Here is a 56,946-nt window from a genome sequence, read left to right as displayed (position 1 = left end):
GCGGCGACTTCAGCGCGCCGGCTTCGAACAGCGCCGCGATGTCCTGATCCGGAAGAATGCCTGTCTGCCGCAAAGGCTGGCTCCGTTCACAAGGCCGGGCGAGGATCTATGCAGGCTCTTGCCGCCCGGCTGGTACAAACCTCTTAATGAAGCCGGCAATTGACGCAAGCTCGGCGCTCATTTAAAGGGTCGTTATCCCGTGGTGATTTGGCCGGTCGGCTTGCAGCCACGTTAAACAAGTCGCTAAAGGACCGTCGAGCCGCAAGGCTATATGGACCGGTTGCGACTTTCGCGGCCGGTTTTTTTGTGTCTGGAAGCAGGGCTATGAGCACCAAGAAGCGCAACTGGAAACCTCAGACGGCACTCGTGCATGGCGGAACGCTGCGTTCGCAATATGGCGAGACCGCCGAGGCGATGTATCTCACCCAGGGCTATGTCTACGAGACGGCGCAGGCGGCGGAAGCCCGCTTCAAGGGCGAGGAGCCGGGCTTCATCTATTCGCGCTACGCCAACCCGACCGTCGATATGTTCGAGAAGCGCATGTGCGCGCTGGAAGGCGCCGAGGATGCCCGCGCCACCGCCTCCGGCATGGCCGCGGTTTCCGCAGCCCTGCTCTGCAGCGTGAAAGCCGGCGACCATATCGTGGCGGCGCGCGCGCTGTTCGGCTCCTGTCGCTGGGTGGTGGAGACGCTGGCGCCGCGTTACGGCATCCAGGCGACGCTGATCGACGGCACCGACGTCGCCAATTGGGAAAAGGCGGTTCGGCCAAACACCAAGCTGTTCTTCCTGGAAAGCCCGACCAATCCGACGCTGGAGGTGGTCGACATCGCCGCGGTCGCCAAGCTCGCCAATTCGATCGGCGCGCGCGTCATTGTCGACAATGTCTTCGCCACCCCGCTGCAGCAGAAGCCCTTGCTGCTCGGCGCCCATATCGTTGTCTATTCGGCGACCAAGCACATAGACGGCCAGGGCCGCTGCCTCGGCGGCGTCATCCTGTCGGACAAGAAATGGATCGACGAGAACCTGCACGACTATTTCCGTCACACCGGCCCGAGCCTGTCACCCTTCAACGCCTGGACGCTGCTCAAGGGTCTGGAGACGCTGCCGCTGCGCGTGCGCCAGCAGACCGAAAGCGCCGGCAAGATCGCCGATTTCCTGGCCGGGCGGCCAGAGATCGCGCGCGTCATCTATCCGGGCCGCGCCGATCATCCGCAGGCCGATGTCGTCAAGAAGCAGATGTCTGGCGGGTCGACGCTGATCTGCCTTGACGTCAAGGGCGGCAAGCAGGCGGCCTTCGCCTTCCAGAACGCGCTCGACATCGTGCTGATCTCGAACAATCTCGGCGACGCCAAGAGCCTGATCACACATCCGGCGACGACGACGCACAAGAACCTGAGCGACGAGGCGCGGGCCGAGCTCGGCATAGGACCGGGTACACTCCGGCTTTCCGTCGGCCTGGAAGACGCCGACGATCTGCTGGAGGACATCGAGCAGGCGCTGAAGGCGGCAAAATAAACCTGTAAACACCGCGGGCGATCGCTTCAGGCGATCTCCTCGAGCTCCGTCAACTCGCGGGTGCGGATGGTCATGGCGTTGCCGCGCCATTCGACAGCGCCGCCGAACCAGGCGCGCGCCCAGACGGCAGGCAGCATCGCATCGCGCACGATCATCGCGGTGACGCTGCGTGGCGACAGGTACCAGCCCTTGGCAGCGGCCAGCAGGCACTCCGGCAGATAGGCGATCGCCAGCGCGCACAAAGCCGTCGTGGGCAGGCTGACGCCTGCGCTTGCCGCAGCAACCAGCGCCAACAGCAGCGGCACCGCGGCGCCGGTCAGGATCTCGGGCGCGAAGAACAACGGGAACGTCACCCGGCGCAGTCGCGCCCAGCGCGTCTGCCGCGACCATATCTCGGCGAAGCTGCGCAGGCCCAGCGGCTGCTCGAAGGGCGAGGCGACAAGATGGACGCTAAGGCCAAGCCCATTGACCAGCTTGGTGGCCGCCGCATCTTCGGCGATCTCGGCGGCCAAAGCCTGGATGCCGCCGTTTGCATCCAGCATCGGCCTGTTCCAAAGCATGCTCTTGCCCTGGGCAAAGCCGAGGCCGAGCGCTTCGCCGGCATATTGCCAGCGCGCCTGCAGCGTGTTGAGGAAGGCGCATTCGACTTCAGCCCAAAAACCATCGGGCCGCGAGCCGATCGGCGTCGAGCAGACGAGGCCGGTATCCGGCCGCCAGGCCGCCATCAGGTGCTGCACATAGTCCTTCGGCATCAGCACGTTGGAATCGGCGAGGATCACCCAATCATATCGCGCCGCCTGCCAGCCCTTGACGCAGTTGTTGAGCTTGGGATTGGCGCTGACGCGGTCGTCGCCGATCAGCAGCCGCGCCGGAACGTTGGGGTGGCGCGCGATCGCCGCATCGATCAGCCTCACCACCGGGTCCTCGCCATGCGCGACGCAGAAGATCAGCTCATAACAGGGCCAATCGAGCGAGAAGGCGCGCTGAAGGGTCTCCTGCGTGAACGTCTCGACGCCGCGCGACGGAACGATGATCGAGACCGGCTGCGCGCCGGCGGGCGGCGCAATGACATGGCGCCGCTTCAGCCGCGACGAGGCGAGCAGGATGCTGGCGAGGTTGGAGAGAAGAAGGGCTGACGAAGCGAGGCCGGCTGCGATAGTCAGTTCCATCGAGATTTTGTCACTCTATCTCTTTGTTTTCACGCAATTCCGGACGGAAAACCGCTCATGCTTTTCCTGGAATTGCCCTTGGCCGCAGCCAGCCATTTCATCAGTTACAGAGCGCCCGAGTCGCCCGGCACGGTTTGTGCACACCAACATTGTCATGTGTCACTTAAATGACATTGTTTTTCGGCACGTGCGCTACAAGGCTGGCAGGATGGTCGACGCCGCGCCTCCAACAGCGAAGCGCGACGAATGTTCCGCGGCGGCAACCGGAGTGGCCCATGTATCGCGCAGTGACGCGCAACATCGAAGTGGTGGTCAGACCCTTCTATCTGGAGGATCGCTCCGATCCGTCCGAGAACCGGTATGTCTGGGGCTACCAGGTGACGATCGACAACCGCTCCGACGAGTTCGTGCAGCTTTTGTCGCGCTATTGGCACATCACCGACGGGCAGGGCCGGGTCGAGGAGGTCCGCGGCGCCGGCGTCGTCGGCGATCAGCCTGAACTCAATCCCGGCGACAGCTATCAATACACATCAGGCTGTCCGCTCTCGACGCCGTCGGGCATCATGGTCGGCCACTACACCATGCGCAACGGCCGCGGCGAGACGTTCGATATCGCCATACCGGCTTTCTCGCTCGACATGCCGGGGACGAAGCGGACGGTGAATTAACCTCCTTCTCCCCGTTTTACGGGGAGAAATGCCCGGCAGGGCAATGAGAGGGCGGCGCCGGCTTCCGAGAATTTCGTCAGGACGGGGCAAGGGTTCCAACCTCGCCTACGTTGGCGCCGCCCCTCATCCGCCCTTCGGGCACCTTCTCCCCGTGGAGGGGAGAAGGAAGGAGCGTTACTCCGCCCCGAACTCGGCCGGATCGAAGTCGTATTGCGTCGAGCAGAATTCGCAGGCGACATGGATGCCGCCGTCCTCGGTCGAGTCCCTGATCTCCTGCGCCGAAAAGCCTTCCAGGATGCCGCGGATTTTATCGCGCGAGCAGGAGCATTGGTCGGCGACCGGCACGCCGCTGAAAACGCGCACGCCGTGCTCGTGGAACAGCCGGTAGAGCAGCCGTTCGGCGCCCACTGTTGGGTCAATGAGCTCGGTCGGCTCGATGGTGCCCAGCAGCGCCAGCAATTCCTGCCAGGAATTGTCGGCCGGATGGTCCGTCACCTCGCGGTCGTCGCCGTCGCCGCCCGAAATATCGGGAATGCGCATGCGCTCGGGCGCCTGAGGCAGGAACTGCGCCAGGATGCCGCCGGCGCGCCACTGCTCGCGCGCGCCGGCCGGGCCGGGCGTGACCAGCTTGGCGACCGACATCTTGATCTCGGTCGGGATCTGCTCCGACTGGCGGAAATAGGTGCGCGCGGCGTCCTCCAGCGAGGTGCCGTCGAGCTGGACGATGCCCTGGTAGCGCTGCATATGTGCGCCCTGGTCGATGGTCAGAGCCAGCACGCCGTTGCCGAGCAGCGCCTGCTGCGAGGTCTCGCCGGCGTCGTTCAGCGCCCGCAGCCGGTCGGCATCGAAGCGCGCATAGGCGCGCAGCGCATGCGGCGTGGTGAAATCGGCCACCAGCATGTCGACCGGACCGTCGGTGCGGGTCTGCAAGATGAACTTGCCTTCGAATTTCAGCGAGGTGCCGAGCAGCACGGTGAGCACGCAGGCCTCCGCCAGCAGGCGGGCGACGGGCTCGGGATAATTGTGGCGGCTCAGAATAGCGTCGAGCATCGGCCCGAGCTGCACGGTGCGGCCGCGCACATCGAGCGGCGCGACCTCATACGGAACGACGTGATCGTCGCCGGCGAAGCCGAATTCACCGAGTTGGGGTTTATGCTCAGCCAAGGTATGGGTTTCCAACATGACAAAACTCCGGGGCGCAGCCATGCCGCCCGAAGAGCCGCATGCGTCGAAGCGCGTTCAATTTACGTGATGGCCCGCAAATAGGCATCACATACCCCCAGATCAAGTTGACGCCGATCGGGACCGGAAGCGATCAGGTCCGCCGTCTCAAGCGCCCAGGCACCAGGCCAGCACCGCCTTCTGGGCGTGCAGCCGGTTCTCGGCCTCGTCGAAGACCACCGAATGCGGCCCGTCGATCACCTCGTCGGTGACCTCCTCGCCGCGATGCGCCGGCAGGCAGTGCATGAACAAAGCATCGGGCTTGGCCCTTGCCATCAGCGCGGCATTGACCTGATAGGGCAGGAAGACGTTGTGACCGCGGGCGCGGTGTTCCTGGCCCATCGAGACCCAGCTATCGGTGACGACGCAATCAGCCTGGTCGACGGCTTCCTCGGCGGACTTGGCAAACCGGACCTTGCCGCCATTGGCTTTCGACCAGTCGACATATTTCTCGAATGGCTCGCTGCCCTCCGGCACCGCGACATTGAGGTTGAAGCGGAACCGCGCAGAGGCTTCGAGCAGCGAATGCAGCACATTGTTGCCGTCGCCGGTCCAGGCGAAGGTCTTGCCGGCCACCGGACCGCGATGCTCCTCATAGGTCATGATGTCGGCCATGAGCTGGCACGGATGCGTGTCGTCGGTCAGCCCGTTGATGACCGGAACGGTGGCGTTCTCGGTGAGTTCGATCAGCCGGTCATGCGAGGTGGTGCGGATCATGATGGCGTCGACATAGCGCGACAGCACTTTCGCCGTGTCGGCGATGGTCTCCGACCGGCCGAGCTGCATCTCGGTGCCGGTCAGCATGATGGTTTCGCCGCCAAGCTGGCGCATACCGACATCGAAGGACACGCGCGTGCGCGTCGACGGCTTGTCGAAGATCATCGCCAGCACCTTGCCGTCGAGCGGTTTGGAGCGCTCGCCCGCCTTGAGCCTGGTCTTTCGCGCCACCGCGTCGTCCAGCATCGAGCGCAGGTCGCCCGCGGAAACGGCGGATAGATCGGTGAAGTGGCGAACACTCATCGGCAGGTTCCAGAAATTATTTCGCGGCTTCGGCCGCAATCGCGTCGGTCAGGACTCTGGCGCCGCCGCGAATGCGCTCCAGCGCTTCGCCGATCTCCTCGTCAGTAACGGTGAGCGGCGGCAGGAGGCGGATGACATTGTCGCCCGCCGGCACGGCAAGCAGGTGCTGATCGCGCAGCGCCATATTCACCTTGGTGTTGGGCATGGCGCATTTCAGGCCGAGCATCAGGCCGGTTCCCCTGATGCCCTCGATGACGTCGGGAAATTCGTCCGCGACCCCGGCCAGCCCCTGTTTCAGAAGCAGCGCCTTGCGCTGCACGTCCTCAAGGAAACCGTCGGCCAGCACCACGTCGAGCACGGCGTTGCCGACCGCCATCGCCAGCGGATTGCCGCCGAAGGTGGTGCCGTGCACGCCGGCCGTCATGCCGGTCGCCGCCTCGTCCGTGGCAAGGCAGGCGCCCATCGGGAAGCCACCGCCGATGCCCTTGGCGATCGCCATCAGGTCGGGCGTGACGCCCGCCCACTCATGCGCGAACAATTTGCCGGTGCGGCCGATGCCGCACTGGACCTCGTCGAAGATCAAAAGCAGGCCGTGCTGGTCGCAGAGCTGGCGCAGCCGTTTCAAGGACTGCGTCGACACCGGGCGAATGCCGCCCTCGCCCTGCACCGGCTCGATCAGGATTGCCGCCGTCTCCGGCGTGATCGCTTTTTCAGCGCCGTCGATGTCGTCGAAAGCGACTTGGTCGAAGCCCTCGACCTTCGGGCCGAAGCCTTCCAGATATTTGTACTGTCCGCCGGCGGCTATCGTCGCCAGAGTGCGACCGTGGAAGGCGCCCTCGAAAGTGATGATGCGGAAACGCTCGGGATGGCCCTTGACGAACTGGTAGCGCCTGGCCGTCTTGATGGCGCATTCCAGCGCCTCGGCGCCGGAATTGGTGAAGAACACCTTGTCGGCGAAGGTCGCCTCGACTAGCCGCTCGCCCAGCCGGCGCTGTTCCGGGATCTCGTAGAGATTGGAGACATGCCAAAGCTTGGCGGCCTGCTCGGTGAGCGCTGCGACGAGATGCGGGTGGCTGTGGCCCAGCGAATTCACCGCGATGCCGCCCGCGAAGTCGAGATATCGCTCGCCCTTGTCGGTGACCAGCCAGGTCCCCTCCCCGTGATCGAAAGCCAGGGGTGCGCGAGCAAAGGTCTCGTAAAGCGCCGAACCGCTCATTATATGCGTCTCCGGAACCGGAAATCAAAAAAGCCGCCAATGCGGCGGCCTTTGCGGCTTATCATGTTTTTCGGCCATGAAGTCAACGAAAACGTCACGCAGAGCGCGTGACAAAGCCCTGACGCCACGCCGGCTCATGAGTAGACCGGCAAGTTGGGGAAAACCGAAAAAACCGAATCGTGTTGCCCTGGGGACTCTTGTCACCGAGTCAGCGCATAAGGTATTTGTAGTCGAGAAATAGCTAGATTTCGTGCGGCGGACCTAAATCACCCGGTATATGTGGTGTTGTTCGCCCGGCGAGAGCCGGGTCGGGAATGGATTCTGACTACCGCACGCTTCAGCAGGAGCGCGACCCCATGAATTGGACTGACGAGCGGGTAGAACTTCTCAGGAAATTGTGGTCGGAGGGTCTGAGCGCCAGCCAGATTGCCGCACAGCTTGGCGGAGTGAGCCGCAACGCCGTTATCGGCAAGGTGCATCGCCTGAAGCTGTCGGGTCGCGGCCGCGCGACGGCCGCCCCGGCGCGCCAGAAGAAGGCGACGCAAGGCGCATCGATGCAGAAATCGGTGACCCGAGCCGCAAGCGCCACACGCCATGTGACAGCCACCATCGGCGCCACCGCGCTGCAGGTGCAGTTCGACGCCGAGCCGGTCGCGCGCCACTATATCCGCCCGGTCGAGAATGTCGTGGTGCCGATCTCACGCAACCTGCAGCTCGTCGAACTGACCGAACGCACCTGCAAATGGCCGAACGGCGACCCGCTCTCGGAAGACTTCAGCTTCTGCGGCAACGACGCCGCCGAAACGGGGCCGTACTGCAAGTATCATTCGCGGGTTGCGTTCCAGCCGGCGGCGGAGCGGCGCAGGGCAAGATAAGGGGAATAGGGGAGTAAGGCAGTAGGGGAGTAGGTGAAGAGAAGCGTTTCATGCGCGATGTTTCGCCAGTCGATCACTCCCGTATAACCTTACTCCCTTACTGCCCTACTCCCCTATTCCCGTCTCTTCACAGCCACCCATTCTTCTTGAACCGCCAGTACAGGAACGCGCAGATCAGCGCGATCACCGCAAGCACGGTCGGATAGCCGTATTCCATCTTCAGTTCCGGCATGTCGGTGAAGTTCATGCCGTAGATGCCGGCGAAGGCCGTCGGCACCGCCAGAATGGCAGCCCATGAGGCGAGCTTCTTGGAGATGGCGGTTTCCTGACTCTGTCCGACGAGAAGGCTCGCTTCGAAAGCGAAGGCCAGAACCTCGCGCAGGCTGTCGATCTTTTCCTGCACGGTGCGGATGTGGTCGGTCACGTCGCGAAACAGCGGATGCATGGCGGCATGGATCTGCAGCAGATCGGCGCTGGTCAGTCTGCGGCAGACCTCGACCAGCGGCAGGGCCGCGTTGCGCAGCCGCAACAGATCGCGGCGCAGCATGTACAGGCGTTCGATGTCGGCGCCGGTCATCGGCTTCAAAAGCACCTTGTCCTCGATCGCCTCGACCTCGTCCTCGATCTGCTCCAGCACCGGCATGTAATTGTCGACGATGAAATCGAGGATGGCGTAGAGAACGAAGTCCTCGCCCTTGGCCAGGGAATGCGGGCAGCTTTCCCAGTGCTGGCGCACGGCCGCGTATGATGTCGAGGGGCCGTGCCGGACGCTGACGATATAGCCGGTGCCCACGAACAGATGCGTCTCGCCGAACGTGACGCGGCCGTCGATCAACTGCGCGGTGCGGGCGACGATGAAGAGCGCATCGCCATATTGCTCGATCTTCGGGCGCTGATGCGGATGCTCGGCATCCTCGATCGCCAAATCATGCAGATGGAATTGCGCCTGCACCCTGAGCAGAAGGTTGCGATCGGGCTCGAGCAGCCCGATCCAGACGACATGGCCGGGTTTCGCCGCCCATTCGCCGGCCTGTTCGATGGCGATGTCGGCAACCCGCTTTCCTCCCGAATAGACGCTGGATGCAATGATGCCCGACGTTGGGGCCGGGGTCAGGTTCCGAACTTGTTCCATCGCAAACCTCCCGAGACCGCGACCGACAAATCGCTGTCCCTGGAGGAGCTTAACCTAAATTAGGAAACCGTTCGAGGGGCGCCCGTTCACTTAGCCGGCACCGTGCCGGGAAGCACGACCTTGTCGGTCTTGTCGCCCTTGGGGCGGTCGGTGGGCATCTGGTCGCCGGTGACGATGTAGTAGATGGTCTCGGCGATGTTGGTGGCATGGTCGCCGATGCGCTCGATATTCTTGGCGCAGAACAGAAGATGCGTGCAGGGCGTGATGTTGCGCGGATCTTCCATCATGTAGGTCAAAAGCTCGCGGAACAGCGAGGTGTACATGGCGTCGATCTGGTCGTCCCTGTCGCGCACGAAGCCGATCCTTTCGACCGAGCGCGAGGCATAGACGTCGAGCACTTCCTTGAGTTGCGTCAGCGCCAGGTTGGCAAGCGCCTCGATCCCGCGGAAAAGGCTGTTCGGCTGACGGCCGTCGACCGAAGCGACGCGCTTGGCGACATTCTTGCCGAGATCGCCGACCCGCTCGATGTCGGCCGAGATGCGGATGGCGCCGACGATCTCGCGCAGATCCGTCGCCATCGGCTGACGCTTGGCGATGATGATGATGGCCTTGTCGTCGATCTCGCGCTGCCCTTCGTCGAGGACGAGATCGTCCTGGATGACCTTCTGGGCGAGGCCATGGTCGACATTGACCAGGGCGGCAACGGCCTGTTCGACCATGCGCTCCGCATGCCCGCCCATCGCGGCGATGCGCTTGGAGAGGAACTTCAATTCCTCGTCATAGGCACTCATGATGTGCACGGACTGCATGGGCATGCCTTCCCAGCTTCTGCCGGTTTGTTCGTTTCCTCAATCCGTCGCTGATACGCGAACCGCATGACAGAAAGAAGAAAATGCCGGTTGGTAACCAGTACAGGATCAGCGAGCCGGCAAATGAACCGTAAACGCCGCGCCCTTGCCGACTTCCGACTTGATCGACAGCCTGGCATTGTGACGAGTCAATATATGCTTGACGATCGAAAGGCCAAGCCCGGTGCCTTTCTGGGTACGGCTGCTTTCGACATCGACGCGGTAGAAGCGCTCGGTGATGCGCGGGATGTGTTCTTCGGCGATACCCGGACCATAATCCCTTATCGTGACGTCGAAGCCCGGCTGTTGGCCATCCTCGCTACCGGCGATCGACACTGTGACCCGCCCGCCCGACTGGCCGTATTTGCAGGCATTCTCGAGGAGATTCTCGAAAACCTGGAACAGTTCGTCGCGGTCGCCGGGCACGACAAGCTGCCCATTGGCGAACTCCCGCTCGATGACGACGCCGTTCTCGCTGGCCAGCGGCCCTAGCGAATCGATGACGCTGTCGATCGTCTGGCGAAGATCGACCTCCGTGCCCGGCTTCAGATAGGGTTTCATCTCCAGCCGCGACAGCGAGAGCAGATCGTCGATCAGGCGGGCCATGCGCCCGGTCTGGTTCTGCATGATCTGCAGGAACTGGTCGCGCGCCGCCGGATCGTTGCGGGCCGGCCCGCGCAGCGTCTCGATGAAACCGGCAATCGAGGCGAGCGGCGTGCGCAGCTCATGGCTGGCATTGGCGATGAAGTCGGCCCGCATGCGATCGATGCGGCGCGTCTCGCTCTGATCCTTGAAGACCAGCACGTACAGGCCGGTGGCATGGCCGACCGTGGACGCGCTGACACGGTAAGTGCGCTCCACCGGCAGCTTTTCGGTGTAGTCGACCGCGTCGGCGGCGACCTGTCCCGACAGGATGCCATCCAGCAGCGCCTGCATTTCCGGAGCGCGGAACTTCAACGACAGCGACATGCCCGGCGCAAGCCCGCCAAAGGCGGCGAAAGCGGCGGCGTTGGCGTGAACGATGGTGGCGGAATGGTCGAAGATGATCAGCGGATCAGCGACCGCGGCCGCCAGATATTCCCCGGAGAGCCTCTGCAGCCCGCTTGCCTCGATCGCTGCTCCCGTGTCGGCTGGCTGGCGCCCGGCATCCGTGGGCAGCATTGCGGCCGCCGTCAGCACCACCAGGGCCAGGACCGGCACGTAAACGGACGCGCCGGCGAAAAAATAAACGGCAAGGATCGCGAGAACACCCACGCCAAGCAGCCAGCGGTTGCGCCGAAGCCGCGCCGCCAGGGCTTGTCCCTTGCCGTCCTGCTCCGCGCCTGTCTCTGCCATAGGCCCGCGCCACCCCCGCATCCCGTCGACCGGTCAGCGGTTCGCTGGACCAGCCTGGCGCATGGCCGTGAAAATCAGGATCGATTTTCGCGAAGGTTCATGCGCAAAATCAAAATGCTACAGCGTCTTTGCGCCCGAATGCGCGCTGCGCTGCACAGGCTCCATAGCATGAGTCCGCAAACTGGAAAGGTTCGTCCGGATGAAAAAGGCCAAGGAAACGGCTGAAGCGGTGCCAGACACGGCACCGATCAAGATCAAGATCGGCGGCAAGGAGCGCGAGTTCGACATCGACAATCCGGTGCTGCCTGACTGGATCGAGGACAACAAGCTCAGCGCCGGCGGCTATCCTTACGACAAGAAGATGAAAGGCGGGGACTACGAAAAGGAGCTCGAAGGGCTGCAGATCGAACTGGTCAAGGCGCAGGCCTGGCTGCAGGCGACCGGCAAGCGGGTGATGGCGCTGTTCGAGGGCAGGGACGCCGCCGGCAAGGGCGGCACGATCTTCGTGCTGCGGCAATATATGAACCCGCGCACGGCACGCAACGTCGCGCTGCCCAAGCCGACGCCGACCGAGGCCGGGCAATGGTACTTCCAGCGCTATGTCGATCATTTCCCGACTTCGGGCGAGTTCGTCACCTTCGACCGCTCCTGGTACAACCGCGCCGGCGTCGAGCCGGTCATGGGGTTCTGCACGCCCGAGCAGCACGAGAAATTCCTCGACGAGACACCGCATTTCGAGCGGATGATCAGCAACGAAGGCATCCATTTCTTCAAATTTTGGCTGAATATCGGCCGCGAAACACAGCTCGAACGGTTCCATGACCGCCGCTGGTCGCCGTTGAAGAACTGGAAGTTCTCGCCGATCGACATTGCCGGCGTCAGCAAATGGGATGACTACACCAAGGCGCGCGACCAGATGATCGAGCGAACGCACAAGGAGTTCGCGCCCTGGATCGTCGTGCGGGCCAACGACAAACGCCGCGCCCGGCTCGCGGTGATCCAGCGCATCCTGCTCTCCCTGCCCTATGACGGAAGGAACCTCGACGCCGTCGGCAAGCCCGACAAGAAGATCATCGGCGAAGGGCCGGAGTTCCTGAAAGACTAATCAATTGCATGAGTTACAGCGCCGCGCGGCTTTCGCCTCGCGCGACGCTGAGACTTTCATGCCGGCGCTCAAGCGGCCAGGCGGGCGATCCGCTGCAGCCGCTTCAGCGTGGTGTCGTCCTGAAGCGCCTGCTGGAACAGCGTGATCTCGTGGTCGATGCGGTCGCACAAGACGTCCGTATCCCCCTTGAGCAGGCTGCGCGTCTGCAGCAATGCGGCCACAGGCTTCTTGGCCAGCTGTTTCGCCCTGGCCAGCGTTGCTTCCTCGGCGCTGCCTTGCGTCACGACCTCGCCGACCAAGCCGAGCGCCTTGGCGTCTTCGGCGCCCAGCGTGTCGCCGAGGCAGAAGAAGCGGAAGGCGCCGGCATAGCCGAGCTTCTGGGGCGCCAGAATGCTGGTCGCCGCGTCCGGCACGAGGCCGAAATCGACGAACGGCACCCTGAAGGTGCTGCCCTTGGAAGCGATCACCATGTCGCAGTGGAACAGGATGGTGCAGCCGACGCCGACGGCATCGCCGTCGACACAGGCAAGGACCGGCTTGGGGAAGGTCGCCAACATGCGGAACATGTCGGTGACGGCGGCGATCAGCTCTCGGTGCTTGGTGGCGTCGAGGAACTCCGAGAAGTCGCCGCCAAGGCAGAAGCATCCGGCAAGTCCGCGCAGCATGACGACGCGGACCTCGTCATTGACCGCCGCCTCGTGCAAGGTCCTGGCGAGGCTTGCATAGGCGTGTCTGTCGAGCACTGGCCGGCCATCGTGCGAGGACACGGTGACGACCAGCGTGTGGCCACGCAGTTCCGGTTCGGGATGGAAACTCATGACCGCCTCCATCACGACGCCTGCTTCAGACCGAGCTGGCCGGGATAGCCCCGGTTCAGCACCGGCAGGAAGTGATTGCGGCGGGCCCGAACGACCTCGAGCGTATGCTCGGTAAAGGTGAGCAGCGTCGCCACGACCTGCTGGTTGCCATAGGTGCGCTGGTAGCCGAGCGGCTTTGCCAGGAAATGCAGCTGCAGCGCTCTGAGCACCCACATCGGCTCGAACTCGATGATGACCTGGTTGACGTTGCGCTTCAGGCCCCATTCGACGAAGCCGGCGATCAGTTCGGTCCCGACCGTCGAGACGCCGCGTTTGCCGTCGCGAAAACCCGGAGCCACGGCATAGCGGGTAAGTTCCCAGACATTCGGTCCCGAGGGGGACGGTCCCTCGCAGAGATCCGACAGCACATCCGTCAGAAGATGCGGCCGCGTGGTCGGCAGCATACGCTGGTAACCTGCCAGTTCACCGTTGCGGATAACGAGGTGATGTTCGGCCTCGTCATGATCGAACTGATCGATCTCGAGCTGGTCCGGGCGATCGAGATCGGTCCATCCCATCTCCTCGACGAAGATCTTGTAGCGCAGGCGATGAACCGCCTCCCAGAGGTCGGGACGTTCCATCAGTTCCTGAGTGGTAAGGGCGAAAAGCATTAGCCGTCTCCTAGGCTTAAGAGGAAGATACGGCCGTGATGTCCCTTAAAATATTGCGCGACTGCGCAGGCAAGAATTTCCAGGTCGGCACGGCCGACCTAGCTAATATAGCCGCGCCTAATCGCCTCCGCGACTGCCTGCACGCGGTTGGCTGCGCCCAGTTTGCTCTTGGCGTTAAGAAGGTGTTTCTCGGAAGTGTGTTCCGAGATGCCGAGGATTTGCGAGATCTCCCATTCGGACTTGCCGACGGCGGCCCATTGCAGGCATTCCCGCTCACGCGCCGTCAATTCTATGTGATCGATGACGCTGTCGGCCTTGGTGTGCAACTGCATCGCGCGACCGATCGCGTAGGTCGATGCCAGCGAGACCATCCCGAATTCCTGGTCCGACAGTTCGACGGATTCGCCGCCCAGCGAGACCATGACGATCTGGCCGTCGAGCGTGACCAGCGGAAGCGCCAAGCCATCGCGCAGCTTGAACTCGCGCGCGTCGCCCATGACTTCGTCGCTGCTTTTGTCGATCACGGCGCTTTTGGAAGCATCCCGCCATTGGAACGGCGCCCGAAGCTGCTTCATGTGACTGACGACCGGATCGTGGTCGACATAGTTGCGCGCCACATAGCGTTCCAGCCAATTGCCTGGCCAATCGCAAAGCAGCACATGCTGCTTCTGCTGACCGCGCGGCGTGCCGGGCTGCGGCACCGTTCCCGCCATCAGAGCGGTCAGGCCGAAATTCGAGGTGACGCCGAGCAGCCTCTCGCAAACCGCGGCCGCGGTGCCGGCATGCTGCAACTGGTCTATGTATTCCAGAGTTCTGTCGAACAGGCCCATCGCAACATCTACCCCATGTTGCTTCTGCTTTTAGTTACCGACGGTAGATGCCCGAACACCCCTTCGCCATCAACCCCCGCGTCGCGATCTCCTCAGCAAAGCCGGCAGTTCCCCCTTCCGGCACGTAAGGTCACTTGCAAACGCGCCCAAGCATACGCTTAATTTGGCCGCTTGAAATCAAAAACCGTTGTGCCTGCCCCGTTTTCATACGAAAAGCCAAGGAACGGGGACAGGCGCGGAGCCATATCGTGATCTTGCGGTGGACATTTCTTGCCCTGATGTCGGCGCTGGGCGGGATGCTGCCCTTTTCCAGTGCGACTCAGGCGGCGGAGCCGCAGGTGCCGGTGCTGTGGGACGCCAAGGAGCGGCTGCCGAAACCCGATCTCTCGGCGCTGCCGCGACTCAGATTCCTCACCACCACCGATTTTCCGCCCTTCAACTTCCTCGACGGCTCAGGCCGGTTGTCGGGCTTCCACATCGATCTGGCGCGGGCGATTTGCGCGGAGCTGGGCATTGTCGAGAAATGCCAAGTCCAGGCGTTGCCCTGGAACGAATTGGAGAATGCTCTCCAGAAAGGCGAAGGCGAGGCTATCATCGCCGGCATCGCCGCAACGTCAGAAAGCCGCGAGAAATACGCCTTCTCGCGCTCCTACATGCAATTCCCGGCCCGCTTCATCATGCCGAAGGCGAAGGCCATCGCCGAGCCGATCCTCGACAAGCTGCGCAGCAAGCGGGTTGGCGTCATCGGCGGCTCGGCGCATGAGAAGATGCTGCGCGATTACTTCAACACCGTGCAGGTGGTGACCTTCGACACACCGGAAAACCTCTACGCCGACCTCAAGGCCGGCAAGATAGACGCCGCCTTCGGCGACGGCATGCGCTTTGCCTTCTGGCTGGGCGGCTCCGACGCCGCCGGCTGCTGCCGATTCGCCGGCGGCCCATATCTGGCGCCGGAATATCTGGGCTCGGGCATGGCGATCGCCACCCGCAAGGGCGATACCGCGCTTGCCGCCGCCTTCGACTACGCGCTGCAGGAAATCTCGATCAAAGGCACGTTCGCAGAGTTCTACCTGCGCTATTTTCCTGTCAGCTTCTTCTGAAGGTTGCTGATATTCAGGTGATGCCGGCCTGACCTGGATTTCAGCAACCGCGTCCCGCCAACGCTAGAGCGTTTCATAGCTTGATTGAATCGGAGGGGATTCCCGCTCGGCCTGATTTGTGATTCAAGATGCTGGCTGGATAGGAGGCCAGCATCTGATGGTTCGACCTCTTTCCGATGATTTACGCGAGCGGGTTGTTGCGGCGGTTTTGAGTGGCGAGAGCCGCCGGTCGGCCGCCAAGCGGTTCGGTATCGCAAATTCGACAGCCGTGAAATTGTTGCAGCGTCATCAGGCAACCGGCTCGGTGGCGCCGGGCAAGATGGGTGGCCACCGTAAGCGGGTTCTGGAACCGCATCGAGCCTTCATCGTGGAGCGGATCAACCAGACCTCTGATCTGTCGCTACATCGGCTGAAGGACGAGTTGGCCGCGCGCGGGGTCAAGGTCTCGCACAATGCGGTGTGGCAGTTCCTGCGCCGCGAAGGGCTAAGCTTCAAAAAAAACGCTGTTCGCCCTTGAGCAGGCACGTGCCGATATTGCCCGTCGGCGCCAGCGATGGCGATCCTGGCAGGCCGGCCTCGATCCCCAATGCCTGGTCTTCATCGATGAGACCTGGATCAAGACCAACATGGCTCCCCTGCGCGGCTGGGGGCCGAAGGGCAAGCGGCTGCGCGGCCTGGCTCCACATGGTCATTGGCGCACGCTGACTTTCCTCGGCGCGCTGCGCTGTGATCGGCTCGCGGCACCTTGCGTCTTCGACGGACCGATCAACGGTCAATGCTTCCGCGCCTATGTCGAGCAGCAGCTCATCACCGTGCTGAAGCCCGGCGACATCGTCATCATGGACAACCTGGGCAGCCATAAGTCGGCGGCCATCAGGCAGATGATCAAAGCCGCTGGCGCCAGGCTCTGGTACCTGCCGCCCTACTCACCGGACCTCAATCCGATCGAGCAGGCCTTCGCCAAGATCAAGCACTGGATGCGCCAGGCGCAGAAACGCACCGTCGAGGACACTTGGCGACACATCGGCCACCTCGTCGAAGCCATCGAGGCAGCCGAATGCAAGAACTACTTCGAAAACGCCGGATACGCTTCCGTCAAAACATGAAAGACTCTAAGTCAGCGTGCGCAGGCGCGCTTTGGCTGCACGCGCGATCGCGGCCACGGTCAGTGTGTCGAGATCGAGCTTGAGGCGGATGAGCTGCAGCACCCTGACCTCCTCCATGCGCATCTCGAGATCGACGGCGGCGACCTCGAAGGCGGCGGCGTAGGCGGTGTCGCGCAGCCGCTCGGGCAGCGCTTCGGCGACACGCGCCAGCACGCCTTCCAGCCCGTCCTTGTCGTGCAGCGCCTTCTGACAGGCTTGTGCCACCTGAACCAGCCTGTCCTGGTTGAAATCGACGAACACCGGCCAGGAGCGGACGACATCGCCGATCCGCGCGAGCTCGACATCGGTCATGTCGCGATCCGAAGCCGATGTGATGACCATCAAGTGGATCACGGCTTCATGCGGGCTCAGCAAAGGCATTCAAAACTCCTAATGGCGTGCATGTTGTTGCCCCAAAGCCGCAACATGCCTTTGGGTGACATGCACTTGAAACTGAGGCTCCAACGTAGGAGCGCCATTATGGCGCCGCAAGGAAAACCGGCGCAAATCGTTGACGCTCCGGTCTCGCGCGCCTAGAGACCGTCGACAAATCTTATCCGCTCTTATCCGCCGCGCAGACGGCCATGATTGGAACTTCGATATGACGGGATCAAACATCATCGATCTCAATCCCGAGATGCTTGCCGCGGCAGCCGAGAGCAAGGCCTGGCCGTTCGAGGAAGCCAAGAAAATCATCGCCCGCTACAAAGGCAAGGATTTCCCCGAAACCGTCCTGTTCGAGACCGGCTACGGCCCGTCCGGCCTGCCGCATATCGGCACCTTCGGCGAAGTGGCGCGCACGACCATGGTGCGGCATGCCTTCCGGGTGCTGACGCAAGACAAGGTCAAGACCAAGCTCCTGTGCTTCTCCGACGACATGGACGGCATGCGCAAGATACCGGACAACGTGCCGGACCGCGCCGCGCTCGAGCCCTATCTGCATATGCCGCTGACCTCGGTGCCCAATCCGTTCGGCGGCGACTATGCGAGCTTCGCCGACCACAACAATGCGATGCTGTGCCGCTTCCTCGACACATTCGGCTTCGACTACGAGTTCGCCAGCGCGACGCAGTACTACAAGGCCGGCCGTTTCGACGAGGTGCTGCTGCGCGCCGCCGAACGCTATGACGAGATCATGGGCGTGATGCTGCCGACGCTCGGGCCGGAGCGCCAGGCGACCTACAGCCCGTTCCTGCCGATCTCGCCGAGGAGCGGCCGCGTGCTCTACGTGCCGATGATCAATGTCGACGCCAAGGCCGGCACCATCACCTTCGACGACGAAGGCACCGAGACGACGCTGCCGGTCACCGGCGGCCATGTGAAGCTGCAGTGGAAGCCGGATTTCGGCATGCGCTGGGCGGCGCTGGGCGTCGATTTCGAGATGTTCGGCAAGGACCACCAGACCAATGCGGCGATCTACGACCGCATCTGCAACATCCTCGGCGGTCGCGCGCCGGAGCATTTCGTCTACGAGCTGTTCCTCGACGAGGTGGGCCAGAAAATCTCCAAGTCGAAGGGCAATGGGCTCACCATCGACGAATGGCTGACCTACGCGCCGACTGAAAGCCTCGGCCTTTACATGTACCAGCGGCCGCGGCAGGCGAAGAAGCTCTATTTCGACGTCATCCCGAAGGCGGTGGATGAGTATTACGCTTTCCTCGGCGCCTATCCGCGCCAGGACTGGAAGGAACGGCTTGGCAATCCGGTCTGGCACATGCATGACGGCAACCCGCCGGCGATCGACCTGCCGGTGCCTTTCGCGCTGCTGCTCAACCTGGTCAGCGCCTCCAACGCGCATGACAAGTCGGTGCTGTGGGGCTTCATCTCGCGGCATGCGCCGGGCGTGACGCCGGAGACGCATCCCGAACTCGACCGGCTGACCGGCTACGCGATCCGCTATTTCGACGACTTCGTGAAGCCGACCAAGGTTTTTCGCGCGGCCGACGAGGTGGAGCGCGACGCGCTGGCCAAGCTCTCCGAGGCACTCGGCGCGCTGCCGCCGGGCGCCGACGGCGAAGCGATCCAGAACGCCGCGCTCAATGTGGCGCGCAAGATCGAGCGCTACCAGGACCATTCCAAGCAGAGCCCGGAAGGCGGGCCCGGCGTGTCGGTCGCCTTCTTCCAGATGATCTACCAGGTGCTGATCGGCCAGGAGCGCGGACCGCGCTTCGGTTCCTTCGCGGCGCTTTACGGCATCGCCGAGACACGCGCGCTCATTGAGCGGGCGCTGGCTGGTCAGTTGGCGGCGTAACGGCCCCGCCATCGGCCGGCAGGATCGAATCCGGCGCCACCGGCGCCGGACCCGACGCGGCCGGCACCGCCGGCAGCCCGTCGAGCTTCGGCGCCGGGCCGAAAATACCCTTCCTTGCCGTGCGGGCCTTGTTCTCGGCCTCGACATAGGGCCCGCCTTGCGCGGCGCGCGCCCAGCCGTTCTCGACCAGCCACTGGCCGATGTCCTGATTGCCGATATGGCATTCGGCGGTGATGGTGTCGCGCCCGCCCTCCGGCGGCACCGTGCAGGCGACCGCGCGGCCGCGCAGGAAGGCGCGGAAGGCCGTCCTGGCGCGGGCGCCGCAGGCCCAACTCTTGCCCTCGTCGCTGCAGGTCTCATCGGCCTTGACGACATCCACGCCGGACACGGCGACCGCATAACCTTTCGACTCGATCAACCCGGCGGCGGTGGCGACCGGCTGGAACAGCTTGGTGCCGTTCCAGTCGCTTGGCATCTTCGTCTTGGGCGGCTTGGGCGGCCCGGCCAGGGCCAGATCGCTGAGCGGCGCGCGCGGCTCCACCCGTTCCAGTTCGTTGTCTGAAAGATCAGGTGGCGCCACGACGTCGGGATCGATGGCCCTCGAATGAGCAGCAGGCTTCGGCGGTTGTGGAGCGGCCGGCGCGGGAATAGCCGAGGTCGCCGGCTCTTGCGCCGCATCGGAAGCGGAAAGCGTATTGTCGCCGGTGGGGAGTGCGTCGGCGATGGGGTCGATCTGATCGACCGTGACGGCGCTTTCGTGGCCCTTGACCGCGTGTCCGCCGGCAACAACAAGAGCCGCCATGACCGGGACCGCCAGCACCGCCAAGGCTGTCTGAAGAAGCCGCATCAGCCCGGCCTACTGGCTCGCCCAGACGATGCGCGCCATCCATTCGATATCGCGCGTCGGGATGTCCCGGTCGGGGTGGTCCGGGTTGAGCGAAACCAGCACGATCGATTTCATCGTTTGCCGGTCGAGCACCTTGGCCATCACCTCGCCGGCGGTGGTCTTGACGACAACGCGATCGCCTTTGCGGGTCGGCGCGCCCGGCTCGACGATCAGCACATCGCCGTTGCGGTAGAGCGGCAGCATGGAATCGCCTTGCACCTGCAGCGCGTAGGACGTCTCGGTCGCCCGCGCCGGAAGCTCGACCAGGTCCCAGCCCTGCCCGGCCGGATAGCCTGCATCGTCGAAGAAGCCCCCCGCTCCCGCCTGGGCGAAGCCAAGCAATGGAACCGCGCTGCGGTGCTGGGCGACGGAGGCGCCACTGCGACCTTCGACCAGTCCGGTGAATTCCTCCAGCGAAGCGCCGGTGGCCTCGATGATCTTGGCCAGCGATTCGGTCGAGGGCCAGCGCGGCCGGCCGTCGGACGACAGCCGCTTCGACTTGTTGAAGGCTGTCGAGTCAAGGCCCGCGCGCCGGGCAAGTCCGGAAGCCGATAGCGAATAGCGCTCAGCGAGAGCATCGATTGCGGCCCATACGCGGTCGTGTGAGAGCACGCGCGCACTCCTTCAAACAGGAAAAAATGCCTCAAGCCTGTCTAGCGCGCAGTCATGCCCTTGTCCACCGGTGCTGCCGGCGGATCGTTAACAATACTCCATGAGCCTCCTCCTAGCGCACCTCCTATCCTATCCCGGCCAAGGCCTTCGGCAGGCGCTTGTGGCGCATGGAATGCAGGCCGGGCGACCGTATCCGCAAGGCAGGCGAACCGTCGTCGCCTCCGACAATGAGCTGATGGTCTTCTCGGACGAGGTGACAGATTTCCTGCTCGGCAGGGCAGCCTGAGCCGAAGCGCGATCAGGCCGCCTTGGCCTGTTCGCGCAAATTCCGGTGCGACACCATGAAGGTCCGCTCGGCCTCGGTCGGCGGGCGTGGACCGGCGGCGCGGCCGAGCGCTGCGACGACCTCCTCGATGTCGAGGAAGCGGCGGCCGGCACGGTCATAGACACCGCCCGTGGTCAGGATCAGCGCCGCGGTCTCGCCGCCGTCGAGGACGAAGCGGTGCCTGCCGATGACGGACGTGCCTTCCCAGGTCTCGATCGACGAGACCACCTCGAAGCGCCGCCACAGCCTGATCTCACGCACATAGGCGACCTGCAGCCCGCCGATCATCGGCGCCCAGCCATTCTTGCGCGCCAGCGCGATAAGGCCGATGCGCAGGAAGATGTCGATACGGCCAAGGTCGGCCAGCATCATGTAGCGGGCGTTGTTCAGGTGCAGGTTGAAATCGATGTCGATCGGCAGGCAGCGAAAAGCCAGTCGGCTTTCCTCGCCGACCCTATAGGGGCCACGGCTCGATGCCGTGGCCATGGTGCGGGCCATTCGCCCCCAGACATACATTCCGGTTCGTCAGGCCGCCTCTCGAACCTCGCCTTTCCGGTAGGGGTCGAAGCGCTGGTAGAAGGTCTCGCCCTTCTCGGCCATGTCGAGCAGAAGCTTCGGCGCCTTGAACTCGGCGCCATACTTCTTCTGCAGACCCTTGGCGATCTTGACGAAACGCTTGGCGCCGATGCCGTCGATGTAGGACAGCGCACCGCCGGTGAAGGGCGCGAAGCCGAAGGCGAGGATCGAGCCGACATCCGCCTCGCGCGGATCGGTGACGATGCCTTCCTCCATCACCCGCGCCGCTTCCAGCGCGATGGTGACCAAGAGGCGCTGCTTCAGCTCCTCATAGTCGACCTTTTCGGGCTTCAGCTGTGGGTAGAGGTCCCTCAGGCCCGGCCACAGCTTCTTCTTCGCGGGCTTTGCCGGATAGTCGTAGAAACCCTTGCCGTTCTTGCGGCCGAAGCGGCCATGCGTGTCGACCATCGTGTTGATCAGCGCCATCTGCCTGGGGTCGACGGCCTTCTCGCCGAGATCCCGGATGGTCTGCTTCATGATCTTCTGGGCAAGGTCGACGGCCGTCTCGTCGGTCAGCGCGAGCGGACCGACCGGCATGCCGGCGGCCTTGGCGGCGTTCTCGATCATCGGCGCCGGCACGCCTTCGATCAGCATCTTGTAAGCTTCCGACATGTAGCGCAGCACGCAACGGTTGACGTAGAAGCCACGCGTGTCGTTGACGACGATGGGCGTCTTCTTGATGGCGCGTACGAAGTCGAAGGCGACGGCCAAGGCCTTGTCGCCGGTCTTCTTGCCGAGGATGATCTCGACCAGCATCATCTTGTCGACCGGTGAGAAGAAGTGGATGCCGATGAAGTTCTTCGGCCGCGCCGAATTCTTCGCCAAAGCGGTGATCGGGATCGTCGAAGTGTTGGAAGCGAAGATCGCCGACGACTTCAACACCGCTTCCGCCTTCTCGGTGGCGTCCTTCTTGACGCTCGAATCCTCGAAGACCGCCTCGACGACGAGGTCGCAGCCGGCAAGATCGGCATAGTCCGCCGTCGGCGTTATCAGCGACAGGAGCTTGTCCTTGTCCTCCGGCTTGGCGCGACCCTTCTTGATCTGATCGGCCATGAGGCTGTCGGAATGCGCCTTGCCCTTCTCGGCCGACGGCAGATCGCGGTCTAGCAGCACGACCGGAATGCCGGCTTTTGCCGTAACATAAGCGATGCCGGCGCCCATGAAGCCGGCGCCGAGAATGCCGATCTTCTTGAATTTGGTGTCCGGCAGGCCGGACGGGCGGCGCGCGCCCTTGTTCAGTTCCTGCAGCGACAGGAACAGCGAGCGGATCATCGCCGCCGCTTCCTTCGACTGCATGATCTCGGTGAAATAACGCTGCTCGATCCTGAGCGCGGTATCGAACGGCACCAGCAGGCCTTCATAGACGCATTTCAGGATCGCGGCCGCGGCCGGGTAGTTGCCGTAGGTCTCGCGGCGCAGGATGGCGATGGCCGGCGGCCAGAGATTGGCGCCGGCCGCCGAGTAGACCGGACCGCCCGGCAGCTTGAAGCCCTTCTCGTCCCAAGGCGCCACCGGCTTCAGGCCGTTCCTGATCATCGCCTTGGCGGTTTCGATCAGCTTCTTCGGCTCCGCGATCTCATGGATCAGACCCATCGCCTTCGCCTTTTGCGGCGTCAGGTTCTGGCCGGAGGTCAGCATTTGCAGTGCCTGCTGCTGGTCGGTCAGCCGCGGCACGCGCTGGGTGCCGCCAGCGCCCGGGAAGATACCGATCTTCACCTCGGGCAGCGCCATCTTCACCTTATCGGAATCAGCGGCGACGCGGCCATGGCAGGCGAGCGACATCTCGAAGGCGCCCCCCATGCAGGTGCCGTTGATCGCCGACACCCAGGGCTTGCCGGAAGTCTCGATCTTGCGGAACAGGCCGGTCATGTAGCCGGCATTCTCGAACAGCGCCTTGGTCGCCTTCTCGAGGTCCTTCTCCTTGTCGACGGCGAAGGTGGCCAGCATCTTCTGCAGCATGGTGATGTCGGCGCCGCCGGAGAAAGAGTCCTTGCCCGAGGTGATGACGACGCCCTTGACGGCGGCATCGGCTGTCACCTTCTCGACGATGGCGTTCAGCTCGCGCATCACCTCCTCGGTGAAGACGTTCATCGAGCGGTCCGGCATGTCCCAGGTGACCAGCGTGATACCGTCGGCGTCCACGTCGAGGGTGAAATTGGTGTAGCTCATAGTCTCTCTCCCTCAGACGCGTTCGATGATGGTGGCGGTGCCCATGCCGGCGCCGATGCAGAGCGTGACCAGCGCGGTGTTCAAATCGCGGCGCTCCAGCTCGTCCAGCACCGTGCCCAGGATCATGGCGCCGGTGGCGCCGAGCGGGTGGCCCATGGCGATCGCGCCGCCATTGACGTTGATCTGGTCATGCGGGATGTCGAAAGCCTGCATGTAGCGCAGCACGACGGAAGCGAAGGCCTCGTTGAGCTCGAACAGGTCGATGTCCGACTGCTTCATCTTGGCGCGTTTCAGGAGCTTCTCGGTGACGTCGACCGGACCGGTCAGCATCAGCACCGGCTCCGAGCCGATATTGGCGAAGGCGCGGATGCGGGCGCGCGGCTTCAGCCCCATGGCCTTGCCGGCTTTCTTGGAGCCGAGCAGCACGGCGGCGGCGCCGTCGACGATACCCGACGAATTGCCGGCATGATGGACGTGGTTGACCTCCTCGACTTCCGGATGCTTCTGCACGGCCACCGCGTCGAAGCCGCCCATCTCGCCGGGCATGACGAAGGACGGGTTGAGCGAGGCTAGCGACTGCATGTCGGTCGTGGGCCGCATGTGCTCGTCATGGTCAAGGATGGTAAGGCCGTTCTGGTCCTTGATCGGGATCACCGACTTCTTGAAACGACCCTCGCCCCAGGCCTTGGCGGCGCGCTTCTGGCTCTCGACCGCATAGGCGTCTACGTCGTCGCGGGAAAAGCCGTATTTGGTGGCGATCAGGTCGGCCGAGATGCCCTGCGGCACGAACCAGCCGGGCAAGCCGACGGACGGATCCATGAACCAGGCGCCGCCGGACATGCCCATACCGACGCGCGACATGGATTCGACGCCGCCGGCAATGACGATCTCGTCCGCGCCTTGGGCGATCTTGGCGGCGCCGAAATTGATGGCGTCGAGACCCGAGGCGCAGAAGCGCGAAATCTGCATACCGGGTGCCTTGGTGTCGTAACCGGCCTCGAAGGCGGCGGCGCGCGGAATGACGGAGCCCGCCTCGCCGACCGGATCGACGCAGCCGAAGATGATGTCGTCGACATTGCCGGTGTCGAGCCCGTTGCGGTCGCGCAGCGCCTCGAGCGTCTTCGCGGCGAGCCGCACCGCCGGCACTTCATGCAGCGCGCCATCCTTCTTGCCCCTGCCGCGCGGCGTGCGCACGGCGTCATAGACGTAAGCTTCGGCCATTTTCTGCTCCTGTGGGTTTGCCGGCCGACGCGCTCAGAGAGAGCGCCCGATCAGCAATTTCATGATCTCGTTGGTGCCGCCGTAGATGCGCTGGACGCGGGCGTCGCGGTACATGCGGGCGATCGGATATTCATTCATGTAGCCATAGCCGCCATGCAGTTGAAGGCATTCGTCGACGACTTTGCCCTGCAGGTCGCTGAGCCAGTATTTGGCCATCGAGGCGGTGACCGGATCGAGGCCGCCATCGATGTGGCGGGCGACGCAGTCATTGTAGAAGACGCGGCCGATCGTGGCCTCGGTCTTCAATTCGGCCAGCTTGAACTGGGTGTTCTGGAAATCGATGACCGCCTTGCCGAAGGCCTTGCGTTCCTTGACGTAGTCGATGGTGAGCGCCAGCGCCCGCTCGATCATGGCGATCGCTCCGGTGCCGATCTGCAGGCGCTCCTGCGGCAGTTGCTGCATCAACTGGACAAAGCCCTTGCCCTCCTCGTGGCCGAGCAGGTTGGAGGTCGGCACGCGCACGTCGTTGAAAAACAGCTCCGACGTGTCGTTCGACTTCAGCCCTATCTTGTCGAGGTTGCGGCCGCGCTCGAAGCCTTCGACCTCATCGGTCTCGACGACGATCAGCGAGGTGCCCTTTGCGCCCTTGTCCGGATCGGTCTTGGTGACGACGATGATCAGGTTGGCGAGCTGGCCGTTGGTGATGAAGGTCTTCGAACCGCTGATCTTGTAATGGTTGCCGTCCTTCTCGGCGCGGGTCTTGACGCCCTGCAGGTCGGAGCCGGCGCCGGGCTCGGTCATGGCGATGGCGCCGATGAGCTCGCCGGTCGCGAGCTTCGGCAGCCATTTCCGCTTCTGCTCTTCCGAGCCGTAATGGAGGATGTAGGGGGCGACGATCGAATTGTGCAGGCCGATGCCGAAGCCGTCGACCCCGACATGGCCGATCGCCTCGATGATGGCGCTCTCATGCGCGAAGGTGCCGCCGGAGCCGCCATATTCCTCCGGCATCGAGGCGCAGAGCAGGCCCGCCGCTCCGGCCTTCAGCCAGCTCTCGCGGTCGAACATCTCATTCTTCTCGAACTCATCATAGCGCGGCGCGATCTCTTCGGCCATGAAGCGGGATGCCATATCGTAGAGCATGCCAACCTCGTCCGCCGCCCAAGCGGGCTTCGGCAGGCCCAGAATTTCGGCTGGATTTGTCGCCACGATTTCCTCCGCGTTCCGACAATTGTGGGCCGGCTCCGCCGGCCCGCCAAACCTAGAACGCTTCCGCCGGCAGCGCCATCAGCGTGTCCGCGCCACTGGAAATGCGGACAAGACGCGTCGCGGTTTCCGGCATGATGCGCTCCATGAAGAAACGCGCGGTCACCAACTTGTTGTCGTAAAACGCGCTGGCGCCGTTGGCGCCTTCCGCGAGCTTGGCTTGGGCGGATTTCGCCATCTGCGCCCACATATAGCCCAGCGCCACCAAGCCGAAGAGATGCATGTAGTCGGTCGAGGCGGCACCTGCATTGTCGGGCTTGGCCATGGCGTTCTGCACCAGCCACATGGTGGCCGCCTGCAGGTCGTTGAGGCCTTTCTTCAGCGCCTTGGTGAAGTGCGCCATCTTCTCATCAGTGCGGTTTTCCTCGCAGAACTCGCCGACCTCCTTGAAGAAGGCCTGCACGGCGCGGCCGCCATTCTGGGCCAGCTTGCGGCCGACGAGGTCCAGCGCCTGGATGCCGTTGGCGCCTTCGTAGATCATGGCGATGCGGGCATCGCGCACGAACTGGCTCATGCCGTGCTCTTCGATATAGCCGTGGCCGCCGAACACCTGCTGGGCCATCACCGCGTGATCGAAGCCCTTGTCGGTGAGCACGCCCTTGACCACCGGCGTCATCAGACCGGTGTAGTCGTCGGCCGCCTGGCGATCCTTGTCGTCGCCGGAGCGATGCGCGACGTCCGACTTGATCGCCGTCCACAGCGCCAGCGCGCGGCCTGCCTCGTTATAGGCCTTCATGGTCATCAGCGAGCGGCGGATATCGGGATGGACGATGATCGGGTCGGCCTTCTTGTCCGGCTCCTTGGCGCCCGACAGCGAACGGCCCTGGAGGCGGTCCTTGGCGTAGGAAACGGCGTTCTGATAGGCGATCTCCGAGACCGAAAGCCCTTGCAGGCCTACGCCGAGGCGAGCCTCGTTCATCATCGTGAACATGGCCTTCAGGCCGCCGTTCAGTTCGCCGAGCAACGTGCCTTCGGCCTCGTCATAGTTCATGACGCAGGTCGAGTTGCCATGGATGCCCATCTTCTCCTCGATCGAGCCGCAGGAGACCGTGTTGCGCTCACCGGGGTTGCCCGAGGCGTCGAGCTTGAACTTCGGCACGATGAACAGCGAGATGCCTTTCACGCCTTCCGGCGCGCCCTCGGCGCGGGCCAGCACCAGATGGACGATGTTGTCCGACATGTCGTGCTCGCCGGCGGAGATGAAGATCTTCTGGCCGGAAATCCTGTAAGTGCCGTCGCCGTTGGGAACGGCCTTGGTGCGCAGCAGGCCGAGGTCGGTGCCGCAATGCGGCTCGGTCAGGTTCATGGTGCCGGTCCAGGCGCCCTCGATCAGCCTGGGAAGCCAAGTCGCCTTCTGCTCGTCCGTGCCGTGGGTGACGATCGCCGCGATCGCGCCTTGCGTCAGGCCCGGATACATCATCAGCGCCATGTTGGCGGAGACCATATATTCCGAAACCGCGGTGTGGACCGTGTAGGGCAGGCCCTGGCCACCGAACTCCACCGGCGCCGCAAGTCCCATCCAGCCGCCCTCGCGGTACTGGTCGAAGGCATCCTTGAAACCCTTGGGCGTGGTCACCGAGCCGTCTTCATGGCGCACGCAGCCTTCCATGTCGCCGACACGGTTCAGCGGATGCATGACGTTCTCGGCTAGCTTCGCGCCTTCGGCGAGGATCGCCTCGAGAACGTCGGGCGTCGCGTCCGAGAAACCTGGAAGATTGGAATAGCGCTGATAACCCAGCACATCGTTGAGCACGAACAGCGTGTCCTGGATCGGCGCCCTGTAGATCGTCATGCCTTCCTCCGCCCTTACGGTCCCGGCCGACCAGCAAGTCGCCTGTCCACGTCCTGGACAGGAGGCCGGGCCAATGTCGATGCTGCGTAGCAAATATTGACGTTTGCGTAAACGTCAACTTCGCCGCAATCAAAAAATATTGTAAGCGGCCAGGCATCGTGGCGACAAAAAAGCCACGCGACTATAGCCGCGCGGCTTTGTTGTCCGGGTATTTCCGAAGCGCGGGCGATCAGCCAGCGACGCTTGCCTGCGGCGCAGCGGTGCGCTCGACGAGCATCTGGCGCACGATGGCCATCGAATTGCTCAGCTCGCCGATGGCGTCGTCGATCAGCGCGCGCTGCTTCTGCAGGCGGGCGAGCTGTTTCTCCGACTTGTCGAGCGCGAGCCGCAACTGCTTGGTGTTGGTGCCGGTCGGATCGTAGAGATCCATCATCTGCTTGACGTCGCGCAGCGAGAACCCGACCTTGCGGCCGAGCAGGATCAGCTTCAGCCGGGCCTTGTCGCGGCGCGTGTAGAGTCGGGTCGAGCCGTCGCGATGCGGATTGAGAAGGCCCTTGTCTTCGTAGAAACGCAGCGTGCGCAACGTCACGCCGTATTTCTTGGCCATCTCGCCGATGCGGACGAATTCCTCGCCGGCCTCGGCCGGAATGTCATTGGTATTGGCCGCGGCTTCGCCGGGCGAAACAAGTTTCATGGTCACTGGCTTTCCCCTGATGGCGTCGCGGTCGCGGACCAAGCGTCGCCTGGATGGAAGCGGGGGCGTGCTTCCAATCGTGGTTGCAACAAATCAATCGCAAGAGGCACGGCTTCGCACCTTTTACGTTTACGTCAATTCTATATCGACAGCCGCGAGGTGACGCAAGGGCGTTGTCGAACCGGAACTTTATGCCGCACCCGGATGCCGGCGCATGATTTATGCGAGACTTCTTAAGCTTGGTTAACGCCTTGTTTACCACGTTGGGCGAAATGTGCGCATGTCGGTCATCCGTGTTTATCCTGTAGCGAATTTTTCACGGTTTTCGAAGCGCGGGTGAAAAACCCGGGAAGGCTTGTCCTCCTCCGCAGCAAAACCGCTCGGCTCGCTTCGGTCCCGGCTGGCTACTGGAAAACCGGCCTCCGGCCGGCCATTCTGAACACGGGCGCATCGATGAACAGCAAGCGGTCCTATCTCGATACACTCAATGCCGGCAGGCAGCGCCGGCCGCACGCATCACTCGAGGAACTGAACCGCTCGCTCGAAACGCTGGAGCAGCGGCTGGACCGGACGCGCGCCGACATGCCCGATCGCCCCGACCTGCGGCGGCCGCCGGTCGAGCCGCGCTATCCAAGCACGCAGCCTTACGGCCAGCCGCGCTGGTATGAAGACACCTACTCCGCACAAAGACCTCTGGACCGGCCGCCGCAAAATCCGGCGGCGCAGTATCCCGGCGCGCAGAACCAGCGGCCGCAAAATCCGGCGTCCGGCGCCGCGCCCGCCTTCGGGCAGAATTATCAGGCGATCGCGCGCGACATCGACCGGGTGCGCGGCCAGGAAGACAGCGTCGCCATGGTCGGCAAGATCGCCGTCGAGCTGCGCGGGCTGCGTGAGGAACTGCGGCATCAGATGACTGCCGGCCTGCAGCGCGAATTCGAAGCGTTTCGCCAGGACATCGACCGCGCCATGCAGGCCAACAGCCAGCGCGGCGCGATGCCCGACAAGAGCAGCGCCGAGCTCGGCCTTGAATTCGAGCGGCTTTCGGGCGCCATCCAGACGCTGGCCGAAAAGAGCGACGACCGCAGCGTCAACCTGCTGCGGCTGGAGCTGGAACAGGTGAAGAGCGCGCTGGACACGCTGGCGCGCGAGGAAAGCGTGCAGAAGGTCGACCGTCGCTGGGACGATTTCGACCGCCGCTGGAGCGCCTTCGAGGACCGCGTCGACGCCGATCAGCGCAAGCGTGCGGAAGGCCCGAGCCTTTCGGTACTGACCGACCGGCTCGAACAGATCAGCAGCGCCGTCAACAACCTGCCGGAATCGCTTTCGCTGCGTTCGCTGGAGGAAAAGGTGCGCATGCTTGCCGGCGCGGTCGACCGTTTCGCCGGCCAGCAGACCGCGCGCGGCGGCGAAACGCTCGCCATGATCGACGAGCGGCTGGACGAGATCTCCCGCGCCATCGTCGCCTCGACGGTGGCTGCGCAGGCCAATGCCTTCGATCCCGAAACCTTCGGCCGGATCGAGAAGCGCATGGCCTCGCTGGCGTTGCAGATCGAAGAGGTCGCGCAGTCGCGGCCGGGGGCGGAAGTCCTCGACCACCTCAACCTCCTCACCAGCCGCGTGGACCAGTTGGCCGGCCGCGCCGACCTGCCCGAGCAGGCCATGGAGCGGCTGGGCAAGCAGATCGCTTCGATCACGGAGAAGCTGGATCGCGCGCAGGCCATGCCCGACGCCGACCAGATCTTCCAGGGGCTGGAACAGCGCTTCGACGCGCTCTCCACGCTGCTCGAGCGCCGCCAGGGCGACGCGATCGAGCAAGGCAATATGCTGTTCCGCGATCTCGAGCGGCGGCTGGACGAGGTCGCGGACCGGCTCGACCAGCGCATGCGCCAGGACGAGAGCGCCGGCATCATGGAGGCGATCGACGCCCGCTTCACCGCTTTGGCCAAGCGCATCGAGACACGCACGCCCGATCCCGCCAACGAGATGGCGATCCGTGGGCTGGAAAGCCGGCTCGAGGATATTTCCAGCCGGCTGGAAATGTCGGCGCAGCAGGTCGCCGGGATCGATCCGGCGCTGATCCGCAGCCTCGAAGCGCAGGTCGCCGGCCTGTCAGCGCATCTCTCCAAGCCCGGCACGCCGCTGCCCGAATTCGAAGACATCAGCCCGCGCCTCAACGAGATCGAGAAGTCGCTGGCCGGCACGCGCGACTCCATCCTGAGCGTGGCGCGCGAAGCGGCCGAGAGCGCCGTCAAATCGCTTGCCGAGTCGACGTCCATGACGGCGCAGACCAACGCGACCGCGGTGGCCGGCCTCGCCCAGGACCTGAAGACGCTGGAAGCGCTCACCCGTCGCTCCGACGAGCGCAATTCGCGGACCTTCGAGGCGATACACGACACGCTGCTCAAGATCGTCGACCGGCTCGGCTCGCTCGAAGCGGGCGAGACCAGCGAAGCGATGAGCGAGCTGGTCGATCCGCAACCGGCCGGAAAGCGTGGTGGTCGCGGCGGCAAGATCGCCGTGCAGGACGCGCCCTCGATGGATATCGACCAACCGCTGCCGCTGACGGGAGACATGGCCAGCCTCGAAGGCCGCGCGGCGGCCATCATGCGCGATGAGCCAAGCGCACCGCGCACGCCCGCCGAGGCCGCGGCAGCAGCAGCCATGGCGGCGCTCGGACCCGATGCGATCGGCGACAAGGGCGAGGCCGGCCGCAGGAAATCGATGTTCAGCGGCCTGGCGCGCGCTTTCAAGGGCAAGAAAGATGCGGACACGCAGCCGCTTGCCGGCTCTGCACCGGTCGGTGACGCGCCGAGCGTCGACATCGACGAACCGCTCGATCCCAAGGCCGCCAACCGGCCCTTGGAACCCGGTTCCGGCGCGCCGGACCTCAACGCCATCATGAAGCGCGTGCGCGACGAGCGCGGCGGCCAGCCGGCCCGGCGCACCGACAGCGATGCGGCAAAGTCCGATTTTATCGCCGCCGCCCGCCGCGCGGCCCAGGCCGCGGCCGCCGAAGCCGACACGCTGAAACGGCAATCGACCATGACCGGCCCGGTGAAGGCGCTGAGGATCGGCGACCTGCTCAAGGCGCGGCGCAAGCCGATCCTGATGGCGGCCGCGGCGATCATGATGGCGCTTGCCGGCCTGCAACTGGGCAAAGCCTTTTTGTCCGATCCGGTCGAGACGGCCAACAACCAGCCCGCGCCGGTCGTCTCCCCGCAGACGGTCGACACGGCTTCGCTCAACGCCACGGCCGCGCCGCAAGCCGACACGCAGAAGGCCGACACACCGAAGATCGATGCCGCGACGGCACAGGCCGAAAGCGCGCCGGCCCGTCCTGCCAGGCAGGCGGAGCCCGTCGAGGAGACGGCCCCAGCCGCCTCTGTGCCCGCAAGTCACGAAAGTGCAGCTGTCATGCCGGCCGCGCCCGCGCCGGTGGCGCTTGCAACGCCCGCCGCACCGGCGCCGATAGCCTCCGCGATGCCGTCCGAACCCGCCACCGCGGCTGCCATCGCGACGGATATGGATGGCGACACGCAGCCGGTGGCCAAGGAGCCCGTGGCGGCCAGTCCGGCAGCGAACAGCGCGGCAACCGGCGCGCCGGCCGCCACCTCCGCCGATACGACAGGCGCCGTACCGCCCGCGGCAAGCCAATCGGCCGCGGCCAAATTCGACATTCCTTCCGAAATCGGTCCGGTGGCGCTGCGTGACGCCGCCGCCGGCGGCGACGCCAAGGCGCTGTTCGAGGTCGGCTCGCGCTATGCGGAATCGCGCGGCGTCAAGGAAGACATGAAGGCGGCCGCGAAATGGTACGAGCGGTCGGCCGAGCTGGGCTTCGCGCCGGCCGAATACCGCATCGGCAATTTCTACGAAAAAGGCATCGGCGTCGCGCGCGACATCAAGAAGGCCAAGACCTACTACCAACTCGCCGCCGAGCAAGGCAACGCCAGCGCCATGCACAATCTGGCGGTGCTGTTCGCCATGGCGGCGGACGGCGTGACCGACAATGAATCGGCGACACACTGGTTCCAGGAAGCCGCCGACCTCGGCGTCAAGGATAGCCAATTCAACCTCGGCATCCTGGCCGCCAAAGGCGTCGGCATGAAGCAGAACCTGGAGGAATCCTACAAGTGGTTCGCGCTGGTCGCCAAGACCGGCGACAAGGACGCCGCCGCCAAGCGCGACGAGATCGCCAATGCGCTCAGGCCCGAGCAGCTTGAGCGGGCGCGGGCAGCTACGGAGTTGTGGAAGGCCAAGCCGCTCAACGCGGCCGCCAACTCGGCCGACATTCCGGAATCCTGGCAGGACAGCACACCGCAGACCACCGCCGGCATCGACATGAAAAAGGCGGTGAAGAACATCCAGCTGATCCTCAACAAGAACGGCTACGATGCCGGCGGCGCCGACGGCGTGATGGGCGGCAAGACCAAGAACGCCATCATGGCTTTCCAGACCGACAACAAGATGAAGCCGACCGGCGAGATCGACGCGCCGCTCGTCAAGGCGCTGCTTGCGAAGAAATAACGGCAGCCGCGTCGCATACACGACGCCTTGCCACACATTTGCCTGTTAACTGATTGAGATGGTTTTTGTTTCGACGCGGCGGCGGGGTTTGACCCCGCCGCCGCGTCGGCGCAAGAAAAAATTGGCTTTTCGGTGCGAAACTGCCGGGGACGGCGGCGTTCGCCGGAAAGCAAACTGATCGAGACTGACGGGTGGGCATTTATCTCCCGATCGCGGAAATTTCCGTCAACGTCTTCGTGCTGCTGGCGATGGGCGCGGCGGTGGGCTTTCTGTCGGGCATGTTCGGAGTCGGCGGCGGCTTTCTGATCACGCCGCTTCTGATCTTCTACAACATCCCGCCGGCGATCGCGGTCGCCACCGGCGCCAACCAGGTCATCGCCTCCTCCTTCTCCGGCGCGCTGTCGCACTTCAAGCGCGGCACGCTCGATTTCAAGCTGGGTGGCGTGCTGCTCGCCGGCGGCATCGTCGGCTCGACGGCAGGCATTTACGTCTTCGCGCTGTTGCGCCGGCTCGGCCAGCTCGACCTCTTCATCTCGCTGCTCTATGTCGCGCTGCTCGGCACCGTCGGCGGGCTGATGCTGGTGGAAAGCGTCAACGCGCTGCGCGCCAGCCGCAGCGGCGCAGCACCCGTGCTCAAGAAATCCGGCCAGCACAATTGGATCCACCGGCTGCCGTTCAAGATGCGCTTCCGCGCCTCGAAGCTGTTCGTCAGCGTCATCCCGGTGCTGGGCCTCGGCGCGGCGATCGGCTTCCTGTCGTCGATCATGGGCGTCGGCGGCGGCTTCATCATGGTGCCGGCGCTGATCTACCTGCTCAAGGTGCCGACCAATGTCGTTATCGGCACCTCGCTGTTCCAGATCATCTTCACCTCGGCCTACACCACGCTGGTGCATGCCACGACCAACCAGACGGTAGACGTGATCCTGGCCTTCCTGCTGATGGCCGGCGGCGTCGCCGGCGCGCAATATGGCGCCAAGGCCGGCCAGAGGCTGCGCGGCGAACAGCTGCGCGCGCTTCTGGCGATGCTGGTGCTGGCCGTTGCAATCCGCCTTGCCGTCGATCTCTTCGTGACGCCGCCCAATCTCTATTCGCTGTCCGCCGCGGGCCTCAACTGATGGCGGGATTGAGAGCATTTGCAGCCGCCATCCCGTTGTCGATGCTCCTTGCGCTTTCCCCGGCAACAGCGCAGACGCCGCCCGCCGAAAGCATCCAGATCGGCCTGTCGACCGACGCCATCTCCATCACGGCGGGTTTCTCGGGCGCCGACCTGACGATCTTCGGATCGCTGGAAAATCCCGATCCGCTGATCGCGCGCCAGGGGCGCTACGATGTCGTCGTCGTGCTCGAAGGACCGCCGCGCCCGGTCGTGGTCCGGCGCAAGGACCGCGTGCTCGGCGTCTGGATCAACCTGGACTCGGAGACGTTCGAGAACGTGCCGGTCTCCTATTCCGTCGCGACGACGCGGCCGCTGCAAGACATCGCCGAGCCCGCCAAGTACAAGCAGCTCTCGCTCGGGGCGCAGAACCTCTACCTCAAGCCCGCCGACGAGACCGACAGCCCGGCAACCATCGAGGAATTCACCGCGGCGCTTCGCGAGCGCAAGGCGGCGACAGGCCTCTACAGCGAGAATGTCGGCGGCGTGCAGTTCCTGTCCCAAAACCTGTTTCGAGCCACCGTGCGGCTCGCGCCCAACGTGCCGGTCGGCACCCATAAGGCCCGGGCGTTCCTGTTCAAGAGCGGCATGTTCGTCAAGGAAAGCTCCGCCCAGCTCGAGATCCGCAAGTCCGGCTTCGAGCAGTCGGTCTTCCGCGTCGCGCATGACTATTCCTTCCTCTACGGCGTGTTCGCGGTGTCGCTCGCGATGCTGACCGGCTGGCTGGGCCGGCTCATCTTCCGCAAGGATTGAAGACGAAAAGGGTTTCCCTCCGGGCGATCATGCGATAAACCGCCGCCTCCCAGCCCAAGGGTAAACAAGCACAATCAATTCGGCAGAGCGGTCCGGCCATCCGTATGACGGCGCGTCTGGCGTCGGCTTGCCGCCATGAAACAATGACAGGAGGCTGCGATGCGATCGGCATTCGGCGGCATCGATTTCGGCACGTCCAATTCCACGGTGGGTGTGATCCGCGACGGCCGGCCGCGGCTGGTGGCGCTGGAAGGCGAGCAACCCACCCTGCCGAGCGCCGTGTTCTTCAACTTCGAGGACGGTTACACCTATTTTGGCCGCCGCGCGATCAGCGACTATACCGACAGCATCGAGGGCCGGCTGATGCGCTCGCTGAAGAGCGTTCTCGGGAGCACGCTCGCCAACGAAAAGACGCGCATCAAGGCGCGCCAGATCGGCTTCATCGACATTGTCGGCATGTTCGTCGGCCATTTGAAGAAGCGGCTGGAAGAAGACGCGGGCGGTCCGGTAGAGAACGTGGTGCTCGGCCGGCCCGTGCAGTTCGTCGACGACGACGCGGCCGCCGACGCGAAGGCGCAGGGCGAGCTCGAAAAAGCCGCCCGCTCACAAGGCTTCAAGCACATCGCCTTCCAGTTCGAGCCGATCGCAGCGGCGCTCGATTACGAGCAGAACGTCACCCGCGAGGAGCTGGCACTGATCGTCGACATGGGCGGCGGCACGTCCGACTTCTCGATCGTGCGGGTCTCGCCGGAGCGCGCGCGCTTGAGCGACCGCAAGGCCGACATCCTCGCCAATCGCGGCATCCATATCGGCGGCACCGATTTCGACCGGCTGCTCAGCATCGCCCATGTCATGCCCGAACTCGGCTATCTGACGCGGACCAAAGACCACAAGCGCAACCTGCCGGCCGCCTATTTCATCGACCTCGCCACCTGGCAGCGCATCAATCTCGTCTACACCGCCAAGGCGATGACGGATCTGAGGCAGATCCGCTATGAGGCCGAGCGCGCCGACCTCGTCGACCGCTTCATCCATGTCGTCGAGCATCGCTACGGCCATGCGCTGGCGGGCCTGGTCGAAAGGGCGAAGATCGCGCTGACCGACCAGTCCTCAGCCGAGGTGAAGGTGTCGCTGCCCGGGGCGCGCTTCGCGGCCGAGATCACGCGCGCGGGCCTCGAGGAGACCATTGCGAGCGACATCGAACGCGTGACTGCCACGGTCAGACAGACGATCGCCGACGCTGGCGTTCCAGCCTCAGCCATCACCGCCGTGTTCCTCACCGGCGGCTCGACCGCCATCCCGCTGGCCAAGCGGGAAATCCTGTCGCTGGTGCCGCAGGCCTCCGTCATCGAAGGCGACATGTTCGGCTCGGTCGGCCTTGGGCTCGCGCTCGACGCGCAGCGGAAATACGGCTGATTATTCGAAGCTTGCCGACGCCTCCGCCTTGCCGCCGAGATGCGCCTTCAGCGCCATCTGGGCGAGGCTGGCCTGGCGGTCGCGGTGCGTGATCATGGCGAAGTCGCGCATCGGCAAGTCGACAGGCACGGCCCTGAGGCTGCCCTCGGCCAAGGAACGCGCGACGACGAGTTCCGAGATGATCGTCGCTCCCGCGCCGGCCTCGACCGCCTGGCGCACGGCCTCGTTGCTGGGCAGGACAAGGAAAATCTGCAGCTCCGCCGGCGGGACCCCCTGGCTGAGCGCGAAGTCCTCCAGCGCCTCGCGCGTGCCCGATCCGCCTTCCCTGATGATCCAGCGCAAGGCCCTGATATCGAGGTTCCCCGCCTGCGTCATCGGAATTTCGGGATGCGCGCGCGCCACCACCAGCATCGGGCGGTCCTCGTCGACCGTGGCGCGGCGCAGGATATCGGACTCGGTTCGACCCTCGACCAGCCCGAAGTCGGCGCGACCGTCGAGCACGTTGGTCTCGACCTGCCTGGTGTTGCCGATCGTCACGCTCAGCTTCACGGCGGGATAGGCCTCATGGAAGGCAGCCAGGCGACGCGGCAGCCAGTAGCTGGCGATGGTCTGGCTGGCCGCGATCGACAGGCTGCCGGCGACGGTCTGCGAGACGTCCTCCAGCACGCCGCGAGCGGCTGCGGCACGATCCAGGACCGCCTTCGCCTCGGGCAGGAAACGGTGACCGGTCTGGGCCAGCTCGATGTTGCGGCCGACCCGGTTGAACAGGCGCACGCCGTGCTGACTTTCGAGCGCGCGGATGGCGGCCGATGCAGCCGACTGCGAGATGCCGAGCCGCTCGGCGGCCTTGGTCATATGGCCGTGCTCGGCGACGGCGACGAAGATGCGCAACTGATCGAGAGTCATGGCTAACTAAGAAGCAAAATCGATCGGAATTACAAGAGCTGCTTGTTAGACGCATCAATTGCTTTGTTCTAAGTTTTTGCAGGAAATTGGAAAAAACTGGTCGTCAGAGGCCAAGAGCGGGAAATGGCAGGGCGCTTCAAAACCCTATTCGCGCATTGGATCCGCCGGTTGAAGCGGCAGCTCGCCGGTGAGCGCTATCATCCCGAGCTCTACTACATGCGCGGGCCGGGACCCAAGACGAAGGCCAAGATGGCGAACGGCAAGAGCGTTCGCGGATCATGAGCAAATCAGCGCCACGCGGCGCCAACTCCGCTCCCTCGCAGCGGCCGCTGGTCGACAGCCAGGCGCCGGACGAAGGCGATGGTGTGGAGACCTCGCCAAGCGTCTCCGACCGCATCGCCAAGACCACCTGCTACATGTGTGCCTGCCGCTGCGGCATCGACGTCCATATCAAGGACGGCAAGGTGCGCTACATCAACGGCAACAAGGACCATCCGGTGAACCGCGGCGTGATCTGCGGTAAGGGCAGCGCCGGCATCATGCAGCATTACAGCCCGGCGCGGCTGAAGAAGCCGCTGCTGAGGACCGGTCCGCGCGGCTCGGGCGAATTCCGCGAGATCGAATGGGAGGAGGCGCTGACCATCGCCACCGAGCGCTTGTCGGCGATCCGCCGCACCGACCCGAAAAAACTCGCCTTCTTCACCGGGCGCGACCAATCGCAATCGCTGACCGGCTGGTGGGCCTCGAAATTCGGCACGCCGAATTTCGCCGCGCATGGCGGCTTCTGCTCGGTCAACATGGCGGCCGGCGGGCTTTATACGATCGGCGGCTCGTTCTGGGAGTTCGGCGAGCCCGACTGGGACAACACGAAATACTTCATGCTGTTCGGCGTCGCCGAGGATCATGATTCCAACCCGATCAAGATCGGCCTCGGCAAGCTCAAGGCGCGTGGGGCCAAGGTGGTCTCGATCAACCCCTGCCGCACGGGCTACAACGCCATCGCCGACGACTGGATCGGCATCAGGCCGGGCACGGACGGCCTGTTCGTGCTGGCGCTGGTCCATGAACTGCTCAAGGCCGGACGTGTCGATCTGAATTACCTGCTGCGCTATACCAATGCGCCGGTCCTCGTCGTCCAGGAACCGGGTGCGGCCGACGACGGGCTGTTCGTGCGCGATGCCGACGGCAACCCGCTCGTGTGGGACAGGGTGGCAAAGACACCGATCAACGCGTCCGACCCCGAAGCAAAGCCGGCGCTGACCGGCAGCTATGATGTCGGCGGGCGGCGCTGCGCGCCTGTCTTCCAACTCATCGCCGGACGCTATCTCGACAAGATCTATTCGCCGGACGCCGTGGCGGAGCGCTGCGGCGTTGCCGCCGACACGATCCGGCGGATCGCGGCGGAACTAGCGCATGTCGCCTTCAAGCAGGCGATCGAGCTGCCCGTCGCCTGGACCGACTGGGCCGGCCGGCGACACGAGACGATCAAGGGCCGGCCTGTCTCGATGCATGCCATGCGCGGCATCTCGGCCCATTCCAACGGTTTTCATACCTGCCGCGCCATCCACCTCCTGCAGGTGCTGCTCGGCACGGTCGACGTTCCGGGCGGCTTCCGCTTCAAGCCGCCCTACCCGCGCTGCGCGCCGCCGGGGCCGAAGCCATGCGGAAAAAACACCCAGCCGATGACGCCGCTCGACGGCATGCCGCTCGGCTTCGTCTGCGGCCCGGACGATCTTCTTGTCGACGAGGCCGGCCGGCCCAAGCGTATCGACAAGGCCTATTCGTGGGAAGCCCCCCTGGCCGCGCACGGGCTGATGCACACGGTGATCCGCAACGCCTGGGCCGGCGATCCTTATCCCGTCGACACGCTGATGATGTACATGTCGAACATGGCATGGAATTCGTCGATGAATACGGTCGAGACGATTGCCATGCTGACCGACAAGGACGAGGCGGGCGCCTACAGGATCCCTTTCATCATCTATTCCGACGCCTATTATTCCGAGACCGTGCCGTTCCCCGACCTGGTGCTGCCCGACACCACCTATCTCGAGCGGCACGATTGCATCAGCCTGCTCGACCGGCCGATCAGCCACGCGGACGGGGCCGCGGACGCCATCCGCCATCCGGTGGTGCAGCCGGACCGCGACGTGCGGCCGTTCCAGTCGGTGCTGATCGAACTCGGCGCGCGGCTCGACCTGCCAGGCTTCGTCGACGAACATGGTTCGGCGAGGTACCGCGACTATGCCGATTACATCGTCAACCACGAGCGCACCCCCGGCATCGGCCCGCTCGCCGGCTGGCGCGGCAAGAATGGCGATGCCATCGGCAAGGGCGACGTCAACCCCGACCAGCTGCAGCGCTACATCGACAATGGCGGCTTCTGGCACCACGAGTTCGCCGACGACCAGCGCTATTACAAAATGGGCAACCGCGCCTATCTCGACTTCGCGGTCGAGATGGGTTTCATCCCTCACGCAGACCCGATCGTCTTCCAGCTTTACTTGGAGCCGATCCAACGGTTCAGGCTTGCCGCGCGTGGCCACGGCAAGGTGCAGCCACCCGACGCCGAGCGCGGCCGTATCGAAGCCTATATGGACCCCCTGCCCTTCTGGTACGCGCCCTTCGAGGATGAGACAGTCGACCTCGAAAAGTATCCGCTGCATGCGCTGACGCAGCGGCCGATGCACATGTACCATTCCTGGGGCTCGCAGAATGCGTGGCTAAGGCAGATCACGAGCCAGAACCGGCTCTTCGTGTATCGCCAGACGGCCGCGGGGCTCGGCCTTGCCGACGACGACTGGGTGTGGATCGAAAGCATCAACGGAAGGGTGAAGGGCCAGATCAAGCTGATCGACGGCGTGAACCCGGACACGGTGTGGACCTGGAACGCGATCGGCAAGCGGCGCGGCAGCTGGGGATTGAAGGACGATGCGGCGGAGAGCAATCGCGGCTTTCTGCTCAACCACATCATCGGCGACCAGACCGCGGCCGACACCAACGGCAAGCGCTATTCGAATTCCGACCCGGTCACCGGACAGGCGGCGTGGTTCGATGTGCGCGTGCGCATCACCAAATGCGCGGCGGACGAAGCCGGCTTCACCGAGCCGCAATTCGAGCGTTTCCGCCAGCCACCACAATTCGAGCCTTCGCCGGATGTGCTTCGCTTCGGCGCCGAATTCCGCATGAAGAGGGAAGCCGCCGAATGACCCGCCTTCCCGCGCAAACCGACAAGAAGCTCGGCCTGGTCATCGACCTCGACACATGCGTCGGCTGCCAGGCCTGCGTGACCGCCTGCAAGGAGTGGAACACCGGTGGGCATATGGCGCCGCTGACCGACACCGATCCCTATGGCGGGCATGTCGACGGCGTCTGGTTCAACCGCGTGCATACCTACGAGCATACAACGGAGCTCGGCGGCCGCACGGTGAATTTCCCGCGCTCCTGCCTTCATTGCGAGACGCCGGCCTGCGTCACCGTCTGCCCGACCGGCGCCTCCTACAAGCGCGCCTCGGACGGCATCGTGCTGGTCGACGAGGACAAATGCATCGGCTGCAAGCTCTGCAGTTGGGCCTGTCCGTATGGCGCCCGCGAATTCGATACGGATGTCGGCGTGATGAAGAAATGCACGCTGTGCGTCGACCGCATCTACAACGACAATCTGGCCGAGGAGGACCGCGTGCCGGCCTGCGTCGCCGCCTGCCCGACCAGCGCCCGGCATTTCGGCGATCTCGGCGATCCGGCCTCGGCGATCTCTCGGCTTGTCGATGAACGCGGCGGCGTCGCGCTGATGCCGGAGCTCGGCTACAAGCCGACCAATCGGTATCTGCCGCCGCGCGCCCGCAGCGAACAGGCGGCGAAGGTCGACGCGCCGGCGCTGGAGCCGATCAAGGCCGAGGGCGGCTTCCTCGGCTGGATCGACCGCATGCTTTCGAACTGACGATGCATCCCGCTTTCTCGGTCGTCTTCTTCACCACCGCCACCGGGGCAGGCTACGGCCTGCTCGCGCTGCTCGGTGTGCTTGGCGGGCTTGGAGTGATCCCCGCCGCTTTCTGGCTTGGCTTTGTCGGCATGGTTTTGGCGCTCGGGCTCATCGTTGCCGGGCTTTTATCCTCCACCGGCCATCTCGGCCGGCCGGAGCGAGCCTGGCGGGCCTTCTCGCAATGGCGCAGCTCCTGGCTGTCGCGCGAGGGCCTGGCGTCGGTCGCAACCTTCATTCCGGCCGCGCTGTTCGGCATCGGCTGGGTGTTTCTCGGCAAGAGCGGCGGCTGGGTGGCGACTACCGGGCTGCTGGCGGCGGCTGGTGCTGTGATCACCGTCAGCACGACAGGCATGATCTACGCCTCGCTGAAGCCGATCGCGCAGTGGCACAGCCGCTATACGTTACCGGCCTATCTCATCTTCGCGGCGATGACCGGAAGCGTTCTCGCCAACGCTTTGCTTCAAAGCTTCAGCGTCGGTCCCAGCGCCATGCTGACCCTCGCGCTGCTCGCAACGCTCGCCGGCTGGGGTTGGAAGCTTGCGACCTGGCGCTACAATGATCGCCTCGAAATCCCCACCACCGCCAACACGGCGACGGGTCTGACCGGCGGCTCCGTACGGTCGATCGAATGGCCGCATACGGAAGAAAACTACCTGCTGAAAGAAATGGGTTTTCGCATCGCGCGCAAGCACGGCGCGAAGCTGCGGCGGATCACGCAGGCGCTGGCTTTCATCGCGCCGGCCGTCCTGCTGGCCGTCGCTTTCTTCCTGCCTTGGCCTTTGGGCGCGATCGCATCCGTGCTTGCAGCCGTCGCGCAGTCTGCCGGCATGCTCGTCGAGCGCTGGCTGTTCTTCGCCGAGGCGAAGCATACGGTCACGCTCTACTATGGGCGATAAAGGACCTCAGCCCGGCCTCAGCATCGAGCCGGAAATGGCGAAGATGCGCTCGGTGCCGAGCATGTAGGCAACCAGCGTTTCCAGCCGGAACAAGCCGGCATAGGCGCGGTCGAGCACGTTGAGCGAGCCGGTATAGGCGCCGAAGGCCGGCATGATCATGCGGCCGCCATCGCCGGCGAAGCAGCGCCGCCTGACCGAACGGCCGCGCTGGACGATGCGCGCGCAAGGATGGAGATGGCCTGATATCTCGCCTTCGACCCGCAGCTTCGACGGCTCGTGGCGGAAGAGCAGCGAACCGACGGCGAGCTCCTTGACCGTCTCGCCGGGCAGATCGGCGGGCGCCTCGGGATCGTGGTTGCCGGCGACCCAAAACCAGTCGCGGCCGGCCATCATCGCTTCAAGCTGTTCGCGGAAACTCCGATCCATGCGTTCGGCACCGCCGCCGTCATGGAAGGAATCGCCAAGGCTGACGACGATCCGCGGCTGGTAGTCGGCGATAACCGCCTGCAGCCTGAGCAAAGTCGCCCCGGTGTCGTAAGGCGGGATCAGCGCGCCGCGCCGGGCGAAGGACGAGCCTTTTTCGAGATGCAGGTCGGAGACCGCCAGCAGCCGAAGATCGGGGAAATAGAGAATGCCGCGGCGATCGCAGACGGCGCGCTCGCCGGCGATGCCGACTAGGTCGGCCTCGGCGATCAGCGTTGCGCGCGACAGCGAAAAATTCATCCCCTCTCAACTCTCTTTCAGCCCGTCATCTCGGGCCCCATCGCCTCTTCGACGAGGGTGGCGGCATCCATCAGCAGCGTTTCGTCCGCCTCCCCATTCACGGGCATCTTGCCGATTTCGAGCATAATCGGCACGGCAAGCGGCGATATCTGTTCGAGATTCTTATGCATGATTCGACCGCGGATGCGCGAGAGCATCTCGGCAAGTCTCCTGACATCGAGCAACCCGGTTGCGGCATCGGTACGAGTGGCCTGCAGCAGAATGTGGTCGGGTTCATGGCTGCGCAGCACGTCATAGATCAGGTCGGTCGAAACGGTCACCTGGCGACCGCTTTTCTCCTTGCCGGGATGGCGCTTCTCGATCAGCCCGGAAATGAGCGCACAGTTGCGGAAGGTGCGCTTCAGCAGCCAGCTGTCGGCGAACCACGCTTCGAGATCATCTCCGAGCATGTCCTGATCGAACAGTGTGGCCAGCGACGGCTTTCTGTTCTTGAACATCCAGCCCATGTCGGCCAGTGACCAGATGGCCAGCGCATAGTCGGTGGCCACGAAACCGACCGGCTTCGCCCCGGCCCGATCGAGCCGTCGCGTCAGCAGCATGCCGAGCGTCTGATGCGCCAACCGGCCTTCAAACGGATAGGCCACCATGTAATACCGGTTGCCGCGCGGGAAGGTTTCGATCAGCAGATCGTCGCGTTTCGGCAGGACCGACTTGTCCGCCTGAAATCTCAACCAATCAGCGACCTGCTCGGGCAGTTTCTTCCAGCGTTGCGGGTCGTCGAGCATGGCCCGGACCTGCTCGGCGAGATAAGTCGAAAGCGGGAATTTGCCGCCGCCATAATAGGGCACCTTCGCGTCGCTCCCCGGCGCGTTCGAGACGAAGCACTCATTCTCGCGGATGCCTTCGAAGCGCAGGATCTTGCCGGCGAACATGAAAGTGTCGCCATGGGTCAAGGTCTCCAGGAATGCTTCCTCGATCTTTCCCAGCACCCTGCCGCCGCGCGAGGCTGCCCCCCTGCTGCCCGCCTGGACATAACGCACATTGAGCGCCGGCACCTCGATGATGGTGCCGACATTGAGCCTGTATTGCTGGGCGACGGCTGGGTTTGAAACCCGCCACAAGCCTTCCTTGGTCTGCCGGATGCGCGCGTAGCGCTCGTAATTTCTGAGCGCGTAGCCGCCGGTGGCGACGAAATCGATGACCCGGTCGAATGTAGGCCTATCCAGGCTGGCGTAGGGGGCGGCCGTTCTTACTTCATCGAACAACGCATCGGGATGGAACGGCGCCCCACAGGCGCAACCCAGCACGTGCTGGGCCAAGACGTCCAGACCGCCGTTGACCAATGGTGGCGTATCCTGCGCGCCGAGATAGTTGGCGTCGAGCGCGGCGCGGCATTCCAGCACCTCGAAGCGGTTGGCAGGGATCAGGATCGCCTTCGACGGCTCGTCCATGCGGTGGTTGGCACGGCCGATGCGCTGCGCCAGACGGCTGGCGCCCTTCGGGGCGCCGACATGCACGACCAGATCGACATCGCCCCAGTCGATCCCGAGGTCCAATGTCGAGGTGGCGACGATGGCGCGCAACGCGTTTTCACCCATGGCCTTCTCGACGCGGCGGCGCTGGGCGACATCAAGCGATCCATGATGAAGCGCAATCGGCAGCGTGTCTTCATTGACGCGCCATAGCTCCTGGAACAGCAGCTCGGCCTGGCTGCGCGTGTTGACAAAGAGCAGCGTGGTCTTGTGCCGCTTGATCTCGCGGTAGATCTCAGGCGTGGCGTAGCGGGCGGAGTGACCGGCCCAGGGCACCCGCTCTTCCGAGTCGAGGATCGATATCTCGGGCTTGGCGCCCCCCGTGACGACGATGAGTTCGGACATGGCGCCTGGAGAAGCCTGACTGACCAGCCAGCGCCGCAGTTCGTCCGGCTCGGCGACCGTTGCCGATAGGCCGATGGTCTGGAGATCGGGGACAATGCTGCGCAAACGCGCCAGGCCCAGCGCCAGCAGGTGTCCGCGCTTCGAGGTGACGAGCGAATGCAGTTCATCGAGCACGACGTAGCGCAGATCCTCGAAGAAGCGTTTCGCGTCGTTCGAAGCGATCAACAGCGCGAGCTGCTCCGGCGTGGTGAGCAGGATGTCGGGCGGCGCCAGTTTCTGCCGCTGGCGCTTGTGCGAAGGCGTGTCGCCGGTGCGGGTCTCGATAGTGACCGGCAGGCCGATCTCCTCGACCGGCTTGCCGAGATTGCGTTCGATGTCGACGGCCAGCGCTTTCAGCGGCGAGATGTAGAGCGTGTGGATGCCGCGATGCGCTTGGCCCGGCTTTCGCCTGGGACGGTTGGCAAGCTCGGTCAGCGACGGCAGGAAACCGGCCAGCGTCTTGCCGGCGCCGGTCGGCGCGATCAGCAGCACCGATTGGCCGCTTTGAGCCTTCGCCAGCAGCTCGAGCTGATGGGCCCGCGGCGCCCAGCCCTTTTCGCCGAACCATTTGACGAATGGTTCGGGCAACAGGACGGCGGCGTTCTGTTCGGCAAGGCGCGGCTGCTCGGTCACGCGCAACAGGTAGCGCGGCGGCGCGAAATCGCCAAGGAAAATCGGAACAAAAGGAGACCATCGTTCTCTCGCCCCGTTTACGGGGAGAGGATGCCGGCGGGCAGGTGAGAGGCAGCGCCGGCCTTCGAGATGATGCTTTGGTCAGACGATAGGTAGGGTGATAGCGGCAAACCGCCAACGACGGCGCCGCCCCTCATCCGCCCTTCGGGCACCTTCTCCCCGTGAACGGGGAGAAGGAAAGATCAGGGTCGCCTGAACCCCGTCGGGCCGCCATAGAGGTAGCCTATGCGGTCGACCGCTTCCTTCAGCCCCTCACGCGAGACCAGCATGGTGTGGCCGTTGGCGTGGATCATATTCTTCTCGTCGGTCATGATGGCGACATGGCCTTTCCAGAAGACGAGGTCGCCGCGCCGGAGACCTGAATAGTCCGGGCCCGGCTCGAACGGCGTTCCGATCGATGCCGCCTGCATGTCGGAGTCGCGCAGGACATCCTTGCCGGTCATGCGCATCGCGAGTTGCACGAGGCCCGAGCAGTCGATGCCGAAGCCGGAGACACCGCCCCACAGATAGGGCGTGCCGAGGAAGCTCTCCGCCACCGTGACATAATCGTCGGCCAATTCGGCGATCGGCCGCAAATGGCGGGCGATGATCGCCTGGCCGGAGGGCAGCAGCGCGTAGTGCGTGCCGCGCGTTTCAGCCGAACCGTTGACGGTGACCGTCGAGCCCATCGACAGCTGACCGCCGATCGGAAAGCGCAGATCCGGTCCGGGATAGAGGAAGGTGCGCGGTACAGCGACGATGTGGGTCGGCGCATGGTCGCGCGCGCCAATAAGATTGTCGGCCACATAGCCGACATAGCCGTCGCGCTCGGCCTGCACCCAGGCCCAGCCTTCGGCGTCCTCGAAGACAAGCACATCGTCTCCGAACAGCGCCTGGGTATTCACACCCGCATCCGGGCGCGGCGCCTTGCGCAGATCGGCGACGGAGGCCGTGATCCGCGCCGGGCGGCCGGTGACGAAGCGGTCGGCGGCGACCTCGCCTTTCAGCCTCGCATCGGCAAGGTCGGAACGGAAGGCATGAAGGCGGGCATCCCTGGCGGTCAAATCGATAATCCAGTCGTCAGCAGTGAGGTCAGATGGGCAGCTCGTGCGCCCTGGCGACGATACCATCGCCGAAGCGCTCGACAAAGAGCGCGCCTTCCACCGTGCGCCGGATCAGTACGTTGCGCTTGTCAAGCTCGTCGCGATGGCGCGAGACCAGCTTCAGCGCGCCCATCGTGTCCAGCGCCCGGGTGATGACCGGCTTGGTGACGTTGAGTTTTGCCGCAAGCCCGCGCACGGTGTGCGGCGGCGGGTCGAGATAGATGGTGAACAGGATCGCCGTCTGGCGCATCGTGAGATCGGGCTCGCCGTCGCGCACCTGGGCCAGCATCACCTGCTGCCACAGTCGCAAGGCCTGGCTCGGGCGCATCGAGATCGACATTGCCCAAGCATGCCGGCAAATTGTTTCGGTTCCGTTTCAGTGGCGGACACCCGCCGATCGCTCAGGCAAATCGCTGCGTAATTATCCGCTCTAGGGCGCGAATGCCTTGCGCCTCGCCGCCGGTCAGGCCGTGCGGACGGTCGGCCGGGTTCCAGGCGAAGATGTCGAAATGCGCCCAGCTGTGGGTCTTCTCGACGAAGCGCTTGAGGAAAAGCGCTGCGGTGATCGACCCGGCAAAGCCGTCGGTCGTCACGTTGTTGATGTCGGCGATCTTCGAGGAAAGCTTTGCATCGTAGGGGCGCCAAAGCGGCATGCGCCACAGCGGATCCTCGACTGCGGCGGATGCGGCGGCAATGTCGGCGGCGAGCGTCTCGTCAGCGGTGTAGAAGGGCGGCAGATCCGGCCCCAGCGCGACGCGCGCGGCCCCCGTCAGCGTCGCCATATCGATCAGCAAATCGGGCTTCTCCTCATCGGCCAATGCCAGCGCATCGGCCAGGATCAGCCGCCCTTCGGCATCGGTGTTGCCGATCTCGACCGTGATGCCCTTGCGGCTCCGCAGCACGTCGCCGGGCCGGAAGGCGTTGCCGGCGATCGAATTCTCGACTGCGGGGATCAGCACGCGCAGCCGGACCTTCAATTTCGCCGCCATGATCATGAAGGCGAGGCCCAGCACGTTGGCGGCGCCGCCCATGTCCTTCTTCATCAAAAGCATGCCCGACGACGGCTTGATGTCGAGGCCGCCGGTATCGAAGCAGACGCCCTTGCCGACCAGCGTCACCTTCGGCGCATCGCTCGGCCCCCACGTCATGTCGATCAGCCGCGGCGCCCCGGTCGAGGCGCGGCCGACGGCGTGGATCATCGGAAAATTCCGCGCCAGCAGATCGTCACCATGGATCACCGAGATATCGGCGCCATGCGCGGCCGCGAGGTTCCGGGCGGCTTCCTCCAGTTCGAGCGGTCCCAGGTCGCTGGTCGGCGTGTTGACGAGGTCGCGTGCCAGGAACACGCTGTCGGCGACGCGGAGGACATGCGCGGCGTCGGCGCCCTCCGGAAGCGCAAAGCGCAAGGCCTTGCCGGGCTTCTTGCCATAGCGTGTGAAGACATAGCCCCCAAGGACAAGCGCGAGCGCGGCGAGATCGGGCTGCGCGGGGGCCGACGCGAAATGCCAGTCGCCCTCCGGCAACGACCTTGCGAGCGCGCCGAGGGCAAGAACGCTTTCGCCATCGCCGGTGCCGAACAATGCGCCGGCAAAGCTGCCGTCCTCGCCCGGCAGGACCAGGGTGCGCCCCGCCTCGCCGGCAAAGCCGTTGCCTCTTGCCCAGGCGATGGCGGGCGGCGGCAGCGCCGCGGCTTCAAGGGCGTCCTTTGCCACCAGATAGACAGGCAAGGCGGCTTCCGGCTTCTGGGCAACGAGTTCGACAGGCATGTGATGATCTCCGGCCGAACATCTTGAGTCGGCGCTTCTTAACGGTCCATTAGGGTTAACAGAATATTTCTGCGGGAGGGAAGACGGCCAGCCAATGGCCGCACAGGAATGGAGACCGGGCGCCGATGCCGACCGAAGCGTTGAACCTTACAGCCAAGCGTATGATCACCACGGTCTTCATGGCGGCGCTGGCAGCCAGCGTGGCCGGTTGCGGCAGCACGAGCAAGTTCACCACCGGCTCCATCTCCCGCTCCGACAGCAGACCGCTGGAAACGATGTCGGCCGGCGACCTGCACACCGCAACGTCGAGGCTCGGCCAATCCTACGCCCGCAACCCGAATGACAAGCGCCTGGCGATAAATTTCGCGGCGGCGCTGCAGATGGACGGCGACGCCGACCAGTCGCTGGCGGTGATGCGCAAGCTGGCGATCGCCTATCCCAAGGATCGCGACGTGCTGGCGGCCTATGGCAAGGCGCTTGCCGCCAACGGGCAGTTCGAACCTGCGCTGGACGCAGTGCGCCGCGCGCAGACGCCCGAATATCCGGACTGGAAGCTGGTGTCGGCGGAGGCCGCCATTCTCGACCAGATGGGGCAGAAGGACGAGGCCCGGCAGGACTATCGCAAGGCACTGGAACTGAAACCGAACGAACCTTCGGTGCTGTCCAATCTCGGCATGTCCTACGTGCTCGAAGGCGACCTGCGCACGGCCGAGACCTATATGCGTTCGGCCGCCCAGCAGCCCGGCGCCGACAGCCGGGTGCGGCAGAACCTCGCGCTGGTCGTCGGACTGCAGGGCCGCTTCGACGAGGCCGAGAAGATCGCCTCGCAGGAACTGTCGCCCGAGCAGGCGCAGGCCAATGTCGCCTATTTGCGCCAAATGCTTGCCCAGCAGAACGCCTGGAACCAGCTCAAGGATCAGGACAAGAGCAAAGACAAGGCGAAAGTTGCCACGAACTAGAGCAAATCCAGGAAAAGTGTGAGCGGTTTTCCGCCCGGAATTGCGTAAAAACAAGGAGATAGAGCATTTCACCGTTTCCGTGAAACGGTGAAATGCTCAAAAGCGTCGACCATCTTCGAAAATCAAAAAAGCCGCGCGGACCCCCGCGCGGCTTTTTGATTGACGCGAATGGTGGCCCGCCTACTGGCTGGAGGAGCTGTGCTGGTCGCCGAAGATGCCGCGCTGGCTGACCTGGATGCCGGCCGGCCCGAGAATGATGGCGAACAGAACCGGCAGGAAGAACAGGATCATCGGCACGGTGAGCTTCGGCGGAAGGGCCGCGGCCTTCTTTTCGGCGGCGTTCATGCGCATGTCGCGGCTTTCCGAGGCAAGCACGCGCAGCGCGTGCGCCACTGGCGTGCCGTAACGTTCGGCCTGGACCAGGGCCTGCGACACCGACTTCACGGATTCCAGGCCGGTGCGGCTTGCCAGGTTCTCATAGGCGATCTTGCGGTCCTGCAGATAGGACAGCTCGGCATTGGTGAGCACGAATTCCTCGGCAAGCGCCACCGACTGCGTGCCGACTTCGTCGGCAACCCTGCGCAAGGCCGCTTCCACCGACATGCCGGATTCCACGCAGATCAGCATCAGGTCGAGCGCATCCGGCCACGCCAGCTGGATCGATTGCTTGCGCTTGGTCGCACGGTTGTTGACGTAGAGGATCGGCGCGTAGAAGCCGCCATAGGCGACGACGACACAGACGAACAGCTTGATGAAGGCCGGTTGCTGCGGCAGGCCACCGAGCACGAACAGATAGATGGCCGCCAAGGCAAAACCGACGAATGGCAGGACGAGGCGGAAGAAGAGGAACCGCGTGAGCGGGTTCTGGCCGCGGAAGCCCGCGACCTTGAGCTTCTGGATCGTGCTTTCATCGGCAAGCGCGCGCCTGAGATCGAGGCGGTCGACGATGTTGCGCATGCCGATCGACTGTTCCTCGCGCAGGCCCTTGCGGCGGCGGTCGGCCTCGTTGGCCAGCCGCGCACGCTGCTCGGCGCGCAGTTTGTCGCGTTCGAGCGCCACGCTCTTCATGCGCGATTTGAGCGACGTGCCGCCGAACGCCGGCATGAGCGTGAAGACGGTCGCAAAAACCGCAATGCCGACCAGCATCGCGATCAGGAAGGAAGGGTCGGTGAGTGTTTTGACGACTTGCTCTGTCACGGGAACCGCGCCCCTACACTTCGAAGTTCATCATCTTGCGCATCACAAGGATACCGATCGACATCCACACACCCGAGCAGCCGAGGATCAGGTTGCCGACATTGGTGGTGAACAGCGGCATGATGTAGTTCGGGCTCGACAGGTAGACGAGGAAGGCGACGACGAAGGGCAGCGCTCCGATGATGACGGCGGATGCCTTGGCTTCCATCGACAGCGCCGCCACCTTGGCTTTCATCTTCTTGCGGTCGCGCAGGACGCGCGAAAGGTTGCCAAGCGCCTCGGACAGGTTGCCGCCGGCCTGTGACTGGATCTGGATGACGATGCCGAAAAAGCCGGCCTCGCTGCATGGCATGGTCTCGGACATGCGCATGGCGGCGTCGGGCACCGACATGCCCATCTGCTGGGAATCGACGATGCGACGGAACTCGGACCGCACCGGTTCTGGCGATTCGTTGGCGATCAGGCGGATCGCGTCGTTGAGCGGCAGGCCGGACTTGACCGCGCGCACGATGATGTCGAGCGCGTTCGGGAACTCTTCCAGGAAGGCCTTGACGCGGCGTGTGCGGCGAAACGACACGAACCAGCGCGGCAGGCCGAGACCGCCCGCCAGCAGGGCGCCGGGCAGAGCCCACAACGGCGCGCCGACGAGAAAAAGAAGGCCCGTCAGCACGAAGCCGCAGACGGCCGAATACAGGTAGAAGCGCTCGATCGGAACCTGCATGCCGGCCTGGCGGATCTGAACCTTCAGCGGCGGCTTCCTGACGTTTTGGTCGTTGGTCTTCTGCTTCTCGTCGAGCTGCTTGAGGGAATCCTGAAGGCTTTTGCGCCGCTTGACCGCTTCCGCGGCGCGATCGCGCGTGGCTTTCACCACCGACCGGTCGGTTTCGGCGGTCTTGATGGTCTGAAGCCGCTTGCCGGCCTGCTTCTCGTTGTCGATGCGCGTGAACAGGAAAGCATAGGCCACCGCGCCGGCGCTTAGGCCGGCGAGCACGACGAAAGCCAGTACGGTGGTGTCAATTCCGAACATCGACCGGTGCCCCCAAGGCATCTCGCCGTTCCAAAGAAACGGCGAAATGCCTTGTCTCTTTGCTTACACGCAATTCCGGACGGGAAACCGCTTCACACTTTTCCTGGAATTGCTTCAGACCTCCAGACAAATCAGTCAGCGCGCTTCTCCATCGCCTCGAGCGCATTGGCCAGGCGCTGCTCCTCGCCATAGTAGCGGGCGCGGTCCCAGAAATGCGGGCGGCCGATGCCCGTCGACACATGCTCGCCGACCAGCCGACCGCTCGAGTCCTCGCCCTTGATGTTGTAGAGGACAAGATCCTGGGTGATGATGACATCGCCTTCCATGCCGACCACCTCAGTGATGTGGGTGATGCGGCGCGAGCCGTCGCGCAGGCGAGCCGCCTGGATGATCACGTCGATCGAGCCGACGACGATCTCGCGCACCGTGCGCTGCGGCAGCGAGTAGCCGCCCATGGCGATCATCGATTCGATACGATTGAGGCATTCGCGCGGGCTGTTCGAGTGGATCGTTCCCATCGAGCCGTCATGGCCGGTGTTCATCGCCTGCAGCAGGTCGAACACTTCCGGTCCGCGCACTTCGCCGACGATGATCCGCTCGGGCCGCATGCGCAGGCAGTTCTTGACCAGGTCGCGCATGGTCACCTCGCCCTCGCCCTCGAGATTGGGCGGCCGGGTTTCGAGACGAACCACATGCGGCTGCTGCAGCTGCAGTTCCGCCGAGTCCTCGCAGGTGATGACGCGCTCCTCGCGGTCGATATAATTGGTCAGGCAGTTGAGCAGCGTCGTCTTGCCGGAGCCGGTACCGCCTGAGATGACGACATTGCAGCGGACGCGGCCTATGATCTTGAGGATTTCCGCACCCTGCGGCGAGATGGCGCCGAACTTGACAAGCTGGTCCAGCGTCAGCTTGTCCTTCTTGAATTTGCGGATGGTGAGCGCGGTGCCGTCGATCGACAGAGGCGGCGCGATGACGTTGACGCGCGAGCCGTCAGGAAGGCGCGCGTCGCAGATCGGGCTCGATTCGTCGACGCGCCGGCCGACCTGGCTGACGATGCGCTGGCAGATGTTGAGCAGTTGCTGGTTGTCGCGGAAACGGACGCCCGTCTGTTCGACCCTGCCGTTGACTTCGATGTAGACGTTCTTGGAGCCGTTGACCATGATGTCCGCGATGTCGTCGCGGGCAAGCAACGGCTCCAGCGGTCCATAGCCCAGAACGTCGTTGCAGATGTCCTCCAGCAGCTCTTCCTGCTCGGAGATCGACATCGCGAAGTTCTTGATCGCGATGATGTCGTTGACGATGTCGCGGATTTCCTCGCGCGCGCTCTCGGGATCGAGCTTGGCTAGCTGCGACAGGTCGATCGTGTCGATCAGGGCGGAGAAGACCTGGCTCTTGGTGTCGTAGTAGGTCTCCGAGCGCTCGCGCTGGACCCTTCTTGGAGGCTCCGGCGCCATGGGCGGCGCCTCGACCGGGCGGCGCGCAGGCGGCGCGGCCGGCGTGCTGGGAGGCGGCGCGGCCGGACGTTCCGCCGTCATCGTCCCCGTCGGAGCGGGGGCGGGAGCGGATGCCGGCGGACGGAATTCGGGCGTTGCCCGGCTGCCGTCGTCTTTGCCTCTTTTACCAAACATGATCGACTACCCGATGCCGCTCAACCGGCGTCACTTCTTGTTGCGCGAGAGCTTGCCCAGGATCGAACCCAGGCCTGCCTTCTTCCTTGTCTTGATTTCGCTGCGTCCGGTCAGCACATGCGCTATCTCGTTGATGGTCGCGACGACCGGGCTCTTGGCGTCCATCTCGGAGAGCATGCGGCCGTTGTTGGCGGCATTGCCGAACAGCAGCGGTTCGAAGTTGATCACGGCCATCGGCGTGATGCCGAGCGGCTCGGCGAAATCGGAAGCCGCGATCTCGGGCCGCTTCGGCACGCCCGCCTGGTTGATGATCAGCTTCGGCGGCGGATCATTCGGACGCAGCCGCTTCAGCATGTCCACCATGTTCTTGGTGTTGCGAAGGTTCGCGAGCTCGGGCGTGGCCGTGATGACGATCTCATCCGCCTTGGTCAGCGTGCTCTTCGACCACCCGCTCCAGACATGGGGGACGTCGAGGACCAGCAAAGGCGCGCTGCGCTGCGCCGTTTCGATGACCTGTGCGAAGGCCTCAGGGTCGAAATCGTAGACGCGCTCGAGCGTGGAGGGAGCCGCGAGCAGCGACAGATGCTCGGCGCATTGCGCGAGCAGACGGTCGAGATAGACCTCGTCGACCCGCTCGGGCGAAAACACCGCCTCGGCGATGCCTTGCGCCGGATCCTGGTCGAAATTGATATTGGCAGTGCCGAAGGCGAGATCGAGATCGGCGATGACGACTTCGGACTTGAACAGGGAAGACATCGCCCAGGCGACGTTGTGAGCGATGGTCGACGAACCGACGCCGCCCTTGGCGCCGATGAAGGCGATCGAACGGCCGATCGGCTCCGATTCCGGATCGACGAAGATCGACGACACGACGCTGACGATGTCGGTCATCGAGACCGGCGCGATGACATATTCGGAAATGCCGGACCGGATCAGCTCGCGATAGAGCCCGACATCATTGTAGTGGCCGATGACCACGACCTTGGAGGACGGATCGCAGTATTCCGCGAGCTGGCCGAGTTGCTCGAGCAATTGCTGCGGTTCGCTGCGCGATTCCAGCAGGATCAGGTTCGGCGTCGGCGCGGACTGGTAGAACTCGATCGCGGTCGGGATGCCTCCCATGTGGACCTTGAGATGGGCCTTGGCCATCCGGCGATCCTCGCCGGCGCGCTCGACGGGATTTGCGACTCCCTCGGTCTCGCAGAAGGCCTGGATCGAAATGCGCGGCACGGGACGCAGCGCCTGCATGGCGGCGATATCCTGCTGCGAAAGATCGCCGATCTCCGCGGGCGTATCGTAGGCAAGATTGCTCATCGTCATGCTCTTTCCGTGACTGCTCTCTTCGTCGTGCGGCGCGGCCTAGTAAGTCACTTCCGAGTTGCCAAGGAACTCGTCGGAGATACCCCTGGCGCGATATGTGTCGATTACCGCGCCGCGGTTCTCAGCGTCGATGTCGGACTGCTTGCGCGGCCCGATCAGATCGTTGGGATTGGCGACCTGGGCCGCGAGGTTGTTCTGATAGGAGCAGCCGAAGTCGGCATAATGCTTATTTTCCGACGTGTCCGTCAGATCATCTGGCCAACGGCCGCATTTGTCGGTCTGGGCCCGCACCGCGACGAAGGCGACGCGCACCGGCGCGGACGCTTCCGGCACCGCCGACTGATAGGATGTCATGACGATGCGGTTGCGCTTGACGCCCGCCGCCATGGCGAGCCTGGCAAAATCGCGACCGGCGGCCCGTGCCGCAACCTCGTTGGCGGATCCGGCGGGCATCGCGATCGTCAATGCCGGCGCGGCGCTCCTGTCGTAGCCGTCGAGGAAGCCGAGCAGCGCATCGCGCTGCGCACCGGTCATGCCGCGATCGCCGGCGCCGACCGGCAGATCGATCTTCTGGTTCTTCTCGGCGATCACGATCGGATGGGTCGTGCGGTAGTCGTCCGGAATTGATCCTACCGTGATGCTGTCGCGGTTGGCGCAACCTGAGAGCGATGCCGCAAGCATGACCGCCAGTGCCGGCATCATCTGCCGATGGATCCTGGCGATACCGGATGCTGTCCGGACCGTCATGACTTTCAATGCTGACTTGGACATATCCGCATTCCCACTCATTTGTAGATGAAGCCGACCACGCCGTGATAGCGGCCCGGCGGCCTGTCGGTCTGCATGGTGCCGTAGACGCGGTTGACGCGGCCGAGGAACATGCCGGCGCCGTCGCTCGCAGGATTGAAATTATCATCCGGCTTCGCCAGGTCGTTGCGTGCCACCGGCCGCGCCAGATAGGGTGTGATGATGATGACGAGCTCGCTTTCGTTGCGGACGAAATCGCGGCTGCGGAACAGCGTGCCGAGGACGGGAATTTTTGTCAGTCCGGGTAAACCGTCGACGGCTTGGCGGACATCGTCGCGGACGAGGCCAGCGATCATCATGGAACCGCCGGAAGGCAATTCCACGGTTGTGTCCGCCAGGCGTTTACGCAGCGATATGATGTTCGTGTCGCCCAACGCGAACGAACCTTCTGTAGTTGGCTCCGAAACCGCGGTTCTTACCTTCAGGCTGATGCGGCCGGCAGATAGCACCACCGGCTGGAACTCCAAGCCGATGCCGTACTCAACCTTGTCTGCCGTCCAGGTCCTTTCGCCAGTCTGATTGTCTGTCGATTTGTTGTTGGTGACGGAACTCACCAAGTTGTATTCGCCGCCGACCTTGAACGTCGCCTTCTCGCCCGACACGGCGGTCAGCGTCGGCTCCGCCAACGTCTTCATGACACCCGACTGTTCCATGGCGTTTATGGTGCCTTGCAGGGAAGAACTGGCGAAGTTCAGGCCCGAGCTGGAAAGAGGCTTGCCGAGACCGGGATAAGTGTCGACGGTAGAGCCAAAGGTTATGCCGTTGCTGCCACCGCTGCCAACCATATTGACGCCGAGCTGCTTCATCACCGAGCGGCTGACTTCCGCGACGGTCACCTTGAGCGTCACCTGGTCGTCGCCGACGATCTGCAGGAGGTTGACGATCTTGGAGGTGCGACGCTCCTGGTCTGGATTGTTGATGTCGACGCCGCCATTGACTGAGCCGCCGGCGGCGGTCTGCGAATATTGACCCGTCGTCGCTTCACCGCCGGACACGAAGATGGTGGCCAGGTCGACGGCGCGCTTGGCATCGAGTGGCGTGTCGACCATGCCCGTCAGGACGACGTTGTCGTTGAGCAGCTCGACCTTGATCTGCGAGGACGGAATGAAGCGCTTCAGATAGTCTTCCAGCCCGGCGACGTCGCGCTCGACGGCCAGATCCAGACTGACGATCTGCTCGCCATTGGGACCGAAAACGAAGATGTTGGTTTCGCCGACCGCCTTGCCGAAGAGATAGATGCGCCGCGCCGTGCGGGTCACGGCATCGGCAACCGCCGGATTGGCGACAAGGATGTCATAGGCGTCGCTCGGCAAGTCGATGACCACGGATTTGTTGAGGCCGAGCTTGACACGCTGCGTGGCGACGGAAGCCGACACGCCGGCGCTAGCGGCCTTGGCTTCGACCAGTCCAGGGGCGCTGGTGCCGACCAGGAAAAAACCGATCGCCGCGGCGGCGAGGGAGAGCAGCAGTTTACCGTTCAGCCTCATTTCCTTGCTCCCACCTCGGAAACTTCGCCCGACTTGATCAGACGCACCGTTCCGCGCCGGCCACTGCCGTTGACCAGATAGTCGGCCTCGTCCGTAACCTTTTCATGGATGTCGGTGATCGGGCGCAGCGCGAGAGTCAGGCGGTCCGCCATCTGCTGCGCGACCGTGATGATCTCCGCCTGTTGCGGCGTCAGCTCCAGCGTCGCAGTCTGGCCGACGCGGGTCTTCTTGCCCTCCTCGTCTTCCTGGATGGTCTGGTCGATAGCCAGGACGCG

49 protein-coding genes and 1 riboswitch (2 of these 50 cut by a window edge) are annotated in these 56,946 nt (G+C 64.2%); of the genes, 16 read left to right on the top strand and 33 right to left on the bottom strand.

What is annotated here, in order from left to right; genetic code table 11:
- Positions 1-73 carry the 5' portion of a 2'-deoxycytidine 5'-triphosphate deaminase gene (locus MJ8_RS04530; protein WP_201413281.1) on the bottom strand. Its footprint begins 1,022 nt before the window's first position, so 73 of the gene's 1,095 nt are visible here — the first part of the coding sequence; it begins with the start codon at positions 71-73; the stop codon falls past the left edge of the window.
- 116 nt (positions 74-189) lie between these two features.
- A riboswitch (SAM riboswitch) is annotated at positions 190-267 on the top strand.
- Between the two features lie 57 nt (positions 268-324).
- Between MJ8_RS04530 and MJ8_RS04525 the strand changes: the two genes are divergently transcribed.
- Complete coding sequence (locus MJ8_RS04525) at positions 325-1,515, top strand: O-succinylhomoserine sulfhydrylase (RefSeq protein ID WP_201413280.1); 1,191 nt, start codon at positions 325-327, stop codon at positions 1,513-1,515.
- A 26-nt stretch (positions 1,516-1,541) separates the two neighbouring features.
- Here MJ8_RS04525 and MJ8_RS04520 read toward each other — a convergent pair whose 3' ends face one another.
- Positions 1,542-2,684 carry a ceramide glucosyltransferase gene (locus MJ8_RS04520; protein ID WP_201413279.1) on the bottom strand — a complete coding sequence of 381 codons (1,143 nt, stop codon included), beginning with the start codon at positions 2,682-2,684 and terminating at the stop codon, positions 1,542-1,544.
- Between the two features lie 275 nt (positions 2,685-2,959).
- On the opposite strand from MJ8_RS04520, the gene apaG reads away from it, so the two are divergent.
- Positions 2,960-3,352 (top strand): Co2+/Mg2+ efflux protein ApaG, encoded by a 393-nt coding sequence (gene apaG / locus MJ8_RS04515; RefSeq protein ID WP_201413278.1) that lies wholly within the window; start codon positions 2,960-2,962, stop codon positions 3,350-3,352.
- Positions 3,353-3,526: 174 nt separating this feature from the next.
- Here apaG and MJ8_RS04510 read toward each other — a convergent pair whose 3' ends face one another.
- From MJ8_RS04510 to MJ8_RS04500, 3 genes are all read right to left on the bottom strand, one after another.
- Positions 3,527-4,558: an Hsp33 family molecular chaperone gene (locus MJ8_RS04510; RefSeq protein WP_201413277.1), complete on the bottom strand. Its 1,032-nt coding sequence runs from the start codon at positions 4,556-4,558 to the stop codon at positions 3,527-3,529.
- A gap of 123 nt (positions 4,559-4,681) precedes the next feature.
- Positions 4,682-5,593, bottom strand: coding sequence for an ornithine carbamoyltransferase (gene argF, locus MJ8_RS04505; protein WP_201413276.1), 912 nt, complete (start codon positions 5,591-5,593; stop codon positions 4,682-4,684).
- A gap of 16 nt (positions 5,594-5,609) precedes the next feature.
- Positions 5,610-6,809 (bottom strand): aspartate aminotransferase family protein, encoded by a 1,200-nt coding sequence (locus MJ8_RS04500; RefSeq protein ID WP_201413275.1) that lies wholly within the window; start codon positions 6,807-6,809, stop codon positions 5,610-5,612.
- Positions 6,810-7,165: 356 nt separating this feature from the next.
- On the opposite strand from MJ8_RS04500, the gene MJ8_RS04495 reads away from it, so the two are divergent.
- Positions 7,166-7,684, top strand: a complete 519-nt coding sequence (locus MJ8_RS04495) for a GcrA family cell cycle regulator (RefSeq protein ID WP_040985866.1) — start codon at positions 7,166-7,168, stop codon at positions 7,682-7,684.
- 127 nt (positions 7,685-7,811) lie between these two features.
- Here the strand turns inward: MJ8_RS04495 and MJ8_RS04490 are convergent, their stop codons facing one another.
- From MJ8_RS04490 to MJ8_RS04480, 3 genes are all read right to left on the bottom strand, one after another.
- Positions 7,812-8,816, bottom strand: a complete 1,005-nt coding sequence (locus tag MJ8_RS04490; RefSeq protein ID WP_201413274.1) for a magnesium and cobalt transport protein CorA — start codon at positions 8,814-8,816, stop codon at positions 7,812-7,814.
- Between the two features lie 86 nt (positions 8,817-8,902).
- A complete protein-coding gene (phoU, locus tag MJ8_RS04485) occupies positions 8,903-9,625 on the bottom strand; it encodes a phosphate signaling complex protein PhoU (protein ID WP_201413273.1) in 723 nt (240 codons plus the stop codon).
- 108 nt (positions 9,626-9,733) lie between these two features.
- Positions 9,734-10,999 carry an ATP-binding protein gene (locus MJ8_RS04480; protein ID WP_201413272.1) on the bottom strand — a complete coding sequence of 422 codons (1,266 nt, stop codon included), beginning with the start codon at positions 10,997-10,999 and terminating at the stop codon, positions 9,734-9,736.
- A gap of 199 nt (positions 11,000-11,198) precedes the next feature.
- Between MJ8_RS04480 and ppk2 the strand changes: the two genes are divergently transcribed.
- Entirely contained in the window at positions 11,199-12,104 is a 906-nt protein-coding gene (gene ppk2, locus MJ8_RS04475; protein ID WP_201413271.1) for a polyphosphate kinase 2, read from the top strand.
- A 68-nt stretch (positions 12,105-12,172) separates the two neighbouring features.
- Here the strand turns inward: ppk2 and MJ8_RS04470 are convergent, their stop codons facing one another.
- The 3 genes from MJ8_RS04470 to MJ8_RS04460 form a co-directional block, all read right to left on the bottom strand.
- Positions 12,173-12,922: an enoyl-CoA hydratase-related protein gene (locus MJ8_RS04470; protein ID WP_225248122.1), complete on the bottom strand. Its 750-nt coding sequence runs from the start codon at positions 12,920-12,922 to the stop codon at positions 12,173-12,175.
- Positions 12,923-12,933: 11 nt separating this feature from the next.
- Positions 12,934-13,572: an acyl-homoserine-lactone synthase gene (locus tag MJ8_RS04465; protein WP_073989358.1), complete on the bottom strand. Its 639-nt coding sequence runs from the start codon at positions 13,570-13,572 to the stop codon at positions 12,934-12,936.
- A 98-nt stretch (positions 13,573-13,670) separates the two neighbouring features.
- Positions 13,671-14,402, bottom strand: coding sequence for a helix-turn-helix transcriptional regulator (locus MJ8_RS04460; protein WP_201413270.1), 732 nt, complete (start codon positions 14,400-14,402; stop codon positions 13,671-13,673).
- Between the two features lie 296 nt (positions 14,403-14,698).
- On the opposite strand from MJ8_RS04460, the gene MJ8_RS04455 reads away from it, so the two are divergent.
- Both MJ8_RS04455 and MJ8_RS04450 read left to right on the top strand, forming a co-directional pair.
- Entirely contained in the window at positions 14,699-15,502 is an 804-nt protein-coding gene (locus tag MJ8_RS04455; protein WP_412177104.1) for a transporter substrate-binding domain-containing protein, read from the top strand.
- Between the two features lie 157 nt (positions 15,503-15,659).
- Positions 15,660-16,608 (top strand): IS630 family transposase gene (locus MJ8_RS04450; RefSeq protein WP_201410559.1). Its coding sequence is split into 2 segments (ribosomal slippage): positions 15,660-15,995 and positions 15,997-16,608, totalling 948 coding nucleotides; the frame shifts between segments, so codons are not numbered across the junction.
- A gap of 6 nt (positions 16,609-16,614) precedes the next feature.
- Here the strand turns inward: MJ8_RS04450 and MJ8_RS04445 are convergent.
- Positions 16,615-17,028: a tellurite resistance TerB family protein gene (locus MJ8_RS04445; protein ID WP_201413269.1), complete on the bottom strand. Its 414-nt coding sequence runs from the start codon at positions 17,026-17,028 to the stop codon at positions 16,615-16,617.
- Between the two features lie 220 nt (positions 17,029-17,248).
- On the opposite strand from MJ8_RS04445, the gene MJ8_RS04440 reads away from it, so the two are divergent.
- Positions 17,249-18,898 (top strand): lysine--tRNA ligase, encoded by a 1,650-nt coding sequence (locus tag MJ8_RS04440; RefSeq protein ID WP_201413268.1) that lies wholly within the window; start codon positions 17,249-17,251, stop codon positions 18,896-18,898.
- On the opposite strand, the gene MJ8_RS04435 is transcribed toward MJ8_RS04440, so the two are convergent.
- The 8 genes from MJ8_RS04435 to MJ8_RS04400 form a co-directional block, all read right to left on the bottom strand.
- Positions 18,861-19,745, bottom strand: a complete 885-nt coding sequence (locus MJ8_RS04435; protein WP_201413267.1) for a thermonuclease family protein — start codon at positions 19,743-19,745, stop codon at positions 18,861-18,863. The genes MJ8_RS04440 and MJ8_RS04435 overlap by 38 nt on opposite strands.
- Positions 19,746-19,754: 9 nt before the next feature.
- Entirely contained in the window at positions 19,755-20,396 is a 642-nt protein-coding gene (locus tag MJ8_RS04430; protein ID WP_095765907.1) for a helix-turn-helix transcriptional regulator, read from the bottom strand.
- A gap of 298 nt (positions 20,397-20,694) precedes the next feature.
- Complete coding sequence (locus tag MJ8_RS04425) at positions 20,695-21,237, bottom strand: thioesterase family protein (protein ID WP_201413266.1); 543 nt, start codon at positions 21,235-21,237, stop codon at positions 20,695-20,697.
- A gap of 9 nt (positions 21,238-21,246) precedes the next feature.
- Positions 21,247-23,466: a 3-hydroxyacyl-CoA dehydrogenase NAD-binding domain-containing protein gene (locus MJ8_RS04420; RefSeq protein WP_201413265.1), complete on the bottom strand. Its 2,220-nt coding sequence runs from the start codon at positions 23,464-23,466 to the stop codon at positions 21,247-21,249.
- A gap of 12 nt (positions 23,467-23,478) precedes the next feature.
- Positions 23,479-24,687: an acetyl-CoA C-acetyltransferase gene (locus MJ8_RS04415; RefSeq protein WP_201413264.1), complete on the bottom strand. Its 1,209-nt coding sequence runs from the start codon at positions 24,685-24,687 to the stop codon at positions 23,479-23,481.
- A 33-nt stretch (positions 24,688-24,720) separates the two neighbouring features.
- Positions 24,721-25,893, bottom strand: coding sequence for an acyl-CoA dehydrogenase family protein (locus MJ8_RS04410; protein ID WP_201413263.1), 1,173 nt, complete (start codon positions 25,891-25,893; stop codon positions 24,721-24,723).
- 52 nt (positions 25,894-25,945) lie between these two features.
- Positions 25,946-27,742, bottom strand: coding sequence for an acyl-CoA dehydrogenase (locus MJ8_RS04405; protein ID WP_201413262.1), 1,797 nt, complete (start codon positions 27,740-27,742; stop codon positions 25,946-25,948).
- A 229-nt stretch (positions 27,743-27,971) separates the two neighbouring features.
- Positions 27,972-28,436, bottom strand: a complete 465-nt coding sequence (locus tag MJ8_RS04400) for a MerR family transcriptional regulator (RefSeq protein ID WP_201415296.1) — start codon at positions 28,434-28,436, stop codon at positions 27,972-27,974.
- A gap of 453 nt (positions 28,437-28,889) precedes the next feature.
- Between MJ8_RS04400 and MJ8_RS04395 the strand changes: the two genes are divergently transcribed.
- From MJ8_RS04395 to MJ8_RS04380, 4 genes are all read left to right on the top strand, one after another.
- Entirely contained in the window at positions 28,890-32,960 is a 4,071-nt protein-coding gene (locus MJ8_RS04395) for an SEL1-like repeat protein (protein ID WP_201413261.1), read from the top strand.
- A gap of 191 nt (positions 32,961-33,151) precedes the next feature.
- Positions 33,152-34,075: a sulfite exporter TauE/SafE family protein gene (locus MJ8_RS04390; protein WP_040985887.1), complete on the top strand. Its 924-nt coding sequence runs from the start codon at positions 33,152-33,154 to the stop codon at positions 34,073-34,075.
- Positions 34,075-34,866, top strand: a complete 792-nt coding sequence (locus MJ8_RS04385; RefSeq protein WP_201413260.1) for a TIGR02186 family protein — start codon at positions 34,075-34,077, stop codon at positions 34,864-34,866. Before MJ8_RS04390 ends, MJ8_RS04385 begins: the two co-directional genes overlap by 1 nt.
- 159 nt (positions 34,867-35,025) lie before the next feature.
- A complete protein-coding gene (locus MJ8_RS04380; RefSeq protein ID WP_201413259.1) occupies positions 35,026-36,282 on the top strand; it encodes an Hsp70 family protein in 1,257 nt (418 codons plus the stop codon).
- Here MJ8_RS04380 and MJ8_RS04375 read toward each other — a convergent pair whose 3' ends face one another.
- The gene (locus MJ8_RS04375; protein ID WP_201413258.1) at positions 36,283-37,188 is read right to left on the bottom strand and encodes a LysR substrate-binding domain-containing protein; all 906 of its coding nucleotides are present in this window, start codon (positions 37,186-37,188) and stop codon (positions 36,283-36,285) included.
- Positions 37,189-37,311: 123 nt separating this feature from the next.
- Here MJ8_RS04375 and MJ8_RS04370 point away from each other — a divergent pair, with 123 nt between their 5' ends.
- The 4 genes from MJ8_RS04370 to MJ8_RS04355 are packed head-to-tail and all read left to right on the top strand — an operon-like array spanning position 37,312 to position 42,066.
- Positions 37,312-37,470 carry a hypothetical protein gene (locus MJ8_RS04370; protein ID WP_201413257.1) on the top strand — a complete coding sequence of 53 codons (159 nt, stop codon included), beginning with the start codon at positions 37,312-37,314 and terminating at the stop codon, positions 37,468-37,470.
- Entirely contained in the window at positions 37,467-40,397 is a 2,931-nt protein-coding gene (locus tag MJ8_RS04365; RefSeq protein ID WP_201413256.1) for a molybdopterin oxidoreductase family protein, read from the top strand. Before MJ8_RS04370 ends, MJ8_RS04365 begins: the two co-directional genes overlap by 4 nt.
- Positions 40,394-41,128 carry a 4Fe-4S dicluster domain-containing protein gene (locus MJ8_RS04360; protein ID WP_201413255.1) on the top strand — a complete coding sequence of 245 codons (735 nt, stop codon included), beginning with the start codon at positions 40,394-40,396 and terminating at the stop codon, positions 41,126-41,128. Before MJ8_RS04365 ends, MJ8_RS04360 begins: the two co-directional genes overlap by 4 nt.
- A 2-nt stretch (positions 41,129-41,130) precedes the next feature.
- Complete coding sequence (locus MJ8_RS04355; protein WP_201413254.1) at positions 41,131-42,066, top strand: dimethyl sulfoxide reductase anchor subunit family protein; 936 nt, start codon at positions 41,131-41,133, stop codon at positions 42,064-42,066.
- 6 nt (positions 42,067-42,072) lie between these two features.
- Here MJ8_RS04355 and pdeM read toward each other — a convergent pair whose 3' ends face one another.
- The 5 genes from pdeM to MJ8_RS04330 form a co-directional block, all read right to left on the bottom strand.
- A complete protein-coding gene (gene pdeM, locus MJ8_RS04350; protein ID WP_201413253.1) occupies positions 42,073-42,789 on the bottom strand; it encodes a ligase-associated DNA damage response endonuclease PdeM in 717 nt (238 codons plus the stop codon).
- A 17-nt stretch (positions 42,790-42,806) separates the two neighbouring features.
- Positions 42,807-45,338, bottom strand: coding sequence for a ligase-associated DNA damage response DEXH box helicase (locus MJ8_RS04345; RefSeq protein WP_201413252.1), 2,532 nt, complete (start codon positions 45,336-45,338; stop codon positions 42,807-42,809).
- A gap of 242 nt (positions 45,339-45,580) precedes the next feature.
- On the bottom strand, positions 45,581-46,441 hold the full coding sequence (locus MJ8_RS04340) for an NlpC/P60 family protein (protein ID WP_201413251.1): 861 nt from the start codon (positions 46,439-46,441) through the stop codon (positions 45,581-45,583).
- Between the two features lie 28 nt (positions 46,442-46,469).
- Positions 46,470-46,820 carry a MarR family winged helix-turn-helix transcriptional regulator gene (locus MJ8_RS04335; RefSeq protein WP_040985896.1) on the bottom strand — a complete coding sequence of 117 codons (351 nt, stop codon included), beginning with the start codon at positions 46,818-46,820 and terminating at the stop codon, positions 46,470-46,472.
- A 61-nt stretch (positions 46,821-46,881) separates the two neighbouring features.
- The gene (locus MJ8_RS04330) at positions 46,882-48,246 is read right to left on the bottom strand and encodes a leucyl aminopeptidase family protein (protein WP_201413250.1); all 1,365 of its coding nucleotides are present in this window, start codon (positions 48,244-48,246) and stop codon (positions 46,882-46,884) included.
- A gap of 125 nt (positions 48,247-48,371) precedes the next feature.
- On the opposite strand from MJ8_RS04330, the gene MJ8_RS04325 reads away from it, so the two are divergent.
- Positions 48,372-49,205, top strand: a complete 834-nt coding sequence (locus tag MJ8_RS04325; protein ID WP_201413249.1) for a tetratricopeptide repeat protein — start codon at positions 48,372-48,374, stop codon at positions 49,203-49,205.
- A 180-nt stretch (positions 49,206-49,385) separates the two neighbouring features.
- On the opposite strand, the gene MJ8_RS04320 is transcribed toward MJ8_RS04325, so the two are convergent.
- The 7 genes from MJ8_RS04320 to cpaB all read right to left on the bottom strand — a co-directional run.
- Entirely contained in the window at positions 49,386-50,402 is a 1,017-nt protein-coding gene (locus MJ8_RS04320) for a type II secretion system F family protein (protein WP_201413248.1), read from the bottom strand.
- Between the two features lie 13 nt (positions 50,403-50,415).
- Positions 50,416-51,429: a type II secretion system F family protein gene (locus tag MJ8_RS04315; RefSeq protein WP_201413247.1), complete on the bottom strand. Its 1,014-nt coding sequence runs from the start codon at positions 51,427-51,429 to the stop codon at positions 50,416-50,418.
- 131 nt (positions 51,430-51,560) lie between these two features.
- Positions 51,561-53,057 carry a CpaF family protein gene (locus tag MJ8_RS04310; protein WP_201413246.1) on the bottom strand — a complete coding sequence of 499 codons (1,497 nt, stop codon included), beginning with the start codon at positions 53,055-53,057 and terminating at the stop codon, positions 51,561-51,563.
- A gap of 30 nt (positions 53,058-53,087) precedes the next feature.
- Entirely contained in the window at positions 53,088-54,371 is a 1,284-nt protein-coding gene (locus MJ8_RS04305) for an AAA family ATPase (RefSeq protein WP_201413245.1), read from the bottom strand.
- 45 nt (positions 54,372-54,416) lie between these two features.
- Positions 54,417-55,148 carry a CpaD family pilus assembly protein gene (locus tag MJ8_RS04300; protein WP_201413244.1) on the bottom strand — a complete coding sequence of 244 codons (732 nt, stop codon included), beginning with the start codon at positions 55,146-55,148 and terminating at the stop codon, positions 54,417-54,419.
- Positions 55,149-55,162: 14 nt separating this feature from the next.
- Positions 55,163-56,671, bottom strand: coding sequence for a type II and III secretion system protein family protein (locus MJ8_RS04295; protein ID WP_201413243.1), 1,509 nt, complete (start codon positions 56,669-56,671; stop codon positions 55,163-55,165).
- Positions 56,668-56,946, bottom strand: partial view of a Flp pilus assembly protein CpaB gene (gene cpaB, locus MJ8_RS04290; RefSeq protein ID WP_201413242.1) — the end only. It continues 534 nt past the right edge of the window; the window shows 279 of its 813 coding nt (coding positions 535-813); the start codon falls outside the window, past its right edge; it ends in the stop codon at positions 56,668-56,670. Before cpaB ends, MJ8_RS04295 begins: the two co-directional genes overlap by 4 nt.

Origin of the sequence: Mesorhizobium sp. J8, assembly GCF_016591715.1 — a bacterium.
GTDB lineage: Bacteria > Pseudomonadota > Alphaproteobacteria > Rhizobiales > Rhizobiaceae > Mesorhizobium.
Note: the sequence above shows the minus strand (reverse complement) of the source record. Positions and strands in the feature narration are given on the sequence as shown.

What these genes read in the sequence shown, in the direction of transcription:
- MJ8_RS04525 (WP_201413280.1), top strand. Translation starts at nt 325, where the DNA reads ATGAGCACCAAGAAGCGCAACTGGAAACCTCAGACGGCACTCGTGCAT.
- MJ8_RS04520 (WP_201413279.1), bottom strand. Translation starts at nt 2,684, where the DNA reads ATGGAACTGACTATCGCAGCCGGCCTCGCTTCGTCAGCCCTTCTTCTC.
- apaG (WP_201413278.1), top strand. Translation starts at nt 2,960, where the DNA reads ATGTATCGCGCAGTGACGCGCAACATCGAAGTGGTGGTCAGACCCTTC.
- MJ8_RS04510 (WP_201413277.1), bottom strand. Translation starts at nt 4,558, where the DNA reads ATGGCTGCGCCCCGGAGTTTTGTCATGTTGGAAACCCATACCTTGGCT.
- argF (WP_201413276.1), bottom strand. Translation starts at nt 5,593, where the DNA reads ATGAGTGTTCGCCACTTCACCGATCTATCCGCCGTTTCCGCGGGCGAC.
- MJ8_RS04500 (WP_201413275.1), bottom strand. Translation starts at nt 6,809, where the DNA reads ATGAGCGGTTCGGCGCTTTACGAGACCTTTGCTCGCGCACCCCTGGCT.
- MJ8_RS04495 (WP_040985866.1), top strand. Translation starts at nt 7,166, where the DNA reads ATGAATTGGACTGACGAGCGGGTAGAACTTCTCAGGAAATTGTGGTCG.
- MJ8_RS04490 (WP_201413274.1), bottom strand. Translation starts at nt 8,816, where the DNA reads ATGGAACAAGTTCGGAACCTGACCCCGGCCCCAACGTCGGGCATCATT.
- phoU (WP_201413273.1), bottom strand. Translation starts at nt 9,625, where the DNA reads ATGCAGTCCGTGCACATCATGAGTGCCTATGACGAGGAATTGAAGTTC.
- MJ8_RS04480 (WP_201413272.1), bottom strand. Translation starts at nt 10,999, where the DNA reads ATGGCAGAGACAGGCGCGGAGCAGGACGGCAAGGGACAAGCCCTGGCG.
- ppk2 (WP_201413271.1), top strand. Translation starts at nt 11,199, where the DNA reads ATGAAAAAGGCCAAGGAAACGGCTGAAGCGGTGCCAGACACGGCACCG.
- MJ8_RS04470 (WP_225248122.1), bottom strand. Translation starts at nt 12,922, where the DNA reads ATGAGTTTCCATCCCGAACCGGAACTGCGTGGCCACACGCTGGTCGTC.
- MJ8_RS04465 (WP_073989358.1), bottom strand. Translation starts at nt 13,572, where the DNA reads ATGCTTTTCGCCCTTACCACTCAGGAACTGATGGAACGTCCCGACCTC.
- MJ8_RS04460 (WP_201413270.1), bottom strand. Translation starts at nt 14,402, where the DNA reads ATGGGCCTGTTCGACAGAACTCTGGAATACATAGACCAGTTGCAGCAT.
- MJ8_RS04455 (WP_412177104.1), top strand. Translation starts at nt 14,699, where the DNA reads ATGCTGCCCTTTTCCAGTGCGACTCAGGCGGCGGAGCCGCAGGTGCCG.
- MJ8_RS04445 (WP_201413269.1), bottom strand. Translation starts at nt 17,028, where the DNA reads ATGCCTTTGCTGAGCCCGCATGAAGCCGTGATCCACTTGATGGTCATC.
- MJ8_RS04440 (WP_201413268.1), top strand. Translation starts at nt 17,249, where the DNA reads ATGACGGGATCAAACATCATCGATCTCAATCCCGAGATGCTTGCCGCG.
- MJ8_RS04435 (WP_201413267.1), bottom strand. Translation starts at nt 19,745, where the DNA reads ATGCGGCTTCTTCAGACAGCCTTGGCGGTGCTGGCGGTCCCGGTCATG.
- MJ8_RS04425 (WP_201413266.1), bottom strand. Translation starts at nt 21,237, where the DNA reads ATGTATGTCTGGGGGCGAATGGCCCGCACCATGGCCACGGCATCGAGC.
- MJ8_RS04420 (WP_201413265.1), bottom strand. Translation starts at nt 23,466, where the DNA reads ATGAGCTACACCAATTTCACCCTCGACGTGGACGCCGACGGTATCACG.
- MJ8_RS04415 (WP_201413264.1), bottom strand. Translation starts at nt 24,687, where the DNA reads ATGGCCGAAGCTTACGTCTATGACGCCGTGCGCACGCCGCGCGGCAGG.
- MJ8_RS04405 (WP_201413262.1), bottom strand. Translation starts at nt 27,742, where the DNA reads ATGACGATCTACAGGGCGCCGATCCAGGACACGCTGTTCGTGCTCAAC.
- MJ8_RS04400 (WP_201415296.1), bottom strand. Translation starts at nt 28,436, where the DNA reads ATGAAACTTGTTTCGCCCGGCGAAGCCGCGGCCAATACCAATGACATT.
- MJ8_RS04395 (WP_201413261.1), top strand. Translation starts at nt 28,890, where the DNA reads ATGAACAGCAAGCGGTCCTATCTCGATACACTCAATGCCGGCAGGCAG.
- MJ8_RS04385 (WP_201413260.1), top strand. Translation starts at nt 34,075, where the DNA reads ATGGCGGGATTGAGAGCATTTGCAGCCGCCATCCCGTTGTCGATGCTC.
- MJ8_RS04380 (WP_201413259.1), top strand. Translation starts at nt 35,026, where the DNA reads ATGCGATCGGCATTCGGCGGCATCGATTTCGGCACGTCCAATTCCACG.
- MJ8_RS04375 (WP_201413258.1), bottom strand. Translation starts at nt 37,188, where the DNA reads ATGACTCTCGATCAGTTGCGCATCTTCGTCGCCGTCGCCGAGCACGGC.
- MJ8_RS04370 (WP_201413257.1), top strand. Translation starts at nt 37,312, where the DNA reads ATGGCAGGGCGCTTCAAAACCCTATTCGCGCATTGGATCCGCCGGTTG.
- MJ8_RS04365 (WP_201413256.1), top strand. Translation starts at nt 37,467, where the DNA reads ATGAGCAAATCAGCGCCACGCGGCGCCAACTCCGCTCCCTCGCAGCGG.
- MJ8_RS04360 (WP_201413255.1), top strand. Translation starts at nt 40,394, where the DNA reads ATGACCCGCCTTCCCGCGCAAACCGACAAGAAGCTCGGCCTGGTCATC.
- MJ8_RS04355 (WP_201413254.1), top strand. Translation starts at nt 41,131, where the DNA reads ATGCATCCCGCTTTCTCGGTCGTCTTCTTCACCACCGCCACCGGGGCA.
- pdeM (WP_201413253.1), bottom strand. Translation starts at nt 42,789, where the DNA reads ATGAATTTTTCGCTGTCGCGCGCAACGCTGATCGCCGAGGCCGACCTA.
- MJ8_RS04335 (WP_040985896.1), bottom strand. Translation starts at nt 46,820, where the DNA reads ATGTCGATCTCGATGCGCCCGAGCCAGGCCTTGCGACTGTGGCAGCAG.
- MJ8_RS04330 (WP_201413250.1), bottom strand. Translation starts at nt 48,246, where the DNA reads ATGCCTGTCGAACTCGTTGCCCAGAAGCCGGAAGCCGCCTTGCCTGTC.
- MJ8_RS04325 (WP_201413249.1), top strand. Translation starts at nt 48,372, where the DNA reads ATGCCGACCGAAGCGTTGAACCTTACAGCCAAGCGTATGATCACCACG.
- MJ8_RS04315 (WP_201413247.1), bottom strand. Translation starts at nt 51,429, where the DNA reads ATGTTCGGAATTGACACCACCGTACTGGCTTTCGTCGTGCTCGCCGGC.
- MJ8_RS04310 (WP_201413246.1), bottom strand. Translation starts at nt 53,057, where the DNA reads ATGTTTGGTAAAAGAGGCAAAGACGACGGCAGCCGGGCAACGCCCGAA.
- MJ8_RS04305 (WP_201413245.1), bottom strand. Translation starts at nt 54,371, where the DNA reads ATGAGCAATCTTGCCTACGATACGCCCGCGGAGATCGGCGATCTTTCG.
- MJ8_RS04300 (WP_201413244.1), bottom strand. Translation starts at nt 55,148, where the DNA reads ATGTCCAAGTCAGCATTGAAAGTCATGACGGTCCGGACAGCATCCGGT.
- MJ8_RS04295 (WP_201413243.1), bottom strand. Translation starts at nt 56,671, where the DNA reads ATGAGGCTGAACGGTAAACTGCTGCTCTCCCTCGCCGCCGCGGCGATC.